Annotated in this window: 41 protein-coding genes and 3 pseudogenes; 7 read left to right on the top strand and 37 right to left on the bottom strand. The window is 40.2% G+C overall.

What is annotated here, in order from left to right; all coding sequences use genetic code 11:
- Nucleotides 1-138: 138 nt before the first annotated feature.
- The 7 genes and pseudogenes from VQ00_RS13170 to VQ00_RS13140 form a co-directional block, all read right to left on the bottom strand.
- Nucleotides 139-789 (bottom strand): uridine kinase family protein, encoded by a 651-nt coding sequence (locus tag VQ00_RS13170; RefSeq protein WP_046180582.1) that lies wholly within the window; start codon nt 787-789, stop codon nt 139-141.
- Nucleotides 790-1,359: 570 nt separating this feature from the next.
- The gene (locus VQ00_RS13165) at nt 1,360-2,133 is read right to left on the bottom strand and encodes an SDR family oxidoreductase (protein WP_046180581.1); all 774 of its coding nucleotides are present in this window, start codon (nt 2,131-2,133) and stop codon (nt 1,360-1,362) included.
- A 793-nt stretch (nt 2,134-2,926) separates the two neighbouring features.
- Nucleotides 2,927-3,209, bottom strand: a pseudogene (gene thyA / locus VQ00_RS18185) (thymidylate synthase); the annotation flags it as partial.
- 212 nt (nt 3,210-3,421) lie between these two features.
- The gene (locus tag VQ00_RS13155) at nt 3,422-4,531 is read right to left on the bottom strand and encodes an SAVED domain-containing protein (protein ID WP_046180580.1); all 1,110 of its coding nucleotides are present in this window, start codon (nt 4,529-4,531) and stop codon (nt 3,422-3,424) included.
- 4 nt (nt 4,532-4,535) lie between these two features.
- Complete coding sequence (locus tag VQ00_RS13150; RefSeq protein ID WP_046180579.1) at nt 4,536-5,006, bottom strand: Mov34/MPN/PAD-1 family protein; 471 nt, start codon at nt 5,004-5,006, stop codon at nt 4,536-4,538.
- A 4-nt stretch (nt 5,007-5,010) separates the two neighbouring features.
- Nucleotides 5,011-6,816, bottom strand: coding sequence for an E2/UBC family protein (locus tag VQ00_RS13145; protein WP_046180578.1), 1,806 nt, complete (start codon nt 6,814-6,816; stop codon nt 5,011-5,013).
- A gap of 9 nt (nt 6,817-6,825) precedes the next feature.
- Nucleotides 6,826-7,878, bottom strand: coding sequence for a nucleotidyltransferase domain-containing protein (locus VQ00_RS13140; protein WP_046180577.1), 1,053 nt, complete (start codon nt 7,876-7,878; stop codon nt 6,826-6,828).
- A 301-nt stretch (nt 7,879-8,179) separates the two neighbouring features.
- On the opposite strand from VQ00_RS13140, the gene VQ00_RS13135 reads away from it, so the two are divergent.
- The 3 genes from VQ00_RS13135 (at nt 8,180) to VQ00_RS13120 (ending at nt 10,350) form a co-directional block, all read left to right on the top strand.
- The gene (locus VQ00_RS13135) at nt 8,180-8,383 is read left to right on the top strand and encodes a hypothetical protein (RefSeq protein ID WP_046180576.1); all 204 of its coding nucleotides are present in this window, start codon (nt 8,180-8,182) and stop codon (nt 8,381-8,383) included.
- Nucleotides 8,384-8,485: 102 nt separating this feature from the next.
- The gene (locus tag VQ00_RS13130) at nt 8,486-9,166 is read left to right on the top strand and encodes a hypothetical protein (RefSeq protein ID WP_156154066.1); all 681 of its coding nucleotides are present in this window, start codon (nt 8,486-8,488) and stop codon (nt 9,164-9,166) included.
- 980 nt (nt 9,167-10,146) lie between these two features.
- Nucleotides 10,147-10,350 (top strand): hypothetical protein, encoded by a 204-nt coding sequence (locus VQ00_RS13120; RefSeq protein WP_046180573.1) that lies wholly within the window; start codon nt 10,147-10,149, stop codon nt 10,348-10,350.
- 44 nt (nt 10,351-10,394) lie between these two features.
- Here the strand turns inward: VQ00_RS13120 and VQ00_RS13115 are convergent, their stop codons facing one another.
- From VQ00_RS13115 to VQ00_RS13100, 3 genes and pseudogenes are all read right to left on the bottom strand, one after another.
- Nucleotides 10,395-10,691 (bottom strand): hypothetical protein, encoded by a 297-nt coding sequence (locus tag VQ00_RS13115; protein ID WP_046180572.1) that lies wholly within the window; start codon nt 10,689-10,691, stop codon nt 10,395-10,397.
- Between the two features lie 250 nt (nt 10,692-10,941).
- Nucleotides 10,942-11,283, bottom strand: a complete 342-nt coding sequence (locus VQ00_RS13110; protein WP_046180571.1) for a hypothetical protein — start codon at nt 11,281-11,283, stop codon at nt 10,942-10,944.
- A 436-nt stretch (nt 11,284-11,719) separates the two neighbouring features.
- A pseudogene (locus tag VQ00_RS13100) lies at nt 11,720-12,942 on the bottom strand (IS110 family RNA-guided transposase).
- A 541-nt stretch (nt 12,943-13,483) separates the two neighbouring features.
- Here VQ00_RS13100 and VQ00_RS13095 point away from each other — a divergent pair.
- Nucleotides 13,484-15,034: an amidase family protein gene (locus VQ00_RS13095; protein WP_281175932.1), complete on the top strand. Its 1,551-nt coding sequence runs from the start codon at nt 13,484-13,486 to the stop codon at nt 15,032-15,034.
- 212 nt (nt 15,035-15,246) lie between these two features.
- Here VQ00_RS13095 and VQ00_RS13090 read toward each other — a convergent pair whose 3' ends face one another.
- The 9 genes from VQ00_RS13090 to VQ00_RS13055 form a co-directional block, all read right to left on the bottom strand.
- Entirely contained in the window at nt 15,247-16,182 is a 936-nt protein-coding gene (locus VQ00_RS13090) for a hypothetical protein (protein ID WP_046180569.1), read from the bottom strand.
- Between the two features lies 1 nt (nt 16,183).
- Nucleotides 16,184-17,950, bottom strand: coding sequence for a hypothetical protein (locus VQ00_RS13085; RefSeq protein ID WP_046180568.1), 1,767 nt, complete (start codon nt 17,948-17,950; stop codon nt 16,184-16,186).
- Nucleotides 17,951-18,077: 127 nt separating this feature from the next.
- The gene (locus VQ00_RS13080; protein ID WP_425388384.1) at nt 18,078-19,058 is read right to left on the bottom strand and encodes a thymidylate synthase; all 981 of its coding nucleotides are present in this window, start codon (nt 19,056-19,058) and stop codon (nt 18,078-18,080) included.
- Nucleotides 19,059-19,324: 266 nt separating this feature from the next.
- Entirely contained in the window at nt 19,325-20,092 is a 768-nt protein-coding gene (locus VQ00_RS13075) for a class I SAM-dependent methyltransferase (protein WP_046180566.1), read from the bottom strand.
- Nucleotides 20,089-20,520, bottom strand: coding sequence for a BrxA/BrxB family bacilliredoxin (locus tag VQ00_RS13070; RefSeq protein WP_046180565.1), 432 nt, complete (start codon nt 20,518-20,520; stop codon nt 20,089-20,091). The genes VQ00_RS13075 and VQ00_RS13070 overlap by 4 nt, the downstream gene beginning before the upstream one ends.
- 15 nt (nt 20,521-20,535) lie before the next feature.
- The gene (locus VQ00_RS13065; protein WP_046180564.1) at nt 20,536-21,657 is read right to left on the bottom strand and encodes a conserved virulence factor C family protein; all 1,122 of its coding nucleotides are present in this window, start codon (nt 21,655-21,657) and stop codon (nt 20,536-20,538) included.
- A 55-nt stretch (nt 21,658-21,712) separates the two neighbouring features.
- Nucleotides 21,713-22,132, bottom strand: coding sequence for a transcriptional regulator MntR (mntR, locus tag VQ00_RS13060; RefSeq protein WP_046180563.1), 420 nt, complete (start codon nt 22,130-22,132; stop codon nt 21,713-21,715).
- Nucleotides 22,133-22,218: 86 nt separating this feature from the next.
- Entirely contained in the window at nt 22,219-22,416 is a 198-nt protein-coding gene (locus VQ00_RS18180; protein WP_375143376.1) for a zinc-finger domain-containing protein, read from the bottom strand.
- Between the two features lies 1 nt (nt 22,417).
- Nucleotides 22,418-23,074, bottom strand: coding sequence for a reverse transcriptase-like protein (locus VQ00_RS13055; protein WP_046180562.1), 657 nt, complete (start codon nt 23,072-23,074; stop codon nt 22,418-22,420).
- A gap of 51 nt (nt 23,075-23,125) precedes the next feature.
- On the opposite strand from VQ00_RS13055, the gene VQ00_RS13050 reads away from it, so the two are divergent.
- Nucleotides 23,126-23,512 (top strand): ribonuclease HI family protein, encoded by a 387-nt coding sequence (locus tag VQ00_RS13050; protein ID WP_046180561.1) that lies wholly within the window; start codon nt 23,126-23,128, stop codon nt 23,510-23,512.
- Here VQ00_RS13050 and VQ00_RS13045 read toward each other — a convergent pair.
- The 6 genes from VQ00_RS13045 to VQ00_RS13015 form a co-directional block, all read right to left on the bottom strand.
- On the bottom strand, nt 23,509-24,246 hold the full coding sequence (locus tag VQ00_RS13045) for a GGDEF domain-containing protein (protein ID WP_052728545.1): 738 nt from the start codon (nt 24,244-24,246) through the stop codon (nt 23,509-23,511). The genes VQ00_RS13050 and VQ00_RS13045 overlap by 4 nt on opposite strands.
- A gap of 178 nt (nt 24,247-24,424) precedes the next feature.
- Entirely contained in the window at nt 24,425-25,327 is a 903-nt protein-coding gene (locus VQ00_RS13040) for a 5'-3' exonuclease (protein WP_046180560.1), read from the bottom strand.
- Entirely contained in the window at nt 25,317-26,141 is an 825-nt protein-coding gene (locus VQ00_RS13035) for a sulfurtransferase (RefSeq protein ID WP_046180559.1), read from the bottom strand. Before VQ00_RS13035 ends, VQ00_RS13040 begins: the two co-directional genes overlap by 11 nt.
- Nucleotides 26,113-26,325 (bottom strand): hypothetical protein, encoded by a 213-nt coding sequence (locus VQ00_RS13030; RefSeq protein ID WP_046180558.1) that lies wholly within the window; start codon nt 26,323-26,325, stop codon nt 26,113-26,115. The genes VQ00_RS13035 and VQ00_RS13030 overlap by 29 nt, the downstream gene beginning before the upstream one ends.
- Complete coding sequence (locus VQ00_RS13025; RefSeq protein ID WP_046180557.1) at nt 26,312-29,929, bottom strand: dynamin family protein; 3,618 nt, start codon at nt 29,927-29,929, stop codon at nt 26,312-26,314. The genes VQ00_RS13030 and VQ00_RS13025 overlap by 14 nt, the downstream gene beginning before the upstream one ends.
- 312 nt (nt 29,930-30,241) lie before the next feature.
- Complete coding sequence (locus tag VQ00_RS13015) at nt 30,242-30,715, bottom strand: chemotaxis protein CheX (RefSeq protein ID WP_046180555.1); 474 nt, start codon at nt 30,713-30,715, stop codon at nt 30,242-30,244.
- 232 nt (nt 30,716-30,947) lie between these two features.
- Here VQ00_RS13015 and VQ00_RS13010 point away from each other — a divergent pair, with 232 nt between their 5' ends.
- The gene (locus VQ00_RS13010) at nt 30,948-31,595 is read left to right on the top strand and encodes a hypothetical protein (RefSeq protein ID WP_046180554.1); all 648 of its coding nucleotides are present in this window, start codon (nt 30,948-30,950) and stop codon (nt 31,593-31,595) included.
- On the opposite strand, the gene VQ00_RS17780 is transcribed toward VQ00_RS13010, so the two are convergent.
- The 10 genes and pseudogenes from VQ00_RS17780 to VQ00_RS18870 all read right to left on the bottom strand — a co-directional run.
- Entirely contained in the window at nt 31,596-32,267 is a 672-nt protein-coding gene (locus tag VQ00_RS17780; protein ID WP_052728543.1) for an S-layer homology domain-containing protein, read from the bottom strand.
- Nucleotides 32,268-32,275: 8 nt separating this feature from the next.
- Nucleotides 32,276-32,650, bottom strand: a complete 375-nt coding sequence (locus tag VQ00_RS17775) for an S-layer homology domain-containing protein (protein ID WP_052728541.1) — start codon at nt 32,648-32,650, stop codon at nt 32,276-32,278.
- Between the two features lie 346 nt (nt 32,651-32,996).
- Nucleotides 32,997-34,556: a sensor domain-containing diguanylate cyclase gene (locus VQ00_RS12995; protein ID WP_082091563.1), complete on the bottom strand. Its 1,560-nt coding sequence runs from the start codon at nt 34,554-34,556 to the stop codon at nt 32,997-32,999.
- Between the two features lie 21 nt (nt 34,557-34,577).
- Nucleotides 34,578-36,248, bottom strand: a complete 1,671-nt coding sequence (locus tag VQ00_RS12990) for a sensor domain-containing protein (RefSeq protein ID WP_052728539.1) — start codon at nt 36,246-36,248, stop codon at nt 34,578-34,580.
- 47 nt (nt 36,249-36,295) lie between these two features.
- Nucleotides 36,296-36,574, bottom strand: a complete 279-nt coding sequence (locus tag VQ00_RS12985) for a hypothetical protein (RefSeq protein WP_046180551.1) — start codon at nt 36,572-36,574, stop codon at nt 36,296-36,298.
- 392 nt (nt 36,575-36,966) lie between these two features.
- Nucleotides 36,967-37,542 carry a hypothetical protein gene (locus VQ00_RS12980; RefSeq protein WP_046180550.1) on the bottom strand — a complete coding sequence of 192 codons (576 nt, stop codon included), beginning with the start codon at nt 37,540-37,542 and terminating at the stop codon, nt 36,967-36,969.
- A gap of 2 nt (nt 37,543-37,544) precedes the next feature.
- Nucleotides 37,545-37,841 carry a hypothetical protein gene (locus tag VQ00_RS12975; RefSeq protein WP_245618114.1) on the bottom strand — a complete coding sequence of 99 codons (297 nt, stop codon included), beginning with the start codon at nt 37,839-37,841 and terminating at the stop codon, nt 37,545-37,547.
- 710 nt (nt 37,842-38,551) lie between these two features.
- Nucleotides 38,552-38,689 carry a hypothetical protein gene (locus VQ00_RS18875; RefSeq protein ID WP_172645580.1) on the bottom strand — a complete coding sequence of 46 codons (138 nt, stop codon included), beginning with the start codon at nt 38,687-38,689 and terminating at the stop codon, nt 38,552-38,554.
- 329 nt (nt 38,690-39,018) lie between these two features.
- Complete coding sequence (locus tag VQ00_RS17770) at nt 39,019-39,528, bottom strand: SH3 domain-containing protein (RefSeq protein ID WP_052728537.1); 510 nt, start codon at nt 39,526-39,528, stop codon at nt 39,019-39,021.
- Between the two features lie 129 nt (nt 39,529-39,657).
- Nucleotides 39,658-39,949 (bottom strand): annotated as a pseudogene (locus VQ00_RS18870) (recombinase family protein); the annotation flags it as partial.
- Between VQ00_RS18870 and VQ00_RS19400 the strand changes: the two are divergent.
- Nucleotides 39,891-40,298, top strand: coding sequence for a transposase (locus VQ00_RS19400; protein WP_342667019.1), 408 nt, complete (start codon nt 39,891-39,893; stop codon nt 40,296-40,298). The pseudogene VQ00_RS18870 and the gene VQ00_RS19400 sit on opposite strands and share 59 nt — an antisense overlap.
- Nucleotides 40,299-41,146: 848 nt before the next feature.
- On the opposite strand, the gene VQ00_RS12955 is transcribed toward VQ00_RS19400, so the two are convergent.
- Both VQ00_RS12955 and VQ00_RS12950 read right to left on the bottom strand, forming a co-directional pair.
- Nucleotides 41,147-42,790 (bottom strand): alpha/beta hydrolase domain-containing protein, encoded by a 1,644-nt coding sequence (locus VQ00_RS12955; RefSeq protein WP_046180546.1) that lies wholly within the window; start codon nt 42,788-42,790, stop codon nt 41,147-41,149.
- Nucleotides 42,791-43,256: 466 nt separating this feature from the next.
- Entirely contained in the window at nt 43,257-43,673 is a 417-nt protein-coding gene (locus VQ00_RS12950; RefSeq protein WP_046180545.1) for a hypothetical protein, read from the bottom strand.
- Nucleotides 43,674-43,907 lie beyond the last annotated feature (234 nt).

Below are 43,907 nucleotides of genomic sequence, written 5' to 3'. Positions count from 1 at the left end.
AACAGGAATGCTGCCCCTTTTATTCAATAAGAAAAGGAGGTGCCGCAGCTACCTCCTTTGGTAAGTTAAAGCCCCCGTTACTTTAAGTACAATACTTCACAAAACCACAATTAGTTGAACAAGAAAATGTGATTACCATTAAAGACATAGCCATCTGTCACTCTCGTACACTACATTAACTTCATAAATAGAAATGTCACCATTCTGTCCAGTACCATCAATGATGAGGTCTACGTGTTCCCATGGTCTTTGAACCTCAATATATTTTTCTTCATCAGGACGATAGACATTTTCCCAGAAATACCTATTGCCAGTTCCAACTTGCTCCCTTTGGACAACTCTTTCAAGGCTAGTTTGCTTTGGACTATCTATCCAAATTCGAACATCATAAAGAGGTAGCAACTCTTTTCGAATTGAATAGCATCCTTCAATAATTACGATTCCACCTGTCGGCACATCGTGCCATTCAGCCATTTGGTCTGTGTCCCAATCGTATCGCTGATACCGTCCGAATTTGTTATGAGATAAAGGAGTAAGAACCTGTTCACATACCCGTTTCCAGTCAAATTTCCCACCGATAACTTCTGAATTAATGGCTTTTTGTTCTTCAGAAGGACGATAAAAGTCATCCATATGCACAATGACCATTCTATTATCCAACTCCCTCAGTTTATCCGCTATTGTGCTTTTGCCAGAGGCACTTGCACCATCAATACCAATGATAAGGGTATTTCGGTTCTTTTGTATTCGGTCGAATTTAGTTCGGAACTGCCTTAATGATATAATCATATTAGAACCGACCTCACTCATTTTATTGTACTAACATAAGAGAACACTATAATAAATTTTCGACTTTGTTCTTCAACAAACCTGCTCGTTAGTTGAGGAAGAACAAAGACCGACTGGAACAGTAGCCGGTTCTTAAACTCTTGCCCCCGTTAGCCATCCATGCCTCACTTCGTAACACCACAGATGATGAAATATTTATTATTCTTTCATGGGAGTTAAACAAGAAAATCTATATTATCCTTAGATGAGCCTTCTTTTAAGTAAGCCTTTTACTCAACAGTATCAGTCAATTGCTGTCTAAGCCAAGATTAGTGCAGCTGACCCTTATGGACGAACTGTTGAGTAATAACCATCTTTTTTTAGGCTGTGGTAAACGATGATGTTGATACTTCATCAAAAGAAAAAGGACCATTTTTGGTCCTTTGTTTGGTATTTCTTGAACTAACGCACCTGTTAGCCATTCATGAAGCAAAAGCACTTCACCACAGATGATGTAAGGAAACCCGTTCTGACACGGGCGTTTAAGAAAACAATAAAAATCTCTAAAAACTAAAGCACTTTTTGTTTAATTTATCTTCTAAAACCACCCTCGGAATGAATGATTTGGCCAGTAATCCAATCAGCTTCATTACTCACCAGAAACTTAATCGTTTTTGCAACATCTCTTGGTTCACCTATCCTGCCGAAAGGAAACAACGGTTTTAGGTCACTCTTTATTGTTTCTGTCATCCATCCTGTATCAGTTGGTCCTGGATTTACTGCATTGACTGTTATCCCCAAGGGGGCAAGTTCCGCCGACAATGTAATTGTTAGGGCATCGACTGCCCCTTTTGTAGTTGCATACGCTAATTCACCAGGCATTGGTCCTTGAAATTGACCTGAAGTAAGATTGACAATTCTTCCTCCAGATTTCTTGTCAAATTTTCGAGCAAATTGAATACTTAAAAGTGTTGTTGCACGAATATTAATCATATAATGCTTGTCTAATTCTTCTGCAGCTAGGTTAGAATAGTCGGTATTAGTTGAGAATGCTGCATTATTAATTAGGATATCTGGATAACCAAGTTGCTCAATTACTTCATTTAACAGTTGTTGAGGTGCATCAGGATTAGATAAGTCTAGTTCCATGCAGGAAGCCTTGACACCTTTTTGTATTAATTCTTCTTTTAATTTCATTGGCTCGTCTAATTCAATACTCCAAGGCATTTCTTTATCATAATCAGTCCAATAAGTAAAAAATATATGATACCCTGTTTCGGCTAACTCTCTACAAATAGCCGCCCCGATACCTTTAACACGACTTGCTCCAGTAATAATAGCAATTTTTTCTTTTAAATGATTCATTAAAATACCCCTTCATATGAAGGACATATTGATAAGGTCAACGGGAGATATAGTTATTCTCAAATAAAAAGGCAGATACACAAACAGCATCCAACCTTTATCAAAAAAGGAGTTGAGTCCGAATCATAGAGTCCTTGTTAGATTGTAGATAGTCAAATACCCCTCTTAAATAAAGAGCGAGATACTAATATATCCAATTACAAATCATTACAAGTTCTTCCACATCTCAAATCTTATCCCCTTTCTAGCTATCTCCTATGCTTAACCCTAACAAATAAAGGTAAATTTTACAAGTGGTAACTCTAGATTTCATTTCTCCGTTTTTCTTATTAAGCTAACCTCTCCCCATTGGTTTAACAAGAAAATTAAAATGTTTTTGAGCCTTTCTTTTAAGTCAGTTATCGAAAAGCCTTTTGTGTAACAGTTTCGGTCAACTGCCTAAATTACTGCATTCTGAGAAAAATCAACCCCAGCGTTTAACAAAGCCATTTTTCAATAAAAAATTAGTGAAATCACAGAGAAATGATTTGCAAATACAACAAAGCTGAAGGAAACCTTAGCATCTTGGTTTTCCTTTGTTTTGTCCAATTATCAATATTAAAAATTAACACAGCCGAAAATTAAATAAAAAATGATGAAAATAGGTAATGTCTACAAATCCCTAATTTTTCTTTTCATTTAACCTCCTTAAATTGATTGTATTTACCAAATAATTAACTTCGGATGTATTTTATGTATCTATCTTCAAACACAAAAAAGGCAGAACATAGAGCATGTTCTGCCTTCTCAGTCATCACACCGCAATTGGAGCTTTAATAGCTGGATGCGGGTTTGTATCCTTCAATTTTCAGGTCTTCTAATTCAATATCAAATAATGACTTCTTCTCTGGATTAATCGTAAGAGTCGGTAATTCCCTCGGTTCGCGCGATAACTGCTCTTTTACTTGCTCAAGATGGTTAGAGTAAATATGGGCATCCCCAATGCTGTGAACAAATTCCCCTGGCTCTAAACCACATTCGTGTGCAATTAGATGGGTTAATAGCGCATAGGAAGCGACATTGAACGGACATCCAACCAGGTTTTCGATAGCAAATCTGTTGCCATGTACGCATCTAAACAACTCATTTAGGGATTCATCAATTTACATTTGTTTATTCCGGATATTTAATTACTTGAAAAAGTCTGGCTCTTTCTTCCAAAGAGTTGATATAAAAAATGTTAGACGTAATATTTCTAACGTTAAACAAGTTTACTTTTCGGGTTCTTTTAAAACAAATTTTTACGCCGTTAAATTTTTATTGTTTTTATATATTTTTGTTTTCCCCTATCGCCATATTGATATAAATAAATTTCTGGAAGCATACTTTCATTTATGGACCGACCAATTTCAACCGCAAGACCTGCAGGCCCGAAGTAGAATAAATGTATTTCATTGTATCGATTATGGTTGTTTAGCCAGTATAGCTTTTCACGGAAGAGTTTTCTAATTTCCTCTATATCTTCTTTATATAATACTGAATTTAATTTCGGGTTATCTATGCTGATATCTAATAAATCGTAATTTGATGAACCAATGGCTTGTTTTACATCTTCTTCCCTAATTACTCCACTTACCTGAATTGTAACAACTAAAGTTTCATTCAATTTTCCTGCCGGCAATGTAGCCTTAGGAATATGGCGTTTTCCAAGCGGGTTTTTATCTTCTAAACACCATTGTTGAGTATCTCTGTCAAATTGATATACTACGACTCCAATAGTATCTGATATTAATTTTCCTAAATGTATTAACAATGGAATAGGGGATAAAGAAAAAATACAAAGCTTAGTACCAGGGTATTGCCCTTTGGTTTTTAGAATTTTTTTAAAGAATTCTTCATTGTCACGCTTTGCTTGCTCCCATCCCTCTAGAGAAAAGTCCGTCATTTCATCTTGAAGAGAAACCGCATCTAATAAAGCAATATCAATTTCATCCGCAAGAAGAATAGAATCAACCGGAATACTGTTTTTTCTTTTGTGCAAAACTGCTATGGCCTGGTTATTTTGAGCGAGACGCTTTGCCACCCATTCTTCATGTCTTTTTTTCATTTCGAACAAATCATCCGGCGGATAGGCTTTGACATTCGTGTCAATCGTATGGTGACAGGCGCTGCACATGAGCATAAGATTTTCAATTGAATCTATATTTTCCTCATTAATACCGTATTCTTCTGCATATTCCCTTCTAGGTGCGTTTTTGCCTGTTCCTTTTCCAATAATATGGGCTCTTTCTCCAATACTGACTTTTTTCTCAATATCATTTAATATTAATGGCTTTTTACATTTTGCACACAACCCGCCACTTTTAACCCACAAGTCTCTGTCATCTGCTGTAGATAATTTAAATGCATCTCGGCTCATATCATCAACACCTTGTCAGTTTTTTTATTTTTAAACTAGCTTTGTTTCCAACCCATACACCAATAGATTTTGTTCCAATAATAAGAAAGAACAACTCTTCTGCATCATAAACAGTATTTTCAAGAACCTTCTCCCACTCTTTTAAATCATGGCTTGATGGAGTAGGGTGAGGCTCTGGATGAGTGTGCCACTCACCTAGATAGTTGCAGGTTCCCCGGCTTTCTTCCCATATAGAGTAAACGACTTTTTGGTGGTCCTCTCTATTTCTTTTAAAATAACATCGTTTTCGAATGTCCCTTTCCATTGGAACAGTAACTTTGTCAATTACTATATCAGAGGATTCGAGAATAAAACGTCCTAATAAAGTGCCTCCCGCTTCTGCATCGCCTTTTTCTAGTTGACGGTACTCATTAAAAACTGAAAGGACAGCATCACTTAATTTAATTATTCCCTGTGAGGCCAACTTGTATTTCATCTTTTCACCCGCTTCCACAAACAGGACAGTTTTCAACTTGATATTTATATCTGCTTTCATATAGCTGCTCAGTTGTAAATGAATATCTTGTACTTACTGCTTTTCCATAAGCCAATACATCATCTGCTTCCCCTTTCCAAGAAAGAAGCGGATTTCCGATTTCTTTTCCCTGAAGTGATTTAACTGCCAGACGACTTGCTAAGACGGCAGTTTGTAAAGCATCAAGCGACCCGTAAGGAGTAAACACAGAATCACATCCAGCTATTGTTTTTATAAACACTTCATTCGGAGCCGCAAAAGAAGCCCTATTAGGGATTAGAATGCTATTGTCTTGAATGTGTGTAAATAAACATCGAAAGCACCCTTTTTTGCTTTTATTGTTAGTAAGCAACGCATGGCCACCTAAACCCATTGGGTCTATCCAAGTATAAAGAACCGGCGGAGAATCTTTTCTGCCGTAAAACTCCTTGTTTAGTGCCAATTCAACTGTAGACGAACCTAAAGCGGAAATAATAATATCCGAATTTAAAATGTTCTGTTTTTCTTCTTCTGAAAGTTCTAACACATCAGTCATTTCGTAATCAATATCTAAAGACGGGAATTGTTCCAATAACTTTCTTTTCATTGCTTCTGTTTTTGACATTTTAAAGTACTTATCGTTTGAGCGGACATATAAACTGTTCCCCCCTAATTCGTGACGATAAATATTATCTATATCTATAACATCGTTATCCACAAATAAAAAGGAAGTGACCCCAGCTCTTGCTAACTCCATCGCAATTCTACTTCCCAAGGAACCCAGCCCCAACAGTACAGCTTTTTTCCCCATTAACTGATTTTGGCCTTGAGTTCTATTTAAAAGATATTCTTGGTTGTGCCGTTTTACCGATAATGGAATCATTGAGAAAGAACATTGAATTTTCTTAAGTGGATGGCTAAAAGGATAAGGCGTTTTAAGGTGTTTTTTTCGTTTGAAATTTTCAAGAAGAACACCAAAAAATACACGTTCTCCCTCTCGTATAGGTATAGAGAAGAAAAGGAAGAGTTTATCCTGATTCTTTATTTTCATTTTAGCCAAATGAGATTGAAGTTGTTTTTTCGTAGAGCTGGTAATATTACGGGATACAATTTCCCTTAATTGCTTCATTGACCAAAAACTCCAGTAAGTCGGTGGTTTTACCTTTGAATTTTTTCTGAATGGAATATGTATGCCTTTATACAGAGAAAATTCCTTTTCTACATTCCTTTTATAAAATACATTCAAATGCCTGCTTGTCTTTTCATCCTGTTTATTAACAATGATAGTTTTATTAGATGACTCATCCAATAACACACGTACTTCCTCAAAAGTATCACCAGGAGAAAATAAGCAGTCAACTTCTCTCTTATTTTCTTGTCTGGACCAAAGAACCTCGAACTCATTTAAAAATTCGTCATCATTTTCTTGGTTTAATCCATCTTTTAACGTTTTATCCGCCCGTTTAAATGCTTCTTTTACAATACCAGAGGGGTTGCTTTCGTCCAATAATAACCCCTCATCATGAGAATAACAAATAAACCCATCTTTTTCTAAGTGTGGCAAAAAGCCTAAACTTTTAGGGTCTTTTAAAAATAGCATCGGTTTTTCAGTTGGAAAGCGCTCCGGTAATGCTACTTGAATGATAACTTCTTTTCCTTCAACATCATGAACCCCTTCAAACACAGCTTGAAAGGGTCCTCTGTTGCTTGAATGAATAGAAGATATTTGCTTTAACGAAGACAACAACCCTTCAAGTCCAAAGTAGTTTTCTTTATCTTGTTGTTTTAGCATGCATTCACCTCAAGCTGATGATGTGTCTGAAAGGATAGGGGCCCCTTTTCGTTCTGCCGTTGCTGACTCTTCTGGAACGGGAAAATCATCCCCAAATTCTTTTTTCATAATTTTTGCGGCCTCTACGGGGTCTGTTTCTTCTTGTGCCTCCCGAATTTTATCCAGAAAATTTTGTAGTTTTTCTTTAAAACTGCTCATTTGTCCAGCGCTCATTTTTTCATATATATCATTGTATGTTGGAGTAGGAAGTTCCACTCGAAGTCTTTCTTCTGAAACAGCAGTTTCACTATTCCAAACATATCTAAACCCATATATCATATTTTGAACAAATTTTTCCAAGGCATCTAAATCGTTATAATACCTTGTGTCAGAGCCAGAGAAATAATCTTGTGTATAGACGGACTCAAAATAAGTCAATCCTGCCACTGTTAAACCGATACCAGACGGTCGATTAACCTGTCCTTTAAATTTAATGTCTTTCCAACGCTTCAAATAACGAATAATGCGCCTAAACTGTTCTCTATCTTTAGCATCGGAACTATGATTCTTAATTTTATTTACCAATTCTTTTGGGTCTGCTTCATCCCAGCAACGTTCCTCTGAAGTACTGTGCAATTTTCCTTTTGCATGATGGATAGTGTCATTACTGTCTTTTCCATCAATATAAACTGCAAAATCAACATGGTAATTTCTATCGCCTTCATTTTCAGATTCAAACTTAACCGTTACACAGGGCTTTTTCATTTCTACATTATTGTATTTTTCACAAAGAGCATTATAGACCCATTTTTTTACCGTTACAGGGTTTGGATAATCCTCTTTGTTCACATGAAAAATGATGCCAACATCAATATCATAGTCTCCCCCATCTAAAGACTTGATACCCGTGTACATGGCATAACTTCCTTGATGGAATCTACTGTATGAACCAGCGTCATCCGATATATGTTCCTTTAAGATATCCATTAGCTCGTCACGTTTTTCCCTCAATTCTTTATTGTCATCATAATCGAGCCTAATTGCATCATGAAAACTAATAAATTCGGATTGTAAATTCGCCATAAAATACCCCTTTTCTTTACTAAATGCGAAATTAAAACAATTCTAAACAAAACAAACATTCGGTTATCGACAAATTTATTATACAATTCAGAAACCTTATTATCAAATCTTAGATTTCAATATATTTCATTTAACAGTTCAATGGCTTCCTCCACTCTAAGAGATAAAGAGGAGCCTTAGGCTTCTCTTTTATTTATTGTTAAATTGTTTTAATTAAAGGCGTTATAATAAAGAAATAATAACTTTGCTTCTCCCTTTGTCTGTAGCTGAATCAAAATAATGCGAGTGGGGGGTATGTAAAATGGGTGACCTAGCCGAGAACCGAAAGATGCTTAAGAAATTTCAAGATGAATATTTCTCAATAGTGGTACAAGATGCGATAAGAGAAGAAAGACAAAATGTAATAAGAAGACTGGTGAAAATGAATGTACCGGAAAAGACCATACGCGAAGTTTTTCCCGAAATCACAGAGGCAGAATATCAAAGCATAACCAAAGATATTTAAGGGCAGCATCCCACCGTAACCCAAGGGTCGTCAGGCTCTTACACAGGACTGTCTACAACCTGTTTGCCGCCCCATCCAATCGCTAAAACAAATGTGGAGGTATTGAAAATGGGTGACCTAGCTGAGAACCGAAGACTTCTTAGGGAGCTTCATGAAGAGCGTGATAAAGAACTGCAAGAAGAAGTGTTTGAATCCATCCTTTTTGCTATCGACCTCACCAGAGAAGGAAAAACAGCATCGGAAATCAGCCGAAAGACAGGCTTAAAGGGTGCGCATGTATCAAAAATTATGGACGCGTTCTTTTCTATTTCAGAAAACGCTATGGCAGAGCAGTTTAGCAGAGGAATAGCTATCCTCGATGAAGAAGCACGAAGAAAACGAGCAGAAAAATTGTACGCCGGGATATATTTCCATTATATAAATGAAAGCGGCATGGAACTTTTTGATTCGATGAGAAAAGGAATAAATGGCCGTGTCTTTGAGGTTTTTCCGCTTTATAGAAATGGGAAAACTGTCCAGGAGATAATGGAAGAGACACGTTTCGAGAAATCGCTCGTTCAAGAAATTGTCCAAGAAATCCAAGAGGCGCCGGAAGAAGAAGTCTCTACGCAAGGCATAGCGACTCGACTTATACTAAAAGCAGCAAAGCAATTCACCCGCACGAGGCACCAGGACATAATTCGAAGACTGCGCGAGATAAATTATGAGCCAGAAAAAGACATACGATACTTTTTCCGCTTTTATACAGATGAAGAATATCAAGAACTAACCAAAGAGCTTTAAAAACAACATCCCGGTCAAACGCCGGGATGTTGTTAAAGTGTTTCCGATATTCAACGTTACAAATGTAATTTTAAGATTCAATGTTACAAATGTAATGTTGAATATCAGAAACTAAAAAAATAAGCCACCTCCACGCCCGCAAAAGCAAAAAAAGGTGGCCGTTCTCGTTCGAAAAAATGATATGTGCGATGAACCAAACCCTGAAAGCCTGGTTACTTCGAAGGCAACGATATTCCCGTATCGTTGTCTTTCTTAGTATATCGAGTACACATTTGATATTGCAAATGAAACGTTGAAAACCAGCATCCCGGCGTAACGCCGGGACCGTCCTGCCGTAACGTCAGGACTTGCCAAAATCCGCAGTTAGGATGACCGAGTTGAACGGCCGCCGAAGTATGCGGTCTTCTGGCCTTTCGATTTTAGGCGGAAAACCGTAATCCTCAAGGTATTCAAGATAATAATCCACGTCATTGTATACCTCTTCATACCATTCAACCTGGCTCTCGTACTTTACGCAGTCTATACAACTCCCACATTTCGCGCACTTCCTGTCATGCCCCATGTACTTACACTGTTTTTTCGGGAGAAATCCGATGACAATTCGCGCATTCCATATGGGTACTCTCGTCATAGTAAACACGCTTGCCTTCTAGAAAAGTGAAAGGCATTTTCTTACCTCCTTAGGCAGATTTGAAAATGAATTTTTATGTATCCAAGTTGACATAACACCCAGAGTCACCAGTCGTTCGCTCTCTTGAACGCCTGTCCTTATCGTCTTTTCAGCGCTTTTCAGCCAAAGCGGATATGCAGGATTTTATGCAGCCTTGATTTTCCGGCCTTTCCTGCCCCGGAAACGGCTGGAATCATGCATAAAATCCTGCATAAAAAAGGGCTATTCGAGACGCATTATTGGTATTTACACGCCCTGCAGAAGATGAAATAATGAAGAAATAGCAAGACATCACCTGAGAGGACTACAGATGAAACAATCTATGAAAAAAAGAATTAAGACTTTTGTGGTTTGGTTCGCCACTTTTTCCATCACACTTTACCTATATGATTTCTTCATTGCCCATCAGGGCTATCGACTTGAAGAGTTTGGGCTTGCCATAGGAGTAGCTTTTATCCTTGCTTTTACTAACCTCGCAACTCCAACGTACAAAAAGAATACAAAAAAGTCCTGACAGGCTCATTTAATCCTCTCTTTTTTTCGGAAAAGGGAGGGTTTTTAGCCCTTCTTGGGTTCGTCTGTCACCAGCTTTTTCAAAGGAGCAAAACCCTCATTATGCCTGGCTATCGGCAGCCTACTATTTTGGCCTTCTTTTTCCTCCAGTAGTGCTTTTAAAATCTCTTTTGATTCCTCCGGCAGTCCGTTCACAAACTGCTCCAGCCCGAGGTTGTATAGGCAGAGGTTCAGCATGTCCTGAGCACCGTCCAGCTTCCCGCTAAACAGTTCTATTTTTTCAGGCATCGTTTCGAGGTCATTATACGTAAGTTTCTTGCCGTCTCTTTGCGGTGTCAGCATACTAGTTTCTCCTTTTGATTTCCCCCAGGCTTGTTGGTTTTGTTTACAAGCTCTAAAGCTTGCCTTATAGCGTTTTCATTTTCTCGTTTTAATTATTGTATGCTAGCTTCAAGAAGCTCACTGGCCGTCCTGTAATTTTCGATTACCTCTTTCTTCATTCGTCCCAGCTCCTTTAGGTTGAACAGAATCCCGGCGTCACGATGGGGCAAAGAAGACGGATGTAGAAATATGCCGTCTTCTTTTAAAACAATCAAATCCGGTCTTTGAAGTGTTGTTTTAAAAATTGTTCAATGGTGTTTTCTTCTACGCTTTCGCGGAAAGCGACGAGCATAATCACAAGTCTTTCTTCCTGCTGGCCCTTCATGAGTAGTACATCAGCTAACACTTTCACATGTTGTTTTTCTTTTTCAATGTCTCTCTGTTCTAGCGTAGCAATGGCTGTGCTGTAGTCTAAATAATCGGCTGCATTCATCATGAATAGATGAATTTCGCTGGGCGCATACTGATTGTCCATAATGCTTTGGAGGCGATAGTTCATAAATTCTTCTGCTGCGAATTTTGCTGTTGCAAGAAGGTTAATGGCTTTCTTCATCTAAAAACCGCCTTTGCAATGCTTGCTGTTAAATTTACTTCTCTTCAATATTGATGTCGAGGTCTTTAAAATAATTGAGAAATCGTCGCTTTTGCCCCTCTTGAAACGCTTTCACTTCTGTATAGTGTTCCCAACAGAAATGGATTACAAAGCCTGTTCTCCGCCAATCATGCAAAGGGTATAAATTTCCTCTTTGAGTGAAGCAGTAATGACAAAATCTCTCGTCATCTGCATTCAAAACATCCCCTCCTTCCTTAAATCTATTTTACAAGAACAAACGTTCCTAAAGCAAGGAGGAAGTGAAAAAAATCTATTTATAACATTTTTGGAAAAAGCTACCCTGAAAATATACTTCTAAAAAAGGCAACACAAAATTAAGGGATCCCATTTCATTTTTTTAAAATCCCTCATGGCCGTTTATTAAAGTTTTTTAGGATTAAGCCATTTTTGTTGTTAAGGTAACTTCGTAACCTAAACTTGCTAAGTGTTTAATTGCTTTTTTCTTCTTTACTTCAATTGATTTCTGCTCGTAATGACTTGAACCGAACTCCTTATAAAGTTCATCTTTGGTTAAAAGGTGGTAAGCAATGACTAAAATTTGATGGGCAATGGCTACTCTTGCCTTTTTAGTTCCACGTCTTCTTTTTAATCGATAGTATTTTGCAGCTAAATAGCTATCTTTTTTGCGTATGGCACTGGCAGCTGCTTCAACCAGTGAACTTCTTAGATATTTATTGCCATCCCTTGTGCGGGCCGGTTTTTTTTACCGGCACTCTCGTTTTGACCGGGTGCCATGCCAGCCCAGGAAGCCAAATGGGCTGCACTTTGAAATCTTGTCATGTCAAGACCAACTTCAGCTATTATTTGTTGGGCAGTCTGTATTCCGATCCCGGGAATTGAATCTAAAAGTTCAAGTTCCCTATTTGCTGACTGTAATCGGTCTCCAATCTCTTGATCCAATTCCTTTATCTGGTTCTCGAGGTACTCGATATGATTAAGCTGGCTCTTAAGCATAAATCGTTGATGGCTGCCGATTAAACCGTTTAAAGAACGCCGGAGCAGCTCCATCTTCTTTCGTAATTGTTTTTTTGCGAGTTGGGCAAGCATTTCTGGATTCGCTTCGCCGTCAATAAGCTGACGAATCATCAACCTTCCTGAAACACCCAAAATATCTGTCGCAACGGAACCGAGTTTAATGTTCGCTCCTTCCAGAACCTTTTGGATCCGATTGGACTCACGGGCTCGTTCATCAATGAGGCTCCTGCGATAACGAACAAGTTCCCGCAATTCCCGCTGTTCTCGGCTCGGGATATAGCTGGGCTTTAACAAACCATGTTTTAGAAGGTCCGCAATCCATTCGGCATCCTTAACATCCGTTTTACGGCCAGGCACCTGCTTAATGTGCTGGGCATTTACAACATAGGTTTTAAGAGACGGTTCAAGTTCTAAGAGGTTATAAATCGGCTTCCAGTAAACACCCGTACTTTCCATCGCTACATGAGTACAGCCATAAGATTGAATCCAGTCTACAAGCAGAAGAAGATCATCTGTCATCGTACCGAAGGTACGAACTTCTTTTTTCTTAGGAGTTAGAACACAAGCAGTAATTGAATTCTTGTGGACATCCATGCCACAAACAAACTCACTCATGACCTCCATAAAATCACCTGCTTATTTAAGATGGGCAGTGATTATTAAACGGAAGCTTATCGTGTAATCTACCCTTCGTGCTTCTCAAAAGAGAGCGACAAAACATGGTACACTTGCTTACCGGGGTCCGTCTCTGTTACGAGTTCATAGACATCAAGCCTAATCGACCTCTAGTAACAATCACTGCCATTATTCTTTAGCCAAGATTGCTTTTTTTCATGCGCCATGGTGCGAATTTTTATTAGCATGGATGTCTCTGTTAAAAAACGATGACCATCAAACCGATACACCACGTTTTTTTAATTCTGCTTTTATCAAAGGTAATTGCTCCTTTGCTGATTGATTATTCAACATAGCTTATTTATTGCATAGAATTCTAATTCTATGTAACAATTCTATTTCTGTTTTAGAATTCTTTTTTTAAAAACATGTTAAAAAATCTTACATAAATTAGATAAAATCATAATTAAGCATATAAACTAATAAATGTAATTAAAATACACGGCAAAGATTATTAGTTTAATCTGTCAAACCATTAAGGAGACGGTAAATGAAAACGAAAATGAGTAAAGTAACGAAGGTTTTGTCTACAACCGCTTTGATTTCTACTTTAACATTGTCCCTATCTTCGTTTGATGCTAGTGCAAAAGCTCCTAAAGGATTTGAATTGGAAGAGGCAACAATTCAAGAAATGCAAAAAGCTATGCAATCTGGAAAATTAACTTCTGAAGAACTGACAGAAATGTATCTTGATAGAATTGAAAAATACAACAAAAAAGGAACCGCAATTAATGCAGTGCTAGAGGTAAACCCTGAAGCGCTAGAAATCGCAGAAGAACTTGATGAGGAAAGGAAAGGCAAAGTAGGACCTCTTTATGGCATTCCTGTTTTAGTGAAAGATAATATCGACACGGCAGATAAAATGCATACAAGTGCTGGTTCTATTGCGCTTAAAGACAACTACGCAGAAGAAGACTCATTTGTTGCTAAAAAACTCCGTGAAGCAGGAGCTATCATTGTAGGAAAAGCCAATATGACCGAATGGGCGAACTATATGACAACAGGTATGCCTGGTGGTTATAGTTCAAGAGGTGGACAAGTCTTAAATCCGTATGGTCCTGGGATACATGGAACAGGAGGCTCCAGTGCGGGTACTGGTTCAGGAATTGCAGCAAACTTTGCTGCTGTAGGAATTGGGACAGAAACATCTGGCTCTATCCTCAGTCCGGCTGTTAATAACTCACTAGTCGGAATCAAACCTACAGTTGGCTTAATAAGCCGTAGTGGGATTATTCCTATTTCTCACAGCCAAGATATAGCTGGACCCATGACGCGCACTGTAACAGATAGTGCTATTTTATTGGGTGCACTTACAGGTGTGGATGAAAAAGACCCAGTGACAAAAGAAAGTAAAGGGAAAGCCTATAAAGACTATACAAAATTTTTAGATAAAAAAGGATTAAAAGGGGCAAAAATAGGAATTGACAAAAATTACTTAGCCTCTGTACCTAAAGAAGAATTAGAGATTATAAACCAAGAGATTAAAGAAATGAAGAAGCAAGGCGCTATTATTATTGACACAGTTGAAATCCCATCAAGAGTTGAACTATCCAAGTTTAGTTCTATTGTTATGTCACATGATTTTAAAGGCGACCTTAATGCTTATCTAGGAAATCTTTCAGATGATGTTCCTGTTCATTCTCTTTCGGAACTTATCGAATTCAATAAAGCGAATGAAAGTACAGCTTTAAAATATGGACAAACAAGATTAGAAGAAGCAGAGGCGAGAACTGGGGATTTAAATGACCCTACATATTTAGAACATCGAGCAAAAGATTTAAGACTTTCTCGGACAGAGGGAATTGACGCCGTGATGAAAACACATGACCTTGATGCCCTACTGTTTGCCAATACTACTGGAGCGGGTATTGCAGCCAAAGCGGGATATCCATCTGTTACAGTCCCTGCTGGTTATACTGCTGCCAATAAACCAGTTGGGGTAACATTCACTGGGATGGCATACTCTGAACCAGAATTAATAAAATTAGCATATAGCTATGAACAGGCTACTGAAAATCGCAAAGCACCAATTCTAAAATAATAGTAGAAAACAGTCTGTAGTTCCACCACAGTCTATAGTGATTGTAAGCTTCAAAAAACTAACGAAACAAAACATGCCCAGGTTCTTCGGGATGTTTTTGTTTCGTCCCTTTGCTATATCAATAAAAAGGTTTCCTAGCCTAAATATAATTATCAATATTCTTTTTGAGTATCCTTTTCTCAGCACTATTGTTCAACATAGGCAAGAAACCCTTAATTTTCTATATTGGGTAAGTTCCTAAAATAATTTGTGTCATTTACAGGAAATAACCAAGCTTTAACCCGGGCCGTACAATCAAAATAGTCACCCTGATTTGTAAAATTAATATTAGTACTCTTTATTAAGCCATACCTAGTGATATTTTCATCTCTTACTTTTATTAGAAAACTATCTTGAAAAGGTCCAATATCGCTGCTTTTAAAAGCAATGTGAGTTAAATTATTCAAATCAACTTTCCTGTATTTATCAAAACTTTCAACATTATATTCGCGGAGAGAATCTATATGGGCATCAAATATAAGCTGTTTAAAATAGTTCATCATATTAATCGTTACTTCATGCTGCTCTAATAACTTCTCTTCTCCCTCACTTTTCGCTATTTGCTTAATTAATTTCTTATTTTCCTTGTCAAAAGGTATATCGTTTCTCTTTTTTTCATATTCATTTAAAAAAGGCTTTTGCTGATTGATATTTAAAAAACACCATTCAATAAAACCTGTTCTTTGTATTTGAACCTGTAAATCTTGTAAACCTCTTTTAAGCTTAGCAATTGGGTTTTTTGATGTTCCAAAATATTTAATTATGTCACTTTTCAACAATTGAAGTAGCGTGTACTCTAGTTCTTCCCCTAACTTCTTACTAACATCTAATAACTCTTTCATATGTTCATTACTTGTGATTTCTTTTACAATTTTCTTAAAATAAGGATTGTCTTTATTGTGTTCAAGAAGGTCGTATGCGATTAAAATACTGAAAAAGTGTTTGCCAAAACCAACATGTTTATAACTATTTAGCAAATCAAAAAATTGTTTATAGGCCTCTTCACTCAATTCATTCTTTAGAATTGTAATAAGGTCTAACTGTCTTTTTCCATCATCTGTCTTCTTTATTAACTTTCCTACTTTATACGCATTTTCCGGCACATTCACTTTACTTTCCAGCCCTTTCCTTTAGTTTATAATACAGCATATTCCCTATAATTGTATTGGCACGTTCAATTAATTCCAATTCTAAATCTGGCAGCGACCGACCATGTACAAGCTCGTTTCTTTGATTCCTGATTTGTTCTATACAAGTTAATTCACTCGATAAAATTGGAATATTGAGCCTTTTAACTAAAAATCTTAATTTATCCATTAGGCTAGGACTTGACAGAGCATAAGAAATGGATTGGTTGACTTTCTGTTTCTTTGCAACCAAATCTTCCTCCGAATATATAGTTTCAAAATAAGCCATGGCTCCCTTTACAAATTTTCTTCTTAGCGGTCTGCCTAAGTACTCTTCCGGCTTCTCATCTTCAAGTAAAAATTCGAATGCTATACTTGTGAAGATTAACTTATCTTCTAGATTATTTGCATCCCAACTCTTCCTCAAAAACCTCAGTACGATAAATAAAGTTTTTACATTATTCTCAGACTCTTCTTCCATATCCATCATTAGCAGATTTTCATACCATTCCAACTTTTCTAGTAAATCCTCGATTTCAATATTAATAAAAAGTTTTTCTGGCGTCTTCAAAACGTCTAAGCTTGTATAAATATATTCATTCGACAAAATGTCCTGTACAAAAATCTCATTCTTTATTCGTACTTTGGGAGTGTAGCCTTCTCGCTCCCACGAATCATTTTCCACTCCATTTCCATAATAAAGTGCATCGTGCCTTGTAAGGTGGTATATTGCATCAATTGCTTTTCCTATTTGGTTCCTTGCTGAGTTAACTGCATTCCAAAAGCTGTTTCCCTCGACCACTACTTTTGCAAAAAAACTATAATTAAACGTAGTAGTAAAAAGGTCTTCAAAAGTAACATTATCCGTTATTAAATCCGATTTAGTAATAAAGTCAACATTTCCTATTCCAAAATTTTCATTAATATTAAGATTAATTATTGGAATTATGCATAAAAAGGCTCTTTTGTGCGATTTATAGTTTTCAAATCTAACATTCATTGAAGCTGCTGACACAACAAAATCAATTACTTCTTCTGGGGTCCGCATATTGGTCCTTAAAGAAGGATTAATAATATTTCTTAATTCTAAAAACGAATTGGTAATTTCGTAGTCATAATAGTTTTCTTTTGTATACTTGCTGAAGATACCAGTAGCAATAAGAGTGGTTTCTGTAACATTAATCAAATTTATTTTAAATTCTTTAAAGAGTCTTATCTGATATCTTATATGGTCATCTATTTCACCTAATTTCAAATAGCCATAATTACCGTCATTTTGATGCACAAGCACCAATTCTTCTGGTAATAACTTCACTTCTTCCTCAAATTCAATTTCTAACATATGTCCACTATTTGTTTGGGAATTCAATGAAGTAATAAAATAAACTCCACCAATATTTAGTAGGTGTTCACCTTTTAATTCTAAAATATCTTCTTTATTAGCAAAAAAATTGTTTATAGATACCGATAATTTATCCTTGACTTCATTATTAATTCCATGAATCACTAATTTAAACAAATCAAAAAGTCGGTTAATATCTTCGAGTAGAATTGGATTAATACCATCATTTTCAAGTGAAAATTCCATAACAAGTAAATCATCATTGTAATTTGATTTGATAATAACAAATTTTTTTGTTATTCCATCTTTTATATCTAACAACTCGGTTAAGATTGTACCCGATTTAAAACTATCCAAATTATCTATTTCAATGCTTACGTTTTTATAAATCAAGCTTTCCTTTTCCATTTAAGCACCCCATATTGACTCTATTAACCGCAAAATTTACCTTTTAATTACACCTTATGCAATTATATCATTTTAATATGCAAAAAAAGACAGAACATGTGTCATGTTCTGTCTTTTCCTTTATCACTCATACCGCAATAGGAGCCTTAATAGATGGATGCGGATTATACCCCTCAATTGTCAGGTCTTCTAATTCAATATCGAATAAAGACTTCTTCTCCGAATTAATCTTAAGAGTCGGCAATTCCCTCGGTTCACGCGTCAACTGCTCTTTTACTTGCTCAAGATGGTTAGAGTAAATATGGGCATCCCCAATGCTGTGAACAAATTCCCCTGGCTCTAAACCGCATTCGTGTGCAATTAGATGGGTTAATAGCGCATAGGAAGCGACATTGAACGGACAGCCAATTAGCGAATCGAGGCTTCTTTGCGTTAACTGGCAGCTTAGCTTTCCATTTGCCACAAAGAACTGAAACATCACATGACATGGAGGCAAAGCCGCTTTGCTTCCTTTTTGCCCCGCATTCACTACATCTTCCGGGTTCCAGGCATTTACAATCAAACGGCGGGAATCTGGGTTGGTTTTTATCTGGTCAATCACATCTTGTAATTGGTCAATTTTTTCGCCATCAGATGCTGTCCAATTGCGCCACTGTTTCCCGTATACATTTCCGAGTTCACCATATTTTCGGGCAAATTCATCGTCCTTTAAAACCCGCTCACAAAATAGTTGCATTTCAGCCTGATAGGCCTTGTTAAATTCTTCATCTACAAGGGAGCGACGGCCAAAATCAGTCATATCAGGGCCACCATACTCCCCTGATTCTATCCATCTCTTAAACGCCCATTCATCCCAAATGTGGTTATTATGCTGGAGCAAATAACGAATATTCGTATCCCCTTTAATAAACCACAGCAATTCGCTTGCAACTAAGCTGAATGGTACTCTTTTTGTTGTTAATAATGGAAACCCTTTGGACAAGTCAAAACGCATTTGGTAACCAAATACACTTAACGTACCTGTACCTGTCCGGTCTTCCTTTTTCACGCCATTATCTAAAATATGCTGCAGTAAATCCAAATAAGCTCTTTCAGGATGCTTTTCCACCCTCATATCACCTCGCCGTAATTTAACTATTCTATTATATCTTAAATCCAAAAATTATTGGGTGTTATTCATTGTTTATATAAGTGGAATAAATGATTTTACATCCTGCTTTTCAGAAAAAGCGTATGAGAACAGCGCTTAGCCCAGGCAATGAAATAACGGCATTCGCGGGGCTGCGCGTTCCATGGGGCAGGCGCTGCGCTCAACTTTACCGCTCTGCGCTCCGTCGATCTTATCTGCCCGCTCGTCCAGGTTACTGAAAAAGTTCATTTCTCTATCACACCAAAATGAAATTTGGACGTTTTACGGATATGCTGGGTAAATCCAAATTTCTCAAATCGCTCAGAGCGAAAATGATCTTTCAGCACGATCCGTTTCTTTGCAATCCGTTTTGCCTCGATCACCGCGTCCATCGTCAAATCGACATATGAGGCAAACGACCGGAGCGGCGCGATGCCGCTTGAGTCCACCGCTTCTTCAAACATCGGATCAAAATACACAACGTCAAACGACGCGTCCGGCACGTTTTTTAAATACGTGTGATAATCGGCTGCAGCGACATCAATCTTTTGCATCGCTTGGAGTAACGGTACCGGCCCGTCCGTCCACGATGTCAGGCCTTCCCGGACAATGTGGGCGATAAACGGATTTGCTTCCACTGAATGAACACGGCCGGATTCCCCAACCGCTGCGGAGGCTGTAATGCTGTCAGCTGCCGGACCCATCGTGCAGTCTAAAAATGACATACCCGGCTCAAGGCCGCATGTGCTCACCAGTTCATCCTGCCCGCCGCTTAAGAGCCGCTTCACGCGGAACATCGCGGAACCCGGATGAAAAAAGAATGGGTTTCCTTCGCCGCTATGCAGCTCGAGACGTTCTTTTGAGACAAGCAGCACCGCACACTCGTAAAAAGCAGCCAGCTTGTTCACCGGCTGCTTGTTTCGTTCTACATATAAAACCCCAAAGGTGTCCGCAAGTGCCGCCGCTTTTTGCTTGACGGCAACTCCTGCGCGCTGGGATGTTGTAACAATCACTGGCAGTTCACGTCAAAAGCCGCCGTTAAATTCGCAATGATTGTGCCGAGGTCATGGCCTTCAATTTCGTGGCGGTGCACAAAATGAACCACTTTATTGCCTTTTAGGAGCGCCATTGATGGAGACGACGGTTCAAATTCCGGCATCCATGCGCGCATTGCAGCTGTCGCTTCACGGTCCTGGCCGGCAAAAACCGTCACGAGGCGATCCGGTGCGTGCTCGTTCATTGACGCCTGCACAGCTGCCGGGCGGGCAAGGCCTGCCGCACAGCCGCAAACGGAATTAATCACGATAAGCGACGTTCCTTCTGCGGACTCCATAAACGCATTGACTTCCTCTTCCGTTGTTAACTCCTGAAAACCGGCATTCGTTAATTCAGCGCGCATCGGCACAACCATTTGCTTCATGTATTCTTCATATGCATTCATTTTTTCTTCCCCCTTTTATTGTTTGCGGGCTTCGGTCATTTGTTTCCAAACCGAGCCTTTTGCTTCTTCGCCACCTTCAATTCGCTCAATGGCCATCAGTACCTGCATTTTCACTTCAAATTCCGGATCATCGGCTGCTTCGCGTAACGCTGGCAGCGCACGTTCGTCTCCTGCTTCATACAAGAACATAGCCGCGCGCCAGCGGACGATTTTACTTTTATCCTGCAGCGCCTTCGTCATCGCATCCGCTGCTTCTGGAAACCCGAGATCGCTCATGCAATCGCCCGCTGTCCGGCGGACCGTTACAGCCGGATCATCGAGTGCTTTATACAAAACCGTCAAAATGCGTTCATCTTCAATCATGCCCGCATAAACAACCGCAAGACGGCGAATGGCGGCTTTTTCATCGTTTAGCGCCGCTTCCAAAAGAGGCATATCGCTTATAGACGGATCGGGCATTTGTTCAAGCTGCTGATATCGTTTGCGCCAGTCAGGCTCCGCAAGCCATACGTCTCTGTCCGGCTTCACACCGTGCTCTTTATGCTGGACGAGCGGCCCGCCTGCTTTCGCTGCTTCTACAAGCCGTTCGACGCGCTCTTTCGGATACGCCGCCATCACTTCCTCTAACAACTCCGGCGCGATTGCATCAAGTTCTCCGTATCGAATCCCAAATTCCTGCCATTTGCGTTCCAAAATATAATTGTCGCCATCTTTTGTCAGCTCCGCAAAGGCTTCCTGGCAATAATCCGGCAGCGCCACCCGTTTTTCCTCGTCTGCAGAAACAAGCTTTAACTGTAGTGGGACGCCTTTATACACTTGAATGGACGTTTCGACTTCCCCAAAGTGCTCAAGCGGTTTCGCTTCTTTTTCCTCTGCATCAGTTTCGCCAAACGCGGCGCGGACATTCGGTAAAATGTCCTGCCAGTCGTAGCGCCCGTTTCGTTCAAGCGCGATAAAGTCTGCGACATGATAGACGCCTTTTACCCCATCAATTTTCAAGATCGCCTGAATGATCGCGGGCGCTCCTTCTGCTGTTTCCGGCTTATAGTTCGTGCTTTTGCCTGCCGCGAGCTCTTCATCTAAAATGACTTTCATCGTATTCGGGCTTGGTGTCGGTTCGATTTTTAAAATCTTCATGTGTGACTCCTCCTCCATTTTGGAAAAAAACCCGCCCGAGACGGGACGGATTCATTCATTCTTTGTTTCGCTCATTTACTTTTTTCAGCGCGTCAACACGTGCCGGATCTTCTTCAAAATATTCAATCAAGTCCGCGATCCGGTTAATGGAATCGGAACTTAAATGATGTTCAATTCCTTCTACATCTTCGTAAATATGTGATTCCTCCACTCCGATCACCGACAGAAACCGCTCAAGCAAATCGTGCCGCTCCACAAGACGCTGGCCGATCTTTTGCCCTTTTGCCGTTAACACGAGCCCGCGATATCGCTCATAGACGAGGTACTCGTCTTTATCGAGCTTCTGGACCATTTTCGTCACGCTTGAGGGATGGACCGAAAGCGCACCCGCAATATCCGATACACGTGCGTATCCTTTCGTATCAATCAGCAAATAAATCTGTTCTATGTAATCCTCCATACTCGGTGTCGGCATAAGGATATTCCTCCTGACATTCTCATCATTAAAAGTGTACTATAACTGCTCTTTGCAAACAAGGAAAAAGCCGGGCGGCGGCCGGCTTAAGAAAACTTATCTCCGTACTTTTTTAATTTTTCCCCGACGGTACATTCGGTAATGCAAAATTTATGGGCAGCAATTTTGCCTTTTTCTTTACGCAACGTGCTTTTGACGAGGCAGTCTTTGCAGTACGTATTCAATAGATTTTCCACTTCGAGCAAAAATTGAGTTCGGCTCAAAACGTGGCACCTACCTTTCACTTTAAGTCCCGATCTCAGTATGGCTTGAGATCGCTGTGCCAAGAAGTGCTTGCCGCGCAAGCTGGTCAGCTTCTTTATTGTGCCTTCTATCAACGGGTTTGTAAAGTGGCTTAATTCGCATAGCAGCGAATTTTTCTTCGATCCGTGCAAGAAATCGGGCATGGCTTTCTTCATAACATGGCCAGTCGCCACCGAGCTGATTTAATACGGTTAGGGAGTCCCCCGTAATGGTGACAGGCTGACCTTTGACACCAAGTTCTTCAAGTTTTTGCATAGCAAAATAAAGCGCCGCATACTCTGATTCGTTGTTGGACTCAAGGCCGTCAAAATGGGCATTTTCACGCAACCGGTACCGCTTGCCGCCTTTTGAATAATAAATTGCGGTTCCGACGCCAGCCCGATTTGACTCCACATCAAACCCGCCATCAAATAAGACAGTAATTTTTTCTGGTTCTTCGTCCAGCTGTTCGTTTAGTTTTTTAAATTCTTTCAGCGTCCATTCCTGACCAAGCTCATCGATTACGGCGATTTCTTTTACGCGACCCGTTTTCAGCAAGTCATCCGCTGTTTTCAACACGAGCTGCCGGTCTGTCGGATCTGACGTGAACGCTGTCTTCACGCCTTTAAAGTCATAAATAAAACGGATTGTCATTTGCATTTCGCTGCCTCCATTCTTTAAAATAAGAAAGAAAAGATCGGGGGAATCGATATGTTTGAAGTATATACAGACGGGGCGTCTACCGGCGACCCAGGACGAGCAGGAGCGGGCATTGTGATTCGCCGGGACGGCAAAATAGAGCGCTTTTCCATCCCGCTTGGCGAAATGGATACGCACGAAGCCGAATTTACAGCTGTCATTAAAGCGCTGGAGCTATGTAAAGAACGGGGCGCCCAGACGATTTCACTGAGAAGCGATTCACAAACAGTCGTTGCTGCAATTGAAAAAGAATATATTCACAAGCCGGTCTATAAGCCGCTTCTTCAAACGATTTTAACGCTGGCGGACGAGTTTCCACTTTTTTTTGTGAAATGGATTCCCTCGAAGCAAAACAAGGCCGATCAGGAAGCGAAAAACGCGATCCGGGCTAATCGCTAAGAGACAACCAGCCGATTGCGCCCGGAACGTTTTGCTTCATATAATGCCCGGTCCGCTTTATCGATAAACGCCTCACTTGTCTCTCCTTCATGAATAGCGATGCCCGCGCTGATTGTAACCGGCACCGCTTTTTCTTTGTAGATAACATGTAACTGTTCAACCTCTCGAATGATCCGGTCGAACATGACAATCCCATCTTTCATTGTGATGTCTTGGCTGATGAGAGCAAATTCTTCTCCGCCGAGACGCACGACTGCATCGGTCGTATGGATGTTTCGGCGAATGGCTTCTCCCGTTTCTTTTAACACAAGATCCCCGCATACATGGCCATATGTGTCGTTTACTTTTTTAAAATGATCCAAATCAAGCAGGATGAGTAAAATTGTGCTTTGTTTTTGTGCAGACTGCTTAAGGGACTCTGTCATATGTTCTTCAAAAAATCGCCGATTATGTAACCCGGTTAACGGATCTATATACGTCAGTTTTTTTAATTCGCCGAGCACTTCCTCATAGCGCACACGGAAAAATGCGGCTGTATAAAAAATAGCGGCATTCATAAGCGAGCCGCTGATCAAATAAATGGATTCCTCCGTGGACCAGTGGCCGATCGTCAATTCAATGCCGTATTTAATGGCAGAAAAAAGCAAACCAAGAGAAATGGCCGCTCTCCATGTTGGGTATGTATGAATAAGCATCAGGCATGGAATGATAAGCAGCACCCAAATAAGAGGCACATGCCGTCCTTGAATAAACTATAAATCAAGTGCGATTGTTAATAAGGTTATGCCAATAACCCCCAAAATATTCCACCTTTTCATCCCTTTACTCCCTTCCTGTTGGAGCAGGCCATTAAAATCGTTTTATTATGACATAATTTGTCTTTCATTGCCAATGGTATGTAGTTATTTTCTCCTATTCAATGCCAAAAGGATCCACTTCGACATAACCTGTATGGCGGGCAAAACGTGACAAACCTTTCATTCCGTTCCTTTCAATAAACGAAAGCGCCTTTTCATTTGCACCGGTAAAAACCGCTTTTTCCATCGTCCATTCCAGGGGGACATCACAATGAATTTCCGCTAATTTTTCCGACATCCGGAGCATCTCTTCTCCATCGATGAGCTTTTTTTGAACAGATGGGGTTAATTGACTAAGCCCTTCTAACACGCCATCTGTCGTTCCAAACTCGCGAATAAGCTTAAGCGCTGTTTTTTCACCAATGCCTTTTACGCCTGGATATCCGTCCGCTGCATCGCCCATGAGCGCTTTTACATAATGAAATTGCTCAGGTTCAATGCCATATTCCTCGCGAAACAAGGCCGCGTCATATGACTTCCAATTGCCGTAGCCCGTCTGCAAAAGCCAAACAAAATTATGGCCATTCAACAGCTGTAATAAATCCCGGTCACCCGTCAAGATGTATGTTTCAATGCCTTTTGTCCATTTTGAAATGGTGCCGATACAGTCATCTGCTTCATAATTTTTCACGCCTGCGTTATGAAGAGAAAACGCGGCCGTCGCTTCCTGGGCCAAATCAAACTGCGGCACGAGCTCAACCGGCGGTGCCGGGCGATGTGCTTTATACGAATCAAACATGTCGGTCCGGAATGTATCTTTTCCCATATCCCAGCAGACAGTAATGTGTGTCGGCTGAATTTGATCCGCTGCCGCAAACAAATGGCGGATCAGCCCTTGTACGGCATTTGTCGGCACTCCTCGTTCATTGATCATAAACCGGCCGCTTGGAGCGGTTTGAAAAAATGAACGGAACAGAAGGGCCATTCCGTCCACAAGCAATAATTTTTCATTCGTCATGAATATCTCGCCTTTCTGTTTCAATCGGGCGCGACTTGTCATTTGACCAGTCACTGTAGCTGCCCGGATATAATTTTACATTGCTGTAACCCGCTTGCTTCAGTGCGATAATGTTTGGCGTGGCGGACACACCGGACCCGCAGTATACAATGACCGGTTCATCGGCTTGGATGCCGGTAAAGCGCTTTTTCTGTTCAGAGGCAGGTTTCCATCTGCCGTTTTCCATCGCTTCTGCAAAAAATCGATTGATCGCACCAGGAATGTGGCCCGGCACACGGTCAAGCGGTTCGGTTTCACCCAAATAACGCTCTGGTGCGCGCGAATCCATTAACAGCGTGTTTCCAGCCGCGACTTCGTCGACTGTCACAATCATGCTGTGCTGAAGATGAAGCGTTAGTTGGCCTGTACGACGTTCTGGACGTTCTGCGGTAACAGGTAAACCTTCTTTCATCCAAGCGGAAAACCCTCCATCTACTATGCAGACATTTTTGTGCCCCGCATACGTTAAAAGCCACCAAAGCCGTCCGGCAAACATCGACACGCCGTCATCATATGCAACGACTATCGTGTCATCCGATACACCGCAGCTTTCCATAAACGCTCCAAACACATTCATATCTGGCAGCGGATGACGGCCGCCACCTTTTCCTTTTTCACCGGATAAGTGGTGATCCAAATGAGCATAATAAGCACCAGGAATATGGCTATGTTCATATAATGCCGCTCCTTCTGCCAGATCAGCTAAATTAAACCGGCAGTCAAAAACAACAACTTGTTCTTTTTTTTCATTCAGCCAATCTGTTGTGACGATCATCCAATCGCTCCTTTTTCATTAATTTTTCCACCTGTTCTTTCGGGTCCCAGCAGTCAAACCGGTAGCCCGGATTCGTTTCGAATCCGAGCCGGCGGCATCTGTACATCATTTTTTCCGGCAGTTTGACGGCCTGGAAATGACGGCATGTGGCGCAGGCGTGAAAACGCGACTTACGAGATGTCACGGAGAATCAGCTCCCACTCCTCAATATTGCCGCTTTGTTCAAACACAAGAAGCCATGCGTCAAATTGCTCGTTTACGTCAAGCGACACCGCTTTTTTCACCTCAGCCGTTCCTTCTTCAATAAAATGGAAGGCACTTGTTAAAAGCTGCTCTTTTTGTTCGGCTAAATACTCATCTGCCATTTTTCCGATTTGCTCCTGCAGCTTTTGCATCATCACTTGTTTTTCATTTTTTTCAAAAAAGGCTTTCGCGTTTTTAAAGATAGCAAGTGTTCCAGAAAAAGACTCACGCGGCGCATCTTGAAATGCCGTATCAAAGTCAGGAACGACAAGTTTCCCTATTTGTACACCGGACAGCAGCAATTCTGGTTCAATCATTGCCGCTTTATTTGCAAGCCGTGATTGTTTGTCCTGCAAAAGCTTGGCGCCGTGATTTTCAACCCGTATCGACGTGGCCCGCATTTCCTGCGCCAAATCATAGCCAACCGCGTGCAATAGTTCCTCAAGTGCTTTTTGTAATACCTGCCTTGCGTCATTTTGTCCGCTTAATGTCGCCGGGTTAAACGATTCTTTGAAAAAGTCGGAGAACCGGTAAAACACACGCTGTTTTACATAATGAATGAGTTCGTCCAGCTCTTGTGCCATTCTTTTTTTCTCCACATCCACTGTTTCCGCGTCAATGGCCGTGATCATTCGGCTTCTCTTATCCTCAAGCTCTGCTTTTTTCTGTTCCCCTTGATGAATGCTTTCTTTCGCCGCTGTAATCAGTTTTTCCAGCTGGTTTACGCCCCGCTCGGCTTCTGCTTCTGCCGATTGAACCGCCATATGGGCTAAATCATGGGCTAAAAACGAGCGGAATGGTTCTTTAAACTGCTTCATTCCGGACTGGGGATGATCCCATTCGCCCCGCATGGCTTCCTGAACCGCCAGCATGCTCGATACCCCATGCAATCTTGGAAACCGGATGCCATATTGCAGCAGCTGATCCCGAACGTAGGCTTTTACGTCTTCTAGCTCGTCTTCATCAGTGGCTAAGTCAATCGCGTTAATAATAAAAAACATTTTATCGAGTTCAAACGCGTCTTTCACACGGCCGAGCTGTATTAAAAATTCTCGGTCTGCTTTTGAAAATGCATGGTTGTAATACGTCACAAAAAGGATCGCATCGGCATTTTTAATGTATTCAAACGCAACACCAGTATGGCGCGCATTGATTGAATCCGCTCCCGGTGTATCAACAAGTGTAATGCCAAGACGGGTAAAGTCGCAGTCGTAATATAAATCGATTGAATCAACGAAGCAGCTTTTCTTTTCATCAGCTACATATTGCTTAAACGTCTCAAGGTCCACTCGAATCGTGTTATCCGAGTGCGCGCTATAGTCATCATATCCGGCATGGAACGCACGTAAAAAAGACAAGTGAATTTTTTCTTTTCCTTCTCCTTCATTCGTTTCCAGAACGTCCGGCACGAGCCCGAAAGCATCATCGAGTGATGATGCGCTTCGGTTAAACAACCCGAGGGACGCATTTACATCGTCCAGCATCACAGAGCCTGGCTTTAAATGGACATCCGCAGTCCGGTGTTCATGTTCGCTGTCAACCGGATGAATGCGGTTGACAGCAGCCGTTGTAGGATTTGGCGATACCGGCAGCACTTTTTCACCGAGCAGTGCGTTCGCGAACGATGATTTTCCAGCCGAAAATGCACCGAATAAAGCAATCGTATACGTCCGGTTTTCAAGACGAGCTGCTTTTTGAACCGCGCCGTCAATAAACCGGGCGAACCCTGGCACACCGTGAAGGCGATCTGCCATTCGGCGCAGCCTGTTCACAACCGCTTCTACATCACCCGCTGCTTCTAGTGGCACAGATACTTCAACGTCCTCCACTTTTTCCAGACTTGCTGCTGTCCACTGTTCGACGCCATCATACAACACCGCTTCGCCGTCTTCTGCCTGCCATTTTTCTTTAAGCGTCTGCAGCACACGCGGGAGCACTGGATCTTCATCTGATAATATATGGCGCAACGCTTGCTCGCGCTTCGTTCGCTCTTCTTGCAGTGCTAAAAGAGATTGTTTCGCCTGTAATCGCTTCGCCCATATTTGATGGTCTGTTTCAAACAGCGCAAACTCGCTGTTAAATTGTACCCGCAACGCTGGCGCCGCTTCCTCTTTCCAATTTTCAGATACAGTGCGCGCCCGTTTTTTAATCAATGAGGCTACATCTTCCGCATAATTTAACACAGCATCTCCAGTGACACCCGCACCCGGTTTTACAGCATCTTTTGCAACAGACGCGTCGATCGGTACAGATAGTTCCTCCGCTTTTAAGGCAAGCGCTGGATCATCAAGGCCGCTTTCCTTCATCCAGGCTGCGCTCATTTGGCGAATGGCCCATCCGAGCTGTGCTTCTGCCTGTTTTATTAAATCCGCCGCAAACGCTTGCAAGCGATGTTCCCGCTCTTCTTCCGTTTTCTTTTTCGCAAATAACATGCCGACTTTAAAATCCGGCCGGGTTGATTCCAAATAGCTGCGTGCCAATTCTCTTGTTGCCGCTGGCATTAAGATGGCGTTTTTCAGCACATCGTCACGCTTTTCGTCATACTGTTTCAGCCAAACGGATGCATCGCGTTTGTTCATTTCAGAACGGAGTGACGCTTCTTTTTCTTCAATGGACAAGGCGCCTGCTTCCGCAACGACCGCTTCGAGCGGCTCTGTCGTTTGTTTTTGCTGCTCGGCAAGCCACTCCATATGCTCGTGCACAAGCCGGTTCATCATCGTTTCTGCTGACTGCTCAGATAACTGGTCACGATTTTTCATGCTCTCATGAATCAGCCCTTTTACTTCCTCAAAATCGTTGTAGGGCAGCTCGCGGTTGCGCAAACTCGTAAAATAAAATGCTTCCGGCTCGACATTCCATGTCGCAAAGGACTCTTTTACCGACTGACGAAATGCGTCAAATGACAATTCTTCATCCTTGTGCTTATCTACTTGATTAATAATTAAATACAGCTTTACGCCATGAGACAAAAGCTCTTTCGTGTAAATAAAATTCAGTTCGGACTGCACGTGATTGTAATCCATCACATAAAAAACCATATCCGCTAAATGAAGGGCAGATTCAGTGGATATACGGTGAGCGTCATCGGTGGAATCTACCCCCGGCGTATCCATGACCGTCACATCCGGCGGCAGACTTGAGCCGGCGTGGCCAATTTCAATGGACGCCACTTCATCGCCGTCTTTCGCAAACTTTTTCACGTGGTCAATTTCATATGGCGCTTTAAAAAGAAGCGGCCGCCCATGATGGTAATGAATTTTTGCGAAATCTTGCCCGGCCGGCTTAATTTTCACCACATTTGCGCTCGTTGGAATTGGACTTGACGGCAAAAGCGTTTCGCCCGTCAGTTCATTAATCATCGTCGATTTGCCTGCCGAAAAGTGGCCGCAAAACGCGACGATAAATTCATTGTCATACAGCTTTCGAAGAAACAATGCTGCTTTTTCAGCACGTTCTGTATCTCCATTATGTATAAATTGTTCGTATAACACGGCGGTCCGAGAACGGATCAATTGGAGCGTCCGCTCGGCTGTTTGCGTTTCCATACATGTCATCCCCTTTGATGCAAAGCTTTTTTTTATTGTATACGATTTCGGGACAATAAAAAAGGATACAGTGGCTCGGAAAAATTCCGGTTCTCTGTATCCTTTGGACATTATTTCTTCAAGATAAGCGCTTTATTTCCTTTTGCTGTATGATCCAGCACATATTTCATGACGCCGCCATACGTGACCACTGTTGCAGTAACAAACAACCAAACCATGCGAAACGCCTTCTTTCGTAATTGATAATAATTTTCATCCTCAACTGTATCGTACCACCTTTTACAAAAGAAAACAACAAAAAAAGGTGCTTTTTTAAGCACCTTTTTCAATGTTCAGTACAAGCCGATAGTCTCCCGCCCCCTCAAATGAAAGTGGCAGTTCAATCGCCTGTTTGAATCCTGAAATTTTCGAGTCGCCGACAATAATAGTCGGCGGCGTAATGTCAATGTTAATGCCTTTCGAAGACAACGCGACACTCATATTCCCGGCAATCATATTAACAACTTCTCCCGCAAATGATTCCACCATTTCTCCTTCAACTGGCATCCCGAACATTTTTGTGCCAAGGCTCGCAAAGGCATCTTCCGGTCCATCTAAAATAATACGGCCCGGCAAATCGCCGGTAATCCCGATAAACACGCCAATTGCATGGTGGTCAAATGAACCATTTAACACGGCTGGTTTTCCGACCGTCAGCTCTGCCGGGATGATGGCTTTCATCGCATCTACCGCACAGTTTAATACTTCTTTTACAATGCTGTTTTGATCTTGTTGTACATTGCCCATTTTGGCACCCCCGCTTATTTCTTTTTATTTTACAAGAAAAACTAATAGATGTCAGCACTTTTTTACCAAGCCATTAGAACTATTTATTATTTTTGGATTAATTTTGTATTTCTATGAAAAACAATCTAAGACACCTTCATTTTTTAAAAAATTTTTTAAAAAAAGGAGTCGATATAATTCTTATATACTATTTATTTAGTCATTATCATTTAATATTTTGGAGGAATTTTGCATGCGTTTATTTTTTGGGGCTTTTTACAGTCTCTTGATTTGCCTTGCCGTAAATGGCCTGCTCGCCCAGCCAGCCAGTGCTGCTTCTGTTGTCAAAGGAACATTTGTTGAAGCCGTGTATGAATACGTACAAATTGATGATGAAACAAGTGAAAAACGACTGACCCGTGTGACGATTCAAAACGAACAAGGGAAAATTACGACATTGGCTATTGATTCAACAACTGCTCTCTCCATTAATTCCATCGGTGTTACTATTGATGCCTTTAAAACAGGGATGCTGGTTGAAGCGACGGTCAACCTTCGCCGTATTAAAACGATGAGCGGCCAGTCTTTTTCTTCACCCGGCGCCATTGACACCCGGGATAAAGTGGTGACGGGCACCATTAACCGAATCGATCCGAATGGCGCTTTTCTTTCTATCCGTTTTGATAACGGCCAGTCAAAAACATACTACCTAAATAATCAAACAGAGGTTTTTAAAGGAACAACGCTTGTTGATTTAAGTGTTTTATATGAAGGAGACCGGGCAAAGCTTACCTTCTTTTCCTATAATTCTTCCTACATACAATCCATTGACGTGAACACACAAGGAATTAAAATGGAAGAACAAAAGAAAAAACACTTCGAATTGACGTGTTTGTTTTAATCAATAATAGGTATATCCGAAATCGGTACTGAAGTCTAAAGTTTGATTGCTTTTAATTTCAACAGTTTTCCAGTCATACTTGTTGAGCTTTAAGTTGAATAATTCAAAATCCTTATAAGCCTCTGTTCCGAGAAGGTCTTCTAGTGTTGATTTAATATATAATTCATCATTTGGATTTCTAGTGGTGTTCTTAGAGGAAATAACAGCAATGTATGTACCCACTGGAATGTTTGTAATTTCATATTGTCCATAACCATTTACTTTTGCAAAGTAAAGATTTGATTGCTCGGGAATAACACCGATACTTGAATAAACTCCTAAATCCGGTTTAAAGTATTTTGTATAGTTGAAGTTTGTTGGAATTAAAAACACTTTCGCATTTACATCCGGTTTTGTACCAATATAATGATTATATTGCCATGTTACAGTCCCTTTTAGATTACCAAATTCGGTTATTTTGCCTACTTGCATTACTCTTGCTAAAAACACTGAAAATTGCGCTCTAGTTAATGGCTCATTCTTCTTAAATGTACCATCTGGAAATCCTACGGTAATATCATTATGTGCCAATGTGTCTATATAGCTGTAATATGTATCTGAATAGGAAACATCATAAAAATCAGACATACTCACGCCTTTTAATGAAAATGCTTGTGCAATAACTCTTGCCATTTCCCCCCCTAATCAATGCGTGGATAAAACTTTGATGTCTTAGAGAAGTACCCTTCGTCAATCATTGTTGCAATAGACTTATACGAAGTACTTCCTGTACCAACATCAGCAAAGTTTGGATTAGGCCTGTTATTTAAATTTAAACCTAAGGCTCTTACGATCATTATTGACGCTTGCGCCTTTGTAACATTTGCATTAGGTTTAAATGTCCCATCTTTAAAGCCACCAATTACTCCTTTGTTGCTTAAATACTCAATTTCTTTCGCTGCCCAATGATTCGAGGAAATATCTTTATATTTCTCAGCAGCTTCAGCTTGGTTGCCAAATGATAGCGTAGTTAAAAACAAAATCAATACTAGAAAACTTACTGCAATTCTTTTCAAATTAAAGATCCCTTTTCACCCATTACTTTCGACGTACAGGAAAAATATCCTTCATTATTATTTAATTTCCAGTATTCTATGTGAGTCAAAGTGTTCTAAATATGTTGGAGCTATGTGAAATGTTTGAGGATTTCAATGTACCCCGCCCTTCCTAAGTAGCAGTGCTTAAAAAATGATTAAAAAAAATAAAAATTCTAATAAAATCTGTCTTTTATTAATACGTTGTTTTTCTTCATTTTGTTCATGTAATTCAATTGCATTGTTGCTCTCTGATTGCTCCTGTATACAGAAAAAGCTATCTATATACATTTGCTGCATAAAAAAAGACCGTCTTTCGACGGTTTTCTTAATCATTATTATTTAAATGATTTGCAATGACTACTCTGTTTCTTCCCTCTTCTTTCGCTTTGTATAAAGCTTGGTCAGTCATTTTGAACAGTTCTGAAAAATGACTTGCTGTATCTGGTGAATTTCCAACTCCCACCGAAATCGTTACCGGCTTTCCTGTAGGATTCACTGTGTCCTCAGTTGTTTTTCTTATGCGTTCTGCAATACTTTGAGCGAATGCTATATCCGTTTCTGGAAGAACAATTAAAAATTCTTCCCCACCTATACGGAAACACAGATCGTTTTTCCGGGTTTCCTTTTTAGCTAATTCGGAAATGTGTTTTAACACTTCATCCCCCACCTGATGCCCAAATTGATCGTTTATGGTTTTAAAATGGTCAGCATCAAACAAAATAATGGAGTACATTTCTAAATTACGAAGCTTTTCTTCTAAAGAGCGGCGATTGAAGTAACCAGTCAGTGGATCGAGATTCGATTCACTCTCAACATAGGTAAGTTTTTTCTGATAAAAATCTACATTTTTTAAAATAGCACGCTTTAATGTCTTTAACTCAAAATACCAATCGGGAATACGCGGCGTTGGCAACGATGGATCTAATGTAATTTGTTTTGCGTAGATGGCTAGCATTCTTATCGGATTCACAATTTTTTTTAACATGGCAAGTGATAGTACAAAAACAAAAAGCATAAATGGAAGGGCAATTAAGCTAACCTGCTTTGCCATTTCAATAGTCGGTTCCATAACGGATTTTTTAGGCGTTTGGGATACAATCCCCCAGTTGCTTTCAGAAGAAGCGTAACCAGCTAACATTGGAATACCCTGTATACTCATGACCTCCTGACTTCCCGTATTCCCTTTCATAACTTGCTGCACAACTTCATTTTCTTCTGCATTCACATTAATCCAGTCAGAATCAGGGTGGTAGATAACATGACCATCAGGATCGACTACAAATACATACGAATCATTTACATGTTTTGGATGCTGGCCAAGAACTCTCGTCAGGCTGTTTTCTTCATGTAAATAGATCGTTCCCCCGATAAATCCCTTATATGACCCATTATCATCAAAGACAGGTACAGAAATAAGCAATATGAGTTTTCCTGTCACGCTTACATATGGTTTTGATATTAAAGGTACTTTCTTTTTCAGCGCTTCTTTTGCACCGATCCTATTTGCAGCTGTACCTTCTAATTCTCTATCTGGTGCTGATGCACGGATGTGTCCTGTTTGATCAACAAAATATACAGAGTTAAAAAAATCAGTAGATTCTAGCGTTCGCTTTACTTCCTGATATAATTCGTTAGAATCACCGGTTAAATACTCCTCCTCTTCTGACTCCAGCGTCAAGCTTTTCATCATATTTCTAAAAAGAGAATCCGTTGTAATCGCCAATTTTTGAGCGTAATATTGATTCTCTATCAAATAATTCTCTTCTAGGTTGTTTTTGCTTACTATAATGCTTGAAATGGTACTTCCAACGAAGGTGCCAATTACCGCAAAAGCCAGTAAGCTCAAAACAAGAAACTGTATACTTAATCTAATATGCTTTTTCATATCTCTTTACCAATCATGGGTTTATACAATCAAATATCCTTCTTCAATTTTTTCGGCCGTTAAAGGTGGATTGAACAGGTAGCCTTGGCCGCCTGGGCACCTAAACGTCTTAAGGAGATTTAAATGCTTGTCTGTTTCAACTCCTTCAGCAACGACGTTCAGATTTAAATTAAAACCTATATCTATTATCGATTTAACAAGAGCCAAATCTTTTGAGTCCTGCAATCCGCCACGAATAAATGCCTGATCGATTTTCAGCGTGTCTACGGGCAGTTTCGTTAAAAGACTCAGAGAGGAATAACCCGTGCCAAAGTCGTCTATCGATATGCCAACACCCATTTCTTTTAATTGCGTGAGAACAGGAAGGACTGTTTCAAAATCCTCAATAACGCTTTCTGTCACTTCAACTTCAAAATATTTTGGTTCCACCTGGGTGTCATACAGGCACATCTCTATATACTCAGCTAATTTGGTATATCGAAACTGATGTGGAGATACGTTCACAGACACTTTGACAAGTGGATAGCCTTTTGCTTTCCATTTTGAGATCTGGTTTAAAGCTTCTTTGATTACCCATTTCCCGATTTCACCTATTAAGCCTGTTTCTTCAGCAATTGGAATAAAATCCATAGGAGGTACATTTCCAAGCACAGGGTTTCTCCATCGAATGAGTGCTTCAAGCCCATTGAGTTGTAATGTGGCTAAATCCATCTTTGGCTGATAATGAAGAAGAAACTCATTATTTTCAATGGCTTTCCGCAGTTCTGTTTCCAGCTTGATTTTACGATCTTGCTTTTCCTTTAAGTGCTTATTAAAGATTTGGAAATTGTTTTTACCAGCTTGTTTTGCAGAGGATAAAGCCATATCCGCGAAATTTATCAGTTCACTCAATTCGGTACTATCAGAAGGGTAATGGCTTACGCCTATACTTGTAGTAATAAATACTTCATTTCCTTCAATGATATAAGGAACCTTTATTTGTTCAATAATCTGTTCTGCGATTGTATGAGTATCATCTTGGCTTTTGTTAGTGATCAACACAATAAATTCATCGCCACTTATATGGAACACAGAGATGGATTCATTTTCGAATGACCTTAATGTTTCAGCTATCCTTTCCAGCAGCGTATCACCCACTCTATGTCCAAATGCGTCATTTATCAGCTTTAATCTGTCCATGTCCATAAATAAAACTGAAGCTGTATTTGAATGCTTTATGGTGTCAAGTTTTCTTTCCAGGCTTCTTCTATTAGGAAGATTGGTTACTTCATTGTGGTTTGCCAGGAAATCGATATGTTGTTCCTTGAGTTTGAGGTCCGTTAAATCCCTTACAACGCATACAATTTTATTTGTTTCCTCGACTTTGGAAAGCGTCAGCTCCTGCGGAAACCTCGTTCCATCTACCCTGACTCCAATTGTCTCGCCTCTCCAATGCCCTTTTTCATTTACGATGGGTACAGCGGAATTTAAAATTCCTCGCAGCGTTTCCTCATCGTAGCAAGTATGCCAGGTGTTATTCAACAGCTGTTCTTTAGTTAATCCATACATGGAGGCATGAGCTTCATTTGCAAATACAAATTGCCCTTTTTCATCTGTAATGCCAATCCCGTCCATGGATGAATCCAAACCATATGAATATTCAATCAACGTCCGCTCTGTCTGGCTTAATTCCTTACCTTCACGTTCTTTCATTGTGATCCCCTTTTGAAACAGTATTAATATTTATTGGCGTGGCGGAGTTATTTAACTTTAAAGATCGAAACAGAATGATTCAGCTCTTCTGCGAGGTACGCAAGGGATTGAGAAGTGGCCGCAGTTTCTTCACTTGCAACTGCTGCTTCTTCGCTTGCCCCTGCAATGCTTTTAATTGCAGTCATGACTTCCCCCGTTTGAGCGGATCGCTGTTCACTCGCAGATGCTATGCTTTCAATCGCCCGCATGACTTCATCTGATTGTGCAGACTGCTGTTCACTAGCGGCCGCAATCTCATTGACTTTTCCTGATGCATCATTCACCATTTCAGAGATGTTACCTTTTCAATAGAGACAACGTTTTGTATCCCCATTCCATATATATTTGTTTTCACGTAAAATAAAACAAACAAATCATTCATTTATATCACCACCTAGATAAATTACAATCGTTACAAATTGACTATAGAACAGTTAAAAAACAACAAACTTGATTAATAATAATATTCGAAAAATTATCAACATTTTTCGGCAATATTCTATAATTTCAAGCTTTTTAAACATTTAAAGAGGATTCTTACATTACTTCCATTTAGCAAAATTGTTTTATGAGGAAAACAGCCTTCTTCACAAAACACGAAAAAGGCTGCATTTTCCTCTTCAATTTTCTTTTCACACATTCTAAATTCTATGGCTATTAATTGATTGATTACTGTACTTCATTCAAGAATTATTTTACATCGTGCATAACGACGCTCAACACTGATTCTGCTTCTACTCAGCTTTTCAGCAATCTCATTAAGACTTATCCCTTCTTCTTTCCACCTTATTAGGAGTTCAATTTCTTTTGTTGTCCAGCGTTTATATATCTTTATTGTCTTTTCTGTATTCGTCTTACGGGCATCATCTACCCACTCTGGTTCAGGAGGCAGTGTATGTTTTTCGATGATACTGAAATCGATCTTCTTTTGGTTCTGTTCAGCCCATTGCCAAAAAGAATTCACGTCAATTAAGCAAAATTTCCGCTCATAACACGTGATACGCGATGTTGCTTCAAGTCCATGAAACTGAATCCAATTATGTACGGTTTTTCTGTCCACGTGTAAGGCTTCTGCCAACTCATTGCCCGTCAAGAGGCCCGTAGCATTTTTTGTATTACCAAGACCCATTCTTTTTAATTTCAACGAAACAGCATTTTCGCTTCGATTCAGTTGCTTGGCGATGGCTGATAAGGAGCAGCTACCCACGCGTTTCTGCAGAAAGGAAATGTCTTCGCTTGTCCATTTTCGTCCCATCTTTAGCGTCCCATCCCTTTACCTTCATAAATAGATTGGAGTCTTCTTTCTGCTTCTTGTGGATCCATTGATAAACCTGTCAGAATCGCTAACATGTTGTCTTTTTCTGAAAGTTTCCTCATCGCATAAAAAATATTCGGCTTGTGTTCTTTTATCAATGCCATAACTTCAACAGCAGGAAACGGTTCTTTTCCAGCTTCTATCCTTAAAAAAGCTCGCAAAAATCTCACAAATACTAAAGCCGACTCAGAGTCATCCGGATAATTTTGTAGCAACAAAAAAAACTGTTCAACGTTCACTTTTAACTCACCTATATCACTCCGCATATTTCACCCTGCCTTAAACGGGCCTTGTTCCCAATACGGGTTTAAAGCCCTATTTGACATCCGAGCTTTCATAACCCATAAAAATATTAGATTCATGGCTTAGCGCCCTTACCTTTATCAATAATAATTTTATAAATTTGATCCTATCGAATCATGTCGAAAAGCCCTGTTTCATCATAATATGCTAATGTTTTTGAGTCACCGAAAAAAAATTGCGGTATAGCGCATTTTTTTTTGCGGGGTAACGCAATTTCAATCAATTCTCTCGAGAGAAAACAAAAAATTCCATCCCTTCTAAAGGAAAAACAGCCTTTCTCATAAAACAAGAAAAAGGCTGCCATTTTTATGATCTTCAATTTTCCTATCCACCCGTTCAAGGTACATCTAGACGGATGATTTTGTGATCCCGAGCAATTCATCAGCTGTAGTTTTTCTTCCTTCTGCAATCACGTTATTTGGTACAGCGGATTCAATCAGTTTTGGATCCAATGTATAAGCCCCTGCCCGATTTACTCCGCGTCTTGAATCAATTCCGGCCGGAAACCATTCACTGAATCGCAAACTCCATTTCGCTGATCATGCTGTTAATGAGCGTCTTATCCTGGAGGTCTTGCTTTAACAATTCCGGTTTGGCTTCCATGGCTACCTTCATTTTCTTCAGCACCCGCGTGTACAGTCCTCCTTTATTTACAGGCGCCACCTTTGCCATAGTGTAATGTTTTGCCTGTATTCATCAAGTCGCGTAAATCCTGTTCAGTAAGCTTCTCCGGCTGTTTAGCAGCTTGTTCTTTCTTCCTCCACTCCCGTAGTATCTGTTCCATCGTTTTCGTCCTAAAGTTTCTGAGGCTTGCATGTCCTGCTTGATTGACAACTTCGCTTATATTCACACCTGTTTAAAATAGTTCAAGCAACTTGATCGCTTTGCTCGACAAAGTCCTAATATCTGATTGAACAAAATTCATCTTTCATTGTATGCGCTTGTTTTCTCCTGCTATGTTATAGCATTGCTCGGAAGGCTCAAGATCGGTGTATGAGTATCCTTCCTTTCCCCTCGTAAAAACCTCCTTATTCAAGGTTGTCACAATGGAAAATGAGCGCAAAAAAACACGCCATAGATTGACGTGTCAAGAAGCTTGTTTTAATTATAAAATTACTGTTCCAGTTCGTCCGAATCGCTCCAAGAATATATTTTTCCATCTTTAGAGCTTACATAACAAGTCGAGGCAGCAAAACCTTCAGTTAAAGCATATGTCTCAATAAAATAATAATTTACTCCATTTACTAACCGGTCATATTCCGGATCACTTCTTACCCCAGTAATACTTGCATCTCTAGTTTTAAGTACAATTTTTTTAGCTTGTTCTCTGCTGATTTTACCGCTTGATGGATCTTTCAAATAGCTTGAAGCAACGTACCCAGCTTTTCCATTATATTTAATCTTCGACCAGCCCCCTGGCTCTGTATTATAAACAAATACAACTGTTCCATTCTTAAGAGAACCTACCACTTTTGCCTTTGGACTTGGCTTTTGACGTACATTTAATTTTGTGTCGACACTCACCTTGTAATGTTTGTTTACAGTGGCTGCTTCAATCCCTTGCGATGGTATCAATGTGATCATTAAAACTAAGGCTAAAATGAACCCAAAAATCTTTCTCATGATTTCCCTCCTATGTATTTTTATTCTAACGATACAATAACACCATAACTTTTGTACCATAAACAGATTTTTTTGATTTTTAGTAAGTATTAAGAAATAAACCAGAAAAAAACACGTCATTTCGACGTGTCAGATTCCCTTCTTCTGTTTAGCTCTAATCAATGTACTTTTCAAGATACCCGTTTTTCCTTCAACTTGCTTGTATGAATGCGTCTCAAGCAGCTACAGGACGTGTTCAATCTGCGCTTTATTAAACTTATTCGATCTACCCTCACGAAAGTCTGGACGTTGCTTGGCGATTGCCTTGCCTCCCTATGTACGCTCTAAGATCATAATTCCGTTCAAACTCAACAAAACCGCTCATAATCGTAAAGCTGAGCCGCCCTGTCGGTGTATTCTCGACCAGATCCCTATTAAGCAAGAAACGACATGACATAAAGGTTGTTCTAGCTTATCTTTTTTTAAATAAAGATCTCATTAGAGCCAGTGTATCGAGGTTTCTGGCGTTTCTCCGTTATATTCTAGGGATGCATAAAGACCGGCATATCGTCATGATCCCAGGCAATGCCCGGATTCATCATGCCAGGCTCTTAAAACCCTTTTTAGAGGAGAACAAACACTGCCTCACGCTGCTTTTTCTGCCTCCATATTCTCCGCAGCTTAACGCCGTTGAGCGTATGTGGGGCTGGCTGAAAGGAAGCGTCATCGTCAACCGGTTCCATGCCACCCAGAAAGATATCCGTGCATCCGTCCGTTCGTTCATGGAATAGTTGGACACTTGCCCGGAGAACGTCCTCCAGCGAATTGGTTCGTTAGCTATGTTGAAAGATTAAGTTGTACTTATATAGTGCATACAAACGATACCGGCTCGCGTAGTTTCTTCCCGTTTAACCGGGTCACCTTTTAGTTAAAAGTTTTTATAGTTTCATTGAAATAACGTTTGATCCCTGGCAATCTCTTTAACTACTTGAAGCCACCCTATATTTAAGTGAGATGGCTTTTTTGTTTCATATATTTCCTACTATAGTTGGCTGTGCGGATCTTTTATGTTCCATAAACGCCAACTAGCTCGCACAGTTCCTTCTCATACAACCGGGTCACTTATTAGTTAAAAGTTTTTATAATCTCATCAGAATAATATAAGTTCCTTAATTATCATAGCCTCATAGGGATCAGAAATAAAAACTTTTCCCTTGGAAAATCTGTTAATCTCAATAAGCTGATAAGAAAAGGGTATTTTCTATTGAATCAGATCTACCATTGTACTGGAAAGAAAGCCAAATTACATGTTGATTTGGTTCAAATAGCATACAATGCTTCTAAGCTAGCCATTGATCGACTCACTTATCTTCAAGCATCTGTAGCATAATCAGCAATTTCATTCACTTTTTTAAAAGATCATCCATTATTCTGCTCCTCTATGATTTTTTAAAAGTGTGCATTATGAAATCGATTCACTCTATTAAATCACCTGTTTTTTTATAAGTGAAAGAAAGAAGCAGCGAACCCTTACTAAGATTCCTGCTTCTCTCAGATTTTGTGCTACACATCCCCTATGTTCGAAATGTATATAGAAACACTCGTAATACTCATGAGTTATTTACATGAAGCAATATTATTAAGGGATTGGAGTGAATTTTGCCTGCTGTATAATTTTTTGACCCTCTTCAGGTTCAAGCCACCGCTCTTTTGTCAATTGCTTCACTGAAGCTTCGACCTGCCTCACGTAAGTCTGATGGGGACCCACTGCCCCGTAAAGCTTCTGGAGTGTTTCACTCGTGAAGTCGACCTGATGGCCGAACGACCATGCATAAGGATAGCCTGGTTTTAATGTAGCATACTCGTTGTATGTGGCCGTCGGAACATCGACATATGGGCTGCGTACACCGCCCAGTACATTTCCATGTTTATCCTTCACAAATGATGCGTAAATGGTTTCGCCAAAAAGGCTCGTCTGTATTCCATTGCCCTCTTGCACGAGCAATGGCTTGGCATGTGGCGGTTTAATGCCTTTGATAACCCAGCGCTCCATGTTGGCATACATGGCCGTTTCTATATAATGGCGCGGCAATTGGTTTGCCTTTGGCTCGACTCCCCCATATGCATAAGGCACTTGGGTCGGCAGATTACCTGCCTTAACGATATCCTCAGCTGGTGGTTGGTAATTAACGGTGTTGACTGGACCGTGCGGAGCCCCTGTAATTTCGTACATTCGGAAACCCGCCCCTGGAACGTCACTATCAGGTTTTCTCCATAGATAGCTTCCTAGTTGGAAGATGTCTCCTTGTGCGTCAATCTGCATAAATGGTACATGTTTCTTTGGCAGCTGGGTTCTTACATCTTTAACACCGGTGGCGGGAACGCACTGATTGATTGGCGTGGTTCTGCCTGATCCCGATGCCGAGATGAAGCCATCATACACTGGATGACCGTTTTTCAGCCTCGCGTTTTCCGCAAAATTTGCTGCGTACGTGTTAAGGAAGAAGCCTGTTTGGGACTCGCCGGTTGCGAATACGTACTTAACGTTATAATTGTGCAGTGGATTATTCTTGTCCTTGCTGCGTACCAGGGCACCCGTCTGACTCAGCATGTCCCAAACAAGTCCATTTTCATACAGCTTCGAAAGATTTTCATCATAGCCTTCTTCATTGGGCAACTTCCCACAGGCTTGTTTGTCGGAAGGCAACGGGTTGGCCATTGATAACGGGGCATAACGCTTTGAATCGATACGCTTTAGTGCTGCGATCACATTTGGTTTGACAGTCACTGAAATCCAAATGTCGCCGTCACGGAGCACTTTATCTTGGACAGTTGGCCACTGTACCTCAACATCCCATCCCCGTGAAGGGTTATTAAGCTCAACCCAGACATTCCCACTAAACTTGCTTGGTTTATGGGGTCGTCTAACGACAATCCGGGTTGTATATGGCGCCTGTGGAGTTCGGATTTGAGGGGTAATAGCCTGTCCGTCGGCCCCCCAATCGTAAACATTCGCCTTACCGCTAATCAAATATTCATCAAGACGGTAGCCATAGTCTGTTAGATTTGTCCCTCCCACCGTAAATGGACGGGAAGTCTTCGTAATCGGAATAGGACCCGTTACCTTTGGAGTAGGTATTGTTACCTTTTCAGAAGATATCACCGCTTTTTGGTCCTGCGCATCGACCTTTACCCATCCCAACGAAACTAACATTGCTACTAGTATTAAACAACTAATCATAACCCGTGTTCTTATTTTAGGAAAAAACAAAGTTTTTCTCATGCTTTCACTCCTTAAATAGTTATGGTTTTAAGATCGATCGGGTGCTCAATTAAATAGTTTTTTTAAAAATCATTAACAATTCTTGAGTTCAATGATTATTTCGACAAAACCACCTCTTTCCAAAAAAATTCTTTCTAAAAAGCGCTGCGACTTGATCTTTCATAAATTTTGTTAGCGCTTTCATAAAGTGATGTGTAAATGAGATGTGAATATTTGTATAAAATAATTGTAGCATAGCGCATACAATCTCGTTAATGAGCATAATTTCATATTTTATAACGAATAGGACCTTTAAGTTTGACTATACCTCTCTCAATATTGCAGTCAAATTCTATTTATACAAAGGCAAAAATAAAAATCCAAGTGTAGGGTGTGAGGCAAATTCTAAATTCCTTCCAATTAGTCAATCGTTTGATTAATTGATGGTCAATTTTTTCTCAAATATATATAACTTTTAGAAAGAAGGTTATTTAATAGTAGATACCTTTTGAACATTTTTCACTTTATCTTTCCCTTTATCAAAAGTTATAAGAATTTTATCGCCTTCTTTTGGAGAAGAAGGCATCTGATTTTTCATCAATGTAAGATTTTCTGTGTGTACAGAAAATTTATCACTTACTCTTTTTGTATAAATTTCCTTTTTATTTTCACCTGTTCCTGTGCCAGTGACTTCATATAGTACCACATCCGGATTCACCGTTTGGCCAATTACCTTGTTGGCAATGTTCGATTTATTTTCTTCAACTTTTATAACTGAGTATTCCTCTTTACTATCTTTTAACGTAATTAACGCGTATGTTCCTGGTTTAATTTGATCATATGGCTTTGATTTCAAACCCGTATAACGAGTTTTTTGATCAAAGGGATTTTCTAAAACTACCATGGCCTTTTTTGCGTCCGGGATCCGAGGAATATAGCGATCCAGCCGTACATATATTGATTTATCTTCTCCTTATAGGTACTACTTTGCAAGCGTTGCTGCCAAGACGGGGAGCTGCGCTCTTTCTCGTTTCTAATGCGGATACATACAATATTTAGACAACGCTCCTAATTTCGGATACCTGAGCAAGTGGTCAATGTCTATTTTTAATCACATATCTCCCTGATTGCTACGGAA

Source organism: Domibacillus tundrae (genome assembly GCF_000970675.1).
Classification (GTDB): domain Bacteria; phylum Bacillota; class Bacilli; order Bacillales; family Domibacillaceae; genus Domibacillus; species Domibacillus tundrae.
This window is presented reverse-complemented; position numbering and strand designations above follow the sequence as displayed.

Excerpts from the sequence above, each read along its gene's own strand:
- VQ00_RS13170 (WP_046180582.1), bottom strand. The coding sequence starts at position 789 with ATGATTATATCATTAAGGCAGTTCCGAACTAAATTCGACCGAATACAA.
- VQ00_RS13165 (WP_046180581.1), bottom strand. The coding sequence starts at position 2,133 with ATGAATCATTTAAAAGAAAAAATTGCTATTATTACTGGAGCAAGTCGT.
- VQ00_RS13155 (WP_046180580.1), bottom strand. The coding sequence starts at position 4,531 with ATGAGCCGAGATGCATTTAAATTATCTACAGCAGATGACAGAGACTTG.
- VQ00_RS13150 (WP_046180579.1), bottom strand. The coding sequence starts at position 5,006 with ATGAAATACAAGTTGGCCTCACAGGGAATAATTAAATTAAGTGATGCT.
- VQ00_RS13145 (WP_046180578.1), bottom strand. The coding sequence starts at position 6,816 with ATGCTAAAACAACAAGATAAAGAAAACTACTTTGGACTTGAAGGGTTG.
- VQ00_RS13140 (WP_046180577.1), bottom strand. The coding sequence starts at position 7,878 with ATGGCGAATTTACAATCCGAATTTATTAGTTTTCATGATGCAATTAGG.
- VQ00_RS13135 (WP_046180576.1), top strand. The coding sequence starts at position 8,180 with ATGGGTGACCTAGCCGAGAACCGAAAGATGCTTAAGAAATTTCAAGAT.
- VQ00_RS13120 (WP_046180573.1), top strand. The coding sequence starts at position 10,147 with ATGAAACAATCTATGAAAAAAAGAATTAAGACTTTTGTGGTTTGGTTC.
- VQ00_RS13115 (WP_046180572.1), bottom strand. The coding sequence starts at position 10,691 with ATGCTGACACCGCAAAGAGACGGCAAGAAACTTACGTATAATGACCTC.
- VQ00_RS13110 (WP_046180571.1), bottom strand. The coding sequence starts at position 11,283 with ATGAAGAAAGCCATTAACCTTCTTGCAACAGCAAAATTCGCAGCAGAA.
- VQ00_RS13095 (WP_281175932.1), top strand. The coding sequence starts at position 13,484 with ATGAAAACGAAAATGAGTAAAGTAACGAAGGTTTTGTCTACAACCGCT.
- VQ00_RS13085 (WP_046180568.1), bottom strand. The coding sequence starts at position 17,950 with ATGGAAAAGGAAAGCTTGATTTATAAAAACGTAAGCATTGAAATAGAT.
- VQ00_RS13070 (WP_046180565.1), bottom strand. The coding sequence starts at position 20,520 with ATGAATGCATATGAAGAATACATGAAGCAAATGGTTGTGCCGATGCGC.
- VQ00_RS13065 (WP_046180564.1), bottom strand. The coding sequence starts at position 21,657 with ATGAAGATTTTAAAAATCGAACCGACACCAAGCCCGAATACGATGAAA.
- mntR (WP_046180563.1), bottom strand. The coding sequence starts at position 22,132 with ATGCCGACACCGAGTATGGAGGATTACATAGAACAGATTTATTTGCTG.
- VQ00_RS13055 (WP_046180562.1), bottom strand. The coding sequence starts at position 23,074 with ATGCAAATGACAATCCGTTTTATTTATGACTTTAAAGGCGTGAAGACA.
- VQ00_RS13050 (WP_046180561.1), top strand. The coding sequence starts at position 23,126 with ATGTTTGAAGTATATACAGACGGGGCGTCTACCGGCGACCCAGGACGA.
- VQ00_RS13040 (WP_046180560.1), bottom strand. The coding sequence starts at position 25,327 with ATGACGAATGAAAAATTATTGCTTGTGGACGGAATGGCCCTTCTGTTC.
- VQ00_RS13035 (WP_046180559.1), bottom strand. The coding sequence starts at position 26,141 with ATGATCGTCACAACAGATTGGCTGAATGAAAAAAAAGAACAAGTTGTT.
- VQ00_RS13025 (WP_046180557.1), bottom strand. The coding sequence starts at position 29,929 with ATGGAAACGCAAACAGCCGAGCGGACGCTCCAATTGATCCGTTCTCGG.
- VQ00_RS13015 (WP_046180555.1), bottom strand. The coding sequence starts at position 30,715 with ATGGGCAATGTACAACAAGATCAAAACAGCATTGTAAAAGAAGTATTA.
- VQ00_RS13010 (WP_046180554.1), top strand. The coding sequence starts at position 30,948 with ATGCGTTTATTTTTTGGGGCTTTTTACAGTCTCTTGATTTGCCTTGCC.
- VQ00_RS17780 (WP_052728543.1), bottom strand. The coding sequence starts at position 32,267 with ATGGCAAGAGTTATTGCACAAGCATTTTCATTAAAAGGCGTGAGTATG.
- VQ00_RS12995 (WP_082091563.1), bottom strand. The coding sequence starts at position 34,556 with ATGAAAAAGCATATTAGATTAAGTATACAGTTTCTTGTTTTGAGCTTA.
- VQ00_RS12990 (WP_052728539.1), bottom strand. The coding sequence starts at position 36,248 with ATGAAAGAACGTGAAGGTAAGGAATTAAGCCAGACAGAGCGGACGTTG.
- VQ00_RS12985 (WP_046180551.1), bottom strand. The coding sequence starts at position 36,574 with ATGGTGAATGATGCATCAGGAAAAGTCAATGAGATTGCGGCCGCTAGT.
- VQ00_RS12980 (WP_046180550.1), bottom strand. The coding sequence starts at position 37,542 with ATGGGACGAAAATGGACAAGCGAAGACATTTCCTTTCTGCAGAAACGC.
- VQ00_RS18875 (WP_172645580.1), bottom strand. The coding sequence starts at position 38,689 with ATGGAACAGATACTACGGGAGTGGAGGAAGAAAGAACAAGCTGCTAAA.
- VQ00_RS17770 (WP_052728537.1), bottom strand. The coding sequence starts at position 39,528 with ATGAGAAAGATTTTTGGGTTCATTTTAGCCTTAGTTTTAATGATCACA.
- VQ00_RS12955 (WP_046180546.1), bottom strand. The coding sequence starts at position 42,790 with ATGAGAAAAACTTTGTTTTTTCCTAAAATAAGAACACGGGTTATGATT.
- VQ00_RS12950 (WP_046180545.1), bottom strand. The coding sequence starts at position 43,673 with ATGGTAGTTTTAGAAAATCCCTTTGATCAAAAAACTCGTTATACGGGT.